At 62.0% G+C, this 55,494-nt stretch carries 60 protein-coding genes and 1 pseudogene (1 of these 61 only partly in view); 50 read left to right on the top strand and 11 right to left on the bottom strand.

Going from position 1 to position 55,494, the window contains the following annotated elements; translation table 11 throughout:
* From rplV to C1H84_RS11010, 6 genes are all read left to right on the top strand, one after another.
* On the top strand, positions 1 to 213 hold the 3' portion of the coding sequence (rplV, locus tag C1H84_RS11035; protein WP_047119677.1) for a 50S ribosomal protein L22. It extends 153 nt beyond the left edge of the window; 213 of the gene's 366 nt are visible here — the last part of the coding sequence; the start codon falls outside the window, past its left edge; it ends in the stop codon at positions 211 to 213.
* Positions 214 to 999, top strand: coding sequence for a 30S ribosomal protein S3 (gene rpsC, locus C1H84_RS11030; protein WP_047119676.1), 786 nt, complete (start codon positions 214 to 216; stop codon positions 997 to 999).
* Positions 1,000 to 1,416 carry a 50S ribosomal protein L16 gene (gene rplP, locus C1H84_RS11025; protein WP_047119675.1) on the top strand — a complete coding sequence of 139 codons (417 nt, stop codon included), beginning with the start codon at positions 1,000 to 1,002 and terminating at the stop codon, positions 1,414 to 1,416.
* A 2-nt stretch (positions 1,417 to 1,418) separates the two neighbouring features.
* Entirely contained in the window at positions 1,419 to 1,682 is a 264-nt protein-coding gene (gene rpmC / locus C1H84_RS11020) for a 50S ribosomal protein L29 (RefSeq protein WP_047119674.1), read from the top strand.
* Positions 1,682 to 1,969 (top strand): 30S ribosomal protein S17, encoded by a 288-nt coding sequence (rpsQ, locus tag C1H84_RS11015; RefSeq protein ID WP_047119673.1) that lies wholly within the window; start codon positions 1,682 to 1,684, stop codon positions 1,967 to 1,969. Before rpmC ends, rpsQ begins: the two co-directional genes overlap by 1 nt.
* Positions 1,970 to 2,109: 140 nt before the next feature.
* A complete protein-coding gene (locus tag C1H84_RS11010; protein ID WP_113607545.1) occupies positions 2,110 to 2,511 on the top strand; it encodes a RidA family protein in 402 nt (133 codons plus the stop codon).
* A gap of 14 nt (positions 2,512 to 2,525) precedes the next feature.
* On the opposite strand, the gene C1H84_RS11005 is transcribed toward C1H84_RS11010, so the two are convergent.
* Complete coding sequence (locus C1H84_RS11005; protein ID WP_113607436.1) at positions 2,526 to 3,323, bottom strand: helix-turn-helix domain-containing protein; 798 nt, start codon at positions 3,321 to 3,323, stop codon at positions 2,526 to 2,528.
* Between the two features lie 68 nt (positions 3,324 to 3,391).
* On the opposite strand from C1H84_RS11005, the gene C1H84_RS11000 reads away from it, so the two are divergent.
* The 20 genes and pseudogenes from C1H84_RS11000 to rplQ form a co-directional block, all read left to right on the top strand.
* Positions 3,392 to 3,895, top strand: a complete 504-nt coding sequence (locus C1H84_RS11000; RefSeq protein WP_113607435.1) for a VOC family protein — start codon at positions 3,392 to 3,394, stop codon at positions 3,893 to 3,895.
* A 52-nt stretch (positions 3,896 to 3,947) separates the two neighbouring features.
* Positions 3,948 to 4,904, top strand: a complete 957-nt coding sequence (locus C1H84_RS10995; protein WP_113607434.1) for an endonuclease/exonuclease/phosphatase family protein — start codon at positions 3,948 to 3,950, stop codon at positions 4,902 to 4,904.
* 328 nt (positions 4,905 to 5,232) lie between these two features.
* Complete coding sequence (gene rplN, locus C1H84_RS10990; RefSeq protein ID WP_013349674.1) at positions 5,233 to 5,604, top strand: 50S ribosomal protein L14; 372 nt, start codon at positions 5,233 to 5,235, stop codon at positions 5,602 to 5,604.
* 2 nt (positions 5,605 to 5,606) lie between these two features.
* The gene (rplX, locus tag C1H84_RS10985) at positions 5,607 to 5,951 is read left to right on the top strand and encodes a 50S ribosomal protein L24 (protein WP_047119669.1); all 345 of its coding nucleotides are present in this window, start codon (positions 5,607 to 5,609) and stop codon (positions 5,949 to 5,951) included.
* A complete protein-coding gene (gene rplE, locus C1H84_RS10980) occupies positions 5,951 to 6,520 on the top strand; it encodes a 50S ribosomal protein L5 (RefSeq protein ID WP_047119668.1) in 570 nt (189 codons plus the stop codon). Before rplX ends, rplE begins: the two co-directional genes overlap by 1 nt.
* Positions 6,521 to 6,577: 57 nt before the next feature.
* A complete protein-coding gene (gene rpsH, locus C1H84_RS10975; RefSeq protein ID WP_047119667.1) occupies positions 6,578 to 6,976 on the top strand; it encodes a 30S ribosomal protein S8 in 399 nt (132 codons plus the stop codon).
* 21 nt (positions 6,977 to 6,997) lie between these two features.
* A complete protein-coding gene (rplF, locus tag C1H84_RS10970) occupies positions 6,998 to 7,534 on the top strand; it encodes a 50S ribosomal protein L6 (RefSeq protein ID WP_047119666.1) in 537 nt (178 codons plus the stop codon).
* 2 nt (positions 7,535 to 7,536) lie between these two features.
* On the top strand, positions 7,537 to 7,908 hold the full coding sequence (gene rplR / locus C1H84_RS10965) for a 50S ribosomal protein L18 (protein ID WP_047119665.1): 372 nt from the start codon (positions 7,537 to 7,539) through the stop codon (positions 7,906 to 7,908).
* Positions 7,909 to 7,937: 29 nt separating this feature from the next.
* Positions 7,938 to 8,615, top strand: coding sequence for a 30S ribosomal protein S5 (gene rpsE, locus C1H84_RS10960; protein WP_181728114.1), 678 nt, complete (start codon positions 7,938 to 7,940; stop codon positions 8,613 to 8,615).
* Positions 8,616 to 8,620: 5 nt separating this feature from the next.
* Positions 8,621 to 8,827, top strand: coding sequence for a 50S ribosomal protein L30 (gene rpmD / locus C1H84_RS10955; protein ID WP_047119663.1), 207 nt, complete (start codon positions 8,621 to 8,623; stop codon positions 8,825 to 8,827).
* A gap of 2 nt (positions 8,828 to 8,829) precedes the next feature.
* Complete coding sequence (gene rplO / locus C1H84_RS10950; RefSeq protein ID WP_047119662.1) at positions 8,830 to 9,285, top strand: 50S ribosomal protein L15; 456 nt, start codon at positions 8,830 to 8,832, stop codon at positions 9,283 to 9,285.
* A gap of 253 nt (positions 9,286 to 9,538) precedes the next feature.
* Positions 9,539 to 10,843: a preprotein translocase subunit SecY gene (gene secY / locus C1H84_RS10945; protein ID WP_047119661.1), complete on the top strand. Its 1,305-nt coding sequence runs from the start codon at positions 9,539 to 9,541 to the stop codon at positions 10,841 to 10,843.
* Positions 10,840 to 11,412 carry an adenylate kinase gene (locus tag C1H84_RS10940; RefSeq protein WP_047119660.1) on the top strand — a complete coding sequence of 191 codons (573 nt, stop codon included), beginning with the start codon at positions 10,840 to 10,842 and terminating at the stop codon, positions 11,410 to 11,412. The genes secY and C1H84_RS10940 overlap by 4 nt, the downstream gene beginning before the upstream one ends.
* 147 nt (positions 11,413 to 11,559) lie before the next feature.
* On the top strand, positions 11,560 to 12,393 hold the full coding sequence (gene map, locus C1H84_RS10935; protein WP_047119659.1) for a type I methionyl aminopeptidase: 834 nt from the start codon (positions 11,560 to 11,562) through the stop codon (positions 12,391 to 12,393).
* Positions 12,394 to 12,617: 224 nt separating this feature from the next.
* On the top strand, positions 12,618 to 12,839 hold the full coding sequence (gene infA / locus C1H84_RS10930; RefSeq protein ID WP_047119658.1) for a translation initiation factor IF-1: 222 nt from the start codon (positions 12,618 to 12,620) through the stop codon (positions 12,837 to 12,839).
* 125 nt (positions 12,840 to 12,964) lie between these two features.
* On the top strand, positions 12,965 to 13,078 hold the full coding sequence (gene rpmJ / locus C1H84_RS10925) for a 50S ribosomal protein L36 (protein ID WP_071894985.1): 114 nt from the start codon (positions 12,965 to 12,967) through the stop codon (positions 13,076 to 13,078).
* Positions 13,079 to 13,227: 149 nt separating this feature from the next.
* On the top strand, positions 13,228 to 13,602 hold the full coding sequence (gene rpsM / locus C1H84_RS10920) for a 30S ribosomal protein S13 (protein ID WP_047119657.1): 375 nt from the start codon (positions 13,228 to 13,230) through the stop codon (positions 13,600 to 13,602).
* 43 nt (positions 13,603 to 13,645) lie between these two features.
* Positions 13,646 to 14,047 (top strand): 30S ribosomal protein S11, encoded by a 402-nt coding sequence (gene rpsK, locus C1H84_RS10915; RefSeq protein ID WP_022874114.1) that lies wholly within the window; start codon positions 13,646 to 13,648, stop codon positions 14,045 to 14,047.
* 168 nt (positions 14,048 to 14,215) lie between these two features.
* Positions 14,216 to 15,217, top strand: coding sequence for a DNA-directed RNA polymerase subunit alpha (locus C1H84_RS10910; protein WP_047119656.1), 1,002 nt, complete (start codon positions 14,216 to 14,218; stop codon positions 15,215 to 15,217).
* Between the two features lie 83 nt (positions 15,218 to 15,300).
* Positions 15,301 to 15,747, top strand: a pseudogene (gene rplQ, locus C1H84_RS10905) (50S ribosomal protein L17); the annotation flags it as partial.
* 175 nt (positions 15,748 to 15,922) lie between these two features.
* On the opposite strand, the gene C1H84_RS10900 reads toward rplQ, so the two are convergent.
* The gene (locus tag C1H84_RS10900) at positions 15,923 to 16,357 is read right to left on the bottom strand and encodes a hypothetical protein (protein WP_113607433.1); all 435 of its coding nucleotides are present in this window, start codon (positions 16,355 to 16,357) and stop codon (positions 15,923 to 15,925) included.
* A gap of 167 nt (positions 16,358 to 16,524) precedes the next feature.
* On the opposite strand from C1H84_RS10900, the gene truA reads away from it, so the two are divergent.
* The 7 genes from truA to C1H84_RS10865 all read left to right on the top strand — a co-directional run bounded on the left by truA (position 16,525) and on the right by C1H84_RS10865 (position 24,432).
* Positions 16,525 to 17,487 carry a tRNA pseudouridine(38-40) synthase TruA gene (gene truA, locus C1H84_RS10895; protein WP_113607544.1) on the top strand — a complete coding sequence of 321 codons (963 nt, stop codon included), beginning with the start codon at positions 16,525 to 16,527 and terminating at the stop codon, positions 17,485 to 17,487.
* 298 nt (positions 17,488 to 17,785) lie between these two features.
* Positions 17,786 to 18,229 (top strand): 50S ribosomal protein L13, encoded by a 444-nt coding sequence (rplM, locus tag C1H84_RS10890; protein ID WP_047119653.1) that lies wholly within the window; start codon positions 17,786 to 17,788, stop codon positions 18,227 to 18,229.
* Between the two features lie 38 nt (positions 18,230 to 18,267).
* The gene (gene rpsI, locus C1H84_RS10885; protein WP_047119652.1) at positions 18,268 to 18,768 is read left to right on the top strand and encodes a 30S ribosomal protein S9; all 501 of its coding nucleotides are present in this window, start codon (positions 18,268 to 18,270) and stop codon (positions 18,766 to 18,768) included.
* A gap of 173 nt (positions 18,769 to 18,941) precedes the next feature.
* Positions 18,942 to 20,291 (top strand): phosphoglucosamine mutase, encoded by a 1,350-nt coding sequence (gene glmM, locus C1H84_RS10880; RefSeq protein ID WP_053798524.1) that lies wholly within the window; start codon positions 18,942 to 18,944, stop codon positions 20,289 to 20,291.
* A 142-nt stretch (positions 20,292 to 20,433) separates the two neighbouring features.
* Positions 20,434 to 21,849 (top strand): UDP-glucose dehydrogenase family protein, encoded by a 1,416-nt coding sequence (locus C1H84_RS10875; protein ID WP_113607432.1) that lies wholly within the window; start codon positions 20,434 to 20,436, stop codon positions 21,847 to 21,849.
* Between the two features lie 481 nt (positions 21,850 to 22,330).
* The gene (locus tag C1H84_RS10870) at positions 22,331 to 23,362 is read left to right on the top strand and encodes a glycosyltransferase (protein WP_161449284.1); all 1,032 of its coding nucleotides are present in this window, start codon (positions 22,331 to 22,333) and stop codon (positions 23,360 to 23,362) included.
* A complete protein-coding gene (locus tag C1H84_RS10865) occupies positions 23,359 to 24,432 on the top strand; it encodes a glycosyltransferase (RefSeq protein WP_113607430.1) in 1,074 nt (357 codons plus the stop codon). Before C1H84_RS10870 ends, C1H84_RS10865 begins: the two co-directional genes overlap by 4 nt.
* A gap of 5 nt (positions 24,433 to 24,437) precedes the next feature.
* Here the strand turns inward: C1H84_RS10865 and C1H84_RS10860 are convergent, their stop codons facing one another.
* The gene (locus C1H84_RS10860) at positions 24,438 to 25,301 is read right to left on the bottom strand and encodes a glycosyltransferase family 2 protein (protein ID WP_113607429.1); all 864 of its coding nucleotides are present in this window, start codon (positions 25,299 to 25,301) and stop codon (positions 24,438 to 24,440) included.
* A gap of 94 nt (positions 25,302 to 25,395) precedes the next feature.
* Here C1H84_RS10860 and C1H84_RS10855 point away from each other — a divergent pair, with 94 nt between their 5' ends.
* Positions 25,396 to 26,571, top strand: coding sequence for a glycosyltransferase (locus tag C1H84_RS10855; RefSeq protein ID WP_113607428.1), 1,176 nt, complete (start codon positions 25,396 to 25,398; stop codon positions 26,569 to 26,571).
* A gap of 15 nt (positions 26,572 to 26,586) precedes the next feature.
* On the opposite strand, the gene C1H84_RS10850 is transcribed toward C1H84_RS10855, so the two are convergent.
* Positions 26,587 to 28,035, bottom strand: coding sequence for an NAD(P)H-hydrate dehydratase (locus C1H84_RS10850; protein ID WP_053798519.1), 1,449 nt, complete (start codon positions 28,033 to 28,035; stop codon positions 26,587 to 26,589).
* A 144-nt stretch (positions 28,036 to 28,179) separates the two neighbouring features.
* Positions 28,180 to 28,533: a holo-ACP synthase gene (locus C1H84_RS10845; protein WP_113607427.1), complete on the bottom strand. Its 354-nt coding sequence runs from the start codon at positions 28,531 to 28,533 to the stop codon at positions 28,180 to 28,182.
* Positions 28,534 to 28,844: 311 nt separating this feature from the next.
* Between C1H84_RS10845 and C1H84_RS10840 the strand changes: the two genes are divergently transcribed.
* The gene (locus C1H84_RS10840; RefSeq protein WP_181728113.1) at positions 28,845 to 30,713 is read left to right on the top strand and encodes a DUF262 domain-containing protein; all 1,869 of its coding nucleotides are present in this window, start codon (positions 28,845 to 28,847) and stop codon (positions 30,711 to 30,713) included.
* A gap of 105 nt (positions 30,714 to 30,818) precedes the next feature.
* On the opposite strand, the gene glmS is transcribed toward C1H84_RS10840, so the two are convergent.
* Positions 30,819 to 32,690: a glutamine--fructose-6-phosphate transaminase (isomerizing) gene (glmS, locus tag C1H84_RS10835; RefSeq protein ID WP_113607425.1), complete on the bottom strand. Its 1,872-nt coding sequence runs from the start codon at positions 32,688 to 32,690 to the stop codon at positions 30,819 to 30,821.
* Between the two features lie 169 nt (positions 32,691 to 32,859).
* Between glmS and coaA the strand changes: the two genes are divergently transcribed.
* The 7 genes from coaA to tsaD all read left to right on the top strand — a co-directional run bounded on the left by coaA (position 32,860) and on the right by tsaD (position 38,481).
* A complete protein-coding gene (coaA, locus tag C1H84_RS10830; protein WP_082124065.1) occupies positions 32,860 to 33,819 on the top strand; it encodes a type I pantothenate kinase in 960 nt (319 codons plus the stop codon).
* A gap of 95 nt (positions 33,820 to 33,914) precedes the next feature.
* Positions 33,915 to 34,313 (top strand): large conductance mechanosensitive channel protein MscL, encoded by a 399-nt coding sequence (gene mscL / locus C1H84_RS10825; protein ID WP_047119643.1) that lies wholly within the window; start codon positions 33,915 to 33,917, stop codon positions 34,311 to 34,313.
* Positions 34,314 to 34,512: 199 nt separating this feature from the next.
* Positions 34,513 to 35,670, top strand: coding sequence for an alanine racemase (gene alr, locus C1H84_RS10820; protein ID WP_237562343.1), 1,158 nt, complete (start codon positions 34,513 to 34,515; stop codon positions 35,668 to 35,670).
* Entirely contained in the window at positions 35,663 to 36,238 is a 576-nt protein-coding gene (tsaE, locus tag C1H84_RS10815) for a tRNA (adenosine(37)-N6)-threonylcarbamoyltransferase complex ATPase subunit type 1 TsaE (protein WP_113607424.1), read from the top strand. Before alr ends, tsaE begins: the two co-directional genes overlap by 8 nt.
* Positions 36,231 to 36,923, top strand: a complete 693-nt coding sequence (gene tsaB, locus C1H84_RS10810) for a tRNA (adenosine(37)-N6)-threonylcarbamoyltransferase complex dimerization subunit type 1 TsaB (protein WP_113607423.1) — start codon at positions 36,231 to 36,233, stop codon at positions 36,921 to 36,923. The genes tsaE and tsaB overlap by 8 nt, the downstream gene beginning before the upstream one ends.
* The gene (rimI, locus tag C1H84_RS10805) at positions 36,920 to 37,411 is read left to right on the top strand and encodes a ribosomal protein S18-alanine N-acetyltransferase (RefSeq protein WP_113607422.1); all 492 of its coding nucleotides are present in this window, start codon (positions 36,920 to 36,922) and stop codon (positions 37,409 to 37,411) included. The genes tsaB and rimI overlap by 4 nt, the downstream gene beginning before the upstream one ends.
* Complete coding sequence (gene tsaD / locus C1H84_RS10800) at positions 37,408 to 38,481, top strand: tRNA (adenosine(37)-N6)-threonylcarbamoyltransferase complex transferase subunit TsaD (RefSeq protein ID WP_047119639.1); 1,074 nt, start codon at positions 37,408 to 37,410, stop codon at positions 38,479 to 38,481. The genes rimI and tsaD overlap by 4 nt, the downstream gene beginning before the upstream one ends.
* A gap of 191 nt (positions 38,482 to 38,672) precedes the next feature.
* Here tsaD and C1H84_RS10795 read toward each other — a convergent pair whose 3' ends face one another.
* The 3 genes from C1H84_RS10795 to C1H84_RS10785 all read right to left on the bottom strand — a co-directional run bounded on the left by C1H84_RS10795 (position 38,673) and on the right by C1H84_RS10785 (position 41,789).
* The gene (locus C1H84_RS10795) at positions 38,673 to 39,821 is read right to left on the bottom strand and encodes a glutamate--cysteine ligase (protein ID WP_047119638.1); all 1,149 of its coding nucleotides are present in this window, start codon (positions 39,819 to 39,821) and stop codon (positions 38,673 to 38,675) included.
* Between the two features lie 167 nt (positions 39,822 to 39,988).
* Positions 39,989 to 41,134: a THUMP-like domain-containing protein gene (locus C1H84_RS10790; RefSeq protein ID WP_425323565.1), complete on the bottom strand. Its 1,146-nt coding sequence runs from the start codon at positions 41,132 to 41,134 to the stop codon at positions 39,989 to 39,991.
* Between the two features lie 202 nt (positions 41,135 to 41,336).
* Positions 41,337 to 41,789, bottom strand: a complete 453-nt coding sequence (locus C1H84_RS10785; protein WP_146956036.1) for a hypothetical protein — start codon at positions 41,787 to 41,789, stop codon at positions 41,337 to 41,339.
* An 839-nt stretch (positions 41,790 to 42,628) separates the two neighbouring features.
* Between C1H84_RS10785 and C1H84_RS10780 the strand changes: the two genes are divergently transcribed.
* From C1H84_RS10780 to C1H84_RS10765, 4 genes are all read left to right on the top strand, one after another.
* Complete coding sequence (locus C1H84_RS10780; protein ID WP_047119635.1) at positions 42,629 to 44,065, top strand: amino acid permease; 1,437 nt, start codon at positions 42,629 to 42,631, stop codon at positions 44,063 to 44,065.
* Between the two features lie 185 nt (positions 44,066 to 44,250).
* Complete coding sequence (gene groES, locus C1H84_RS10775; protein WP_013349608.1) at positions 44,251 to 44,547, top strand: co-chaperone GroES; 297 nt, start codon at positions 44,251 to 44,253, stop codon at positions 44,545 to 44,547.
* A gap of 100 nt (positions 44,548 to 44,647) precedes the next feature.
* Positions 44,648 to 46,252, top strand: coding sequence for a chaperonin GroEL (groL, locus tag C1H84_RS10770; RefSeq protein WP_047119634.1), 1,605 nt, complete (start codon positions 44,648 to 44,650; stop codon positions 46,250 to 46,252).
* Positions 46,253 to 46,379: 127 nt separating this feature from the next.
* Positions 46,380 to 47,435, top strand: coding sequence for a hypothetical protein (locus tag C1H84_RS10765; RefSeq protein WP_146956034.1), 1,056 nt, complete (start codon positions 46,380 to 46,382; stop codon positions 47,433 to 47,435).
* Between the two features lie 131 nt (positions 47,436 to 47,566).
* Here C1H84_RS10765 and C1H84_RS10760 read toward each other — a convergent pair whose 3' ends face one another.
* On the bottom strand, positions 47,567 to 48,028 hold the full coding sequence (locus C1H84_RS10760; RefSeq protein ID WP_113607420.1) for a hypothetical protein: 462 nt from the start codon (positions 48,026 to 48,028) through the stop codon (positions 47,567 to 47,569).
* 517 nt (positions 48,029 to 48,545) lie between these two features.
* Here C1H84_RS10760 and C1H84_RS10755 point away from each other — a divergent pair.
* The 3 genes from C1H84_RS10755 to C1H84_RS10745 all read left to right on the top strand — a co-directional run bounded on the left by C1H84_RS10755 (position 48,546) and on the right by C1H84_RS10745 (position 53,326).
* On the top strand, positions 48,546 to 50,645 hold the full coding sequence (locus tag C1H84_RS10755; RefSeq protein WP_146956032.1) for an acyltransferase family protein: 2,100 nt from the start codon (positions 48,546 to 48,548) through the stop codon (positions 50,643 to 50,645).
* A 157-nt stretch (positions 50,646 to 50,802) separates the two neighbouring features.
* Positions 50,803 to 52,308, top strand: a complete 1,506-nt coding sequence (gene guaB / locus C1H84_RS10750; RefSeq protein ID WP_047119630.1) for an IMP dehydrogenase — start codon at positions 50,803 to 50,805, stop codon at positions 52,306 to 52,308.
* Positions 52,309 to 52,516: 208 nt separating this feature from the next.
* The gene (locus tag C1H84_RS10745; protein WP_181728112.1) at positions 52,517 to 53,326 is read left to right on the top strand and encodes a class I SAM-dependent methyltransferase; all 810 of its coding nucleotides are present in this window, start codon (positions 52,517 to 52,519) and stop codon (positions 53,324 to 53,326) included.
* Positions 53,327 to 53,393: 67 nt separating this feature from the next.
* Here C1H84_RS10745 and C1H84_RS10740 read toward each other — a convergent pair whose 3' ends face one another.
* The gene (locus C1H84_RS10740; protein WP_113607417.1) at positions 53,394 to 53,864 is read right to left on the bottom strand and encodes a VanZ family protein; all 471 of its coding nucleotides are present in this window, start codon (positions 53,862 to 53,864) and stop codon (positions 53,394 to 53,396) included.
* A 207-nt stretch (positions 53,865 to 54,071) separates the two neighbouring features.
* On the opposite strand from C1H84_RS10740, the gene C1H84_RS10735 reads away from it, so the two are divergent.
* The coding region (locus tag C1H84_RS10735; RefSeq protein ID WP_220124907.1) for a hypothetical protein at positions 54,072 to 55,494 on the top strand (1,423 nt) is incomplete at its 3' end.

The following is a 55,494-nucleotide window of genomic DNA, read 5'->3' as shown; positions in this document are numbered from 1 at the left end:
GCATCGGCAGTGGCTAACGCCCGTGCCGCCGCGGACCGCGCAGGTGAAGCATTCAATGAGGACGAGCTGATTATCAGCGAGGCGTTTGTTGACGAGGGTCCGACCATGAAGCGGTTCCAGCCGCGAGCTCAGGGTCGCGCATTCCAGATCAAGAAGCGCACCAGCCACGTGACTGTGGTTGTTTCAACCCCTAAGAAGGGTGGGGAGAACTAAATGGGACAGAAGGTAAACCCGAACGGTTTCCGTCTCGGCATCACCACTGACCACGTGTCGCACTGGTTCGCTGATTCCAGCAAGCCAGGTCAGCGCTACAAGGATTACGTGAAGGAAGACGTACAGATCCGTGCGCTCCTGTCCGACGGCATGGACCGCGCCGGCATCGCCCGCGTTGAGATCGAGCGTACCCGTGACCGTGTGCGTGTGGACATCCACACCGCTCGTCCGGGCATCGTGATCGGTCGCCGCGGCGCCGAAGCCGACCGCATTCGCGGCGAGCTGGAAAAGCTCACCAAGAAGCAGGTTCAGCTGAACATCCTCGAGGTCAAGAACCCTGACATGGAGGCCCAGCTGGTCGCCCAGGGCATCGCCGAGCAGCTTGCTTCCCGCGTGGCTTTCCGCCGTGCGATGAAGAAGGCAATGCAGTCGGCAATGCGCGCTGGTGCCAAGGGCATCCGCGTTCAGTGCTCCGGTCGCCTGGGCGGTGCAGAAATGTCCCGCAAGGAGTTCTACCGCGAAGGCCGTGTGCCGCTGCACACCCTGCGCGCGAACATCGACTTCGGCAAGTTCGAAGCCAAGACCACCTTCGGCCGCATCGGCGTGAAGGTCTGGATCTACAAGGGTGACGTCACCGCCAAGGAACTGGCTGCACAGCAGGCTGCTGCTGCTCCAGCTCGCGGCGGCCGCGGCGGCAACGATCGTCCACGTGGTGGAGAGCGTCGTCGTCGTAACGACCGCAACAAGGGCGCTGCAGCTCCGGCTGCGGAAGGAGGAGAGGCTTAAATGCTTATCCCACGTCGAGTAAAGTTCCGCAAGCAGCACCACCCGAAGCGTTCGGGTGCTGCCAAGGGCGGCACCACCGTAGCATTCGGTGATTTCGGTATTCAGGCGCTGACCCCGGCCTACGTGACCAACCGTCAGATCGAGGCCGCTCGTATCGCCATGACCCGTTACATCAAGCGTGGCGGTAAGGTGTGGATCAACATCTACCCAGACCGTCCGCTGACCAAGAAGCCAGCCGAAACCCGCATGGGTTCCGGTAAGGGTTCGCCGGAGTGGTGGGTCGCCAACGTCAAGCCAGGACGAGTCATGTTTGAACTCGGTGGCGTCAGTGAAGAGGTAGCTCGCGAGGCCCTGCGTCTCGCGATTCACAAGCTGCCGATGAAGGCACGCATCGTGCGTCGTGAAGGTGGTGAATAGGGATGTCTATCGGTTCTAAGGACCTTAGCATTGAGTCCCTGGACGGCTTCGATACTGCTCGTTTGAACGAGGAATTGAAGAAGGCCAAGGCAGAACTGTTCAACCTGCGTTTCCAGTCGGCCACCGGCCAGCTGGAGACCCACGGTAACCTGAAGGCCATCAAGCGCGACATCGCCCGCATCTACACGGTGCTGCGCGAACGCGAGCTGGGTATTCGTCAGGATGTCGTTGTTCCGGTTGAAGAGACCAAGAAGGACTCCAAGTAATGAGCGAGAAGGAGAACGGTGTGGCTGACGCAACCGAGCGCAACGACCGCAAGACCCTCCGTGGTTACGTGGTTTCCGACAAGATGCAGAAGACCATCGTCGTTGACGTTGAGGACCGTGTGAAGCACGCCCTCTACGGCAAGGTCATGCGTCGTAACAAGAACGTGAAGGCTCACGACGAGAACAACGAGGCCGGCATCGGTGACTTGGTTGTAATCGCTGAGACCCGCCCGCTGTCTGCTGACAAGCACTGGCGTCTGGTCGAGATCGTCGAGAAGGCTAAGTAAGCTTTCTTGGTGATTTCACGGATTACGTGAATTGCACAAAACGCCCCGAACACTTCGAAAGAAGAGTTCGGGGCTTTTTTGCGTATACGGAACAACGTGGCTGCCGTGGCCTGGCCGAGAATTCTGTGCAACCATGCCTCATGGCACAGATTCAGCTTTTCCGCCCCGAGGGGCTCGTCCACTCACCGGCCTTCAGCCACGCGGCGGTGGTCCCGCCGGGCATGGCCACGGTCTATCTTGGAGGGCAGGACGCGGTCGACGCGCAAGGCCGGCTTGAAGGCGCGGGGGACATCGCCGCGCAGGCGTCCAAGGCCATGGACAACGCGGTGGCGGCACTGGCAGCCGCCGGAGCGAGCCTCGACGACGTGGTGCAATGGACCGTCGTCATGGTCCAGGGCAGCGATGTCAATGCCGCCTACGGGGCGATAGCTCCACGGCTCGCCAGGGACGAACCGCCCTTGGTCGTGGCCAGCATGGTCGCCGCCCTGGGATTGCCCGGCGCGTTGATCGAGATCAGCGCGATCGCCGCCATCGTGCCCTGAAGTCCTCGGGGTGGCTAGCGTTCAGGAACATTCTGTTCGCGGTACGAGCTGGGACTGAATCCGAGAATTCTCCGGAAGTCCGAAGCCAGGTGCGCCTGGTCCGCGTACCTGAGTTCGGCGGCGATCTGGGCGATGGAGGTTGACGAGTTCTCCCGTACCCGTGCGGCTGCTTCCTGCAGCCGGTAGCGGCGGATGACCGCCAAGGGCGGCAACCCGAGATACCGCAGCGAAAGCCGCTGAAGGCTCCTGACGCCCAATCCCAGTGTTGCGGCCGCCTGCTCGACACTGACTGCGCTGCGGGTCGCGGCGACGTAGTCGATGAATTCGTTGGCCACAAGCCCCTGCGACTCAGGGACAGGACACGTACGCGTAAACCACGCTCCCAGCGCAGCGGCGCTTTCATGATTGCCCGCAGGGCCCGCGCCCTTGCCCAGGATGCACGTGACCGCCTCCAGCAGATCCGGGGCGTTGAATTCGACTTCGCGGTCAACCAGCTCGGCGGGGGACAGCTCCAGGACGTCCGCCGCAGCGGGCCGGAGCAAGGCGGCCACAGCCCACCCGTTGCCGGATAGATCCCGGTGGGATGCCGCGGAGGCCGGGCCGGACACCGTCACGCCTTCTTCCTGCACCACGAGGTTCATCAACGGGAACGGAAGCAGCTGTTGCCGCGAGGTCCTGCCGGCATCGATATCCCAGTGCACGAGCCAGAACCAGCCGACCAGGGCCTTCAGCTCGGGTGGCGGGAGAATACGCTCGAACTGCGGGAGCCGCGCGGGATACAGGACACCTCGGCGATCGCGTTCATCTGCCACCGGCCACCGCCTTGAAGTTGTCGTGTTTCTACAAGTCCAAGGGTGCCACAGGGGAATACCGTTGTGGCATGAAAACAGAGAATGATTCAACCCGCGGCGTCTCCGGCAAATACACCACCGACGGCGTACCGCATGGCATGAGCAGCCTGACCCCGTTCCTGTCGATCGCCAATGCCGCCGGCGCGCTGGAATTCTACCGCGACGTGTTCGGCGCGCGCATCATCGACACCACCGTGATGGGCGGGGTTATTGCGCATGCAGAGATCGACTTCGGCCAGGGTCACCTGCAGATCGGTGAACCAAGCCCGGACTACGGGCTCGTTCCGCCGCCCGCCGCCCCGAACGCCTGCTATTCCATGGGGCTGTACTGCCAGGACGTCGATGCGGTGCTTGCCAAGGCCGTCGAAGCCGGCGCGACGATTCGCGAACCGGCCACGAACTTCGTCTCCGGTGACCGATTCGCATCCATCATCGACCCTTTCGGCATCCGCTGGTCCATCTTGAGCCGGGTGGAAGACCTGTCCGAGGAAGAAAGCGCGCAACGGGTGGCCCAATGGGCATCTGAACAGTAGGAACACGCCGTCAATCGGCTTCCGCATGGACCTCACCGCGTAGGCTCAAGACATGATGAGCACACGGGCGACGACGACACATCCGTGGGCGTGGCCGCTCGTGCTGCTGGCCGGCATTCTCATCGGATTGCTGGGATGGCTCCCATGGCTCGGCGCCGGCTGGGTTCCGAAGCTGCAGGCCTTTGCGCTGTGGATGCTCGTGCTGCCGGCCGCAGCATGCCTGGTCGCGCTGCTGAGGCGCCGATGGGTTCTCGCAGCGTTGCTGCTCGGCTGCCTGCTGTCAGGAGTAGCTGCCAGCTTCAACCCCGCGATGCCGTGCTCGACCGCCGGGGCAAGTGGCGAATCGTTGACGGTGATGTCCTTCAATACGCTCAAGGCGGGCGCGGAACCCGACGAACTGGCCGAGGCGATCCGGCAGCGCGACCCCGATATTCTGGTGCTGGTGGAAACTAGCGAACCGCTGCATGCGGCCCTGGCCCAGCGCGGCGCCATGAATGACCTGGGATACCGGACCGCGCAGGCCCCGGCCGGGGGAGAGCGTGATACCGTGATCTTCTCGCGCTACCGGCTCACGGAGCGGACCGAGGAGCTGAGCGCGAAGGACACCGGGTGGTATTCGCTGCCGGTCGCCGAAGTGCAGACGCCGCAGGGGCCCGTCACAGTCGCCGGCATCCACATCTACCCGCCGCTGAACAACGCCGCGCGGTGGGCCCAGGGACTGGCCGCGCTGGAAGACTGGGCGCAAAGCCACCGCGGGGGCCCGGTGATCTTGGCAGGGGACTTCAACTCGGTACGCGCCCACCCGCAGTACCGAAGTGCGACGGCCGGTTTCCTTGAATCCTCCGGTCGGTGGCCCGACGTCTCGTGGCCGGCGGGCAGGAGATTCCCTCCGCTGGTCGAAATCGACCATATTCTGGCCAGCCAGGCACACGTGGCGGACTTCCAAACGCAGAGCATTGGCGGTTCGGACCATCTGGGTGTGGTGGCCGAGCTGATGGTGGATCCTTGAATTTCCGCGGTTCTTTTCCGTTGCCGATGTGACCAACAACGCGTCTTTTCGCCCTACCACACCATTTCGGTTTCGCGCCACTCTAGGCTAAACTTAAGAATCTGTGCGCATCTTGTTCGGGGACTATCCACCTTCGGCCTGATGCAGTGCGGTCGGAAATCATATTCGCCGCACACACAGCCTCGATATTTTACGCCTCGGCCCTGCCGCCAATTGGGATCAGCATTCGGTGCGCCCGCGTCGGTGGGGGTAAGCGATCGTATCGTGGAGACCATATCCGTTCCGCAAGGCTCATTTATGAGAACCAGCGAGACGACAGGAGTAAGAAGTGATTCAGCAGGAGTCGCGACTCAAGGTTGCCGATAACACCGGTGCTAAGGAAATCCTTACCATTCGTGTTCTGGGTGGCTCGAAGCGTCGCTACGCAAGCATCGGCGACACCATTGTCGCAACCGTCAAGGATGCAATCCCTGGCGGCAACGTAAAGAAGGGCGACGTCGTCAAGGCTGTCGTCGTTCGCACCAAGAAGGAAATCCGTCGCGCCGACGGTTCCTACATCAAGTTCGACGAGAACGCTGCAGTGATCCTCAAGGGTGACGCTGCCGATCCTCGTGGAACTCGTATCTTCGGCCCAGTGGGTCGTGAACTTCGCGACAAGAAGTTCATGAAGATCGTTTCCCTGGCTCCGGAGGTGCTGTAAGCATGGGCGCAAAGATCAAGAAGGGTGACCTGGTTCAGGTCATCGCCGGTAAGGAACGTGGCAAGCAGGGCAAGGTCCTGAAGGTCATCACCGAGACCAACCGCGTGCTGGTTGAGGGCGTTAACCGCGTCACCAAGCACACCAAGGCTGGCCAGACCGAGCGCGGCACCCAGACTGGCGGCATCGAGGTTGTTGAAGCTCCAGTACACGTTTCGAACGTTGCTGTTGTTGATCCAGAAACCAAGAAGCCAACCCGCGTTGGTTTCCGCGAGGAAACCGTAGAAAAGAACGGCGTGTCCAAGACTGTACGCGTTCGTTACGCCAAGGCTTCCGGAAAGGATCTGTAATGACTGAAGCAGCCAACAAGATCCAGCCACGTCTGCGCGCTAAGTACGCAGCTGACATCCGCCCTGCCCTGCAGGAGCAGTTCAACTACGCCAACCCGATGCAGGTTCCTAACCTGACCAAGGTTGTAGTGAACATGGGTGTTGGCGAAGCAGCCAAGGATTCCAAGCTCATTGAAGGCGCCGTGCGCGATCTGACCGCAATTACCGGTCAGAAGCCAGTGGTTACCCGTGCCCGCAAGTCGATCGCACAGTTCAAGCTGCGCGAAGGCATGCCGATCGGTACCCACACCACCCTGCGTAACGATCGCATGTGGGAATTCGTTGATCGCCTGATCACCCTGGCACTGCCTCGTATCCGCGACTTCCGCGGCCTGAGCGACCGCCAGTTCGATGGCAATGGCAACTACACTTTCGGTCTGACCGAACAGTCGATGTTCCATGAAATCGATCAGGACAAGATCGATCGCGTGCGCGGTATGGACATCACTGTGGTGACCACCGCCAAGACTGACGACGAAGGCCGCGCCTTGCTCAAGGCTCTGGGCTTCCCGTTCAAGACCAACAACTAATCTCACTACGTTACAGGTCCGCAAAGGAAACCGTAACGAGGAAGGGCTGAAGCCCACATGTCTATGACAGATCCAGTCGCAGATATGCTGACTCGTCTGCGCAACGCCAACTCGGCTTATCACGACACTGTGTCGATGCCGTCGAGCAAGCTCAAGCTGCGCATTGCCAACATCCTGAAGGAACAGGGCTACATTGCCTCCTTCGAGGAAGAGGCTGCCGAAGTCGGCAAGAAGCTGACCATCACTTTGAAGTACGGCCCATCGCGCGAGCGTTCGATCGCCGGCGTACGTCGTATCTCCAAGCCAGGCCTGCGCGTTTACGCAAAGTCCACCAACCTGCCTCACGTGCTCGGTGGTCTTGGTATCGCGATCCTGTCCACCTCCTCCGGTCTGCTTACCGACCGTCAGGCTGCAAAGAAGGGCGTGGGTGGGGAAGTCCTCGCCTACGTCTGGTAACGGGAAGGGAAGGAAAACACTATGTCACGTATTGGACGTCTTCCGATCACCGTTCCTGCCAACGTTGAACTGAACATCGATGGCCAGCTGGTCACCGTCAAGGGCCCGAAGGGTGAGCTTTCGCTGACCGTTTCGGCTCCGATCACCGTTGCCAAGGACGAGAACACCGTTACCGTCTCCCGTCCGAACGACGGCCGCGAGGCCCGTTCGCTGCACGGTCTGACCCGTACCCTGATCAACAACCTGATCATTGGTGTCACCGAGGGTTACGAGAAGAAGCTCGAAATCCACGGTACCGGCTACCGCGTTCAGGCCAAGGGCAACACCCTTGAGCTTGCTCTGGGTTACTCCCACCCGATCAGCGTTGAAGCCCCTGAGGGCATCACCCTGTCCGTGGAGGGAAACAACAAGATCACCGTTGCTGGCATCGACAAGCAGCACGTCGGTGAGGTTGCCGCTAACATCCGCAAGCTGCGCAAGACCGAGCCTTACAAGGGCAAGGGCATCCGCTACGCCGGCGAGCGTATCCTGCGCAAGGCTGGAAAGGCTGGTAAGTAATCATGGCTATCGGAATCAAGGGCAAGAGCAAGTCCGCTCAGCGCGGTCGCCGTCACCTGCGTGTGCGCAAGCGCATCGTCGGTACCGAGGCTCGTCCACGCCTGGTCATCAACCGCTCGGCTCGTCACATGTTCGTTCAGATCGTGGACGACTCGAAGGGTCTGACCCTGGCCAGCGCTTCGACCATGGAAGCAGATCTTCGCGCAAGCGATGCAGACAAGACCGCAAAGTCCAAGCGCGTTGGCGAGCTCGTTGCAGAGCGTGCCAAGGCTGCCGGCATTGAGGCTGTTGTATTCGACCGCGGCGGCAACAAGTACCACGGTCGCGTGGCTGCTGTTGCTGACGGCGCACGTGAAGGTGGGCTGGCACTGTGAGCGAAGCAACCAACAAGAAGGAAACTCAGGTGTCTGAAGCTACTGAGGCAGTCGAGACTGCAGCTGCTCCCGCTACCGAGAACACCGGATCCCGCCGTGGCGAGGGTCGCGGTCGTGGCGAAGGCCGCGGTCGTGGTGAAGGTCGTGGCCGCGGTCGCGATCAGAAGGATAACCGCAACGAAGACAAGGACAAGTTCCTTGAGCGCGTTGTAGCTATCAACCGCGTCTCCAAGGTCGTCAAGGGTGGTCGTCGCTTCAGCTTCACCGCTCTGGTAGTCGTCGGTGACGGCAACGGCATGGTCGGCGTTGGCTACGGCAAGGCTAAGGAAGTTCCTGCCGCTATCGCCAAGGGCGTTGAAGAGGCCAAGAAGTCCTTCTTCCGCGTTCCACGCGTTGGCACCACCATCCCGCACCTGGTCAAGGGCGAGGCCGCCGCTGGCGTTGTCTTGCTCCGCCCAGCCGCTCCGGGTACCGGCGTTATCGCCGGCGGTCCGGTGCGCGCCGTGCTGGAGTGCGCAGGCATCCACGACATCCTGTCGAAGTCGATGGGTTCGCAGAACCAGATCAACATCGTTCAGGGCACCATTGCCGCACTGAAGGCTCTGGAAGAGCCTCAGGCTGTTGCAGCTCGCCGCGGTCTTCCGCTGGACGAGGTTGCACCGGCAGCAATGCTGCGTCACATCCAGTCCCAGAAGGCAGGTGCTTAATTTCAATGGCTAAGAACATTGTTCCAAGCGACGCCCAGCTGGAAATCACCCAGATCAAGTCCATCATCGGTGGTAACCAGGTACAGCGCGACGTTGTTCGCTCGCTGGGCCTGAAGCGCATCGGACACACCGTTGTCCGCTCCGCTGACCCTGTGACTGTCGGCATGGTCAACAAGGTCCCACACCTGCTGAAGGTTGAGGAGGCGAAGTAAAGATGGCTCAGAAGGAAAACGCACTTAAGGTACACCACCTGCGTCCAGCCGAAGGTGCCAAGACCGCCAAGACCCGTGTTGGTCGTGGTGAGGCATCGAAGGGTAAGACCGCCGGTCGCGGTACCAAGGGTACCAAGGCTCGTTACCAGGTGAAGGCAGGCTTCGCAGGCGGACAGCTTCCGCTGCACATGCGTCTGCCGAAGCTGCGCGGCTTCAAGAACCCGTTCCGCGTCGAGTTCCAGGTTGTAAACCTGGACAAGATCTCGGAGCTGTTCCCAGAGGGTGGCGAAGTCACCGTCGAGGCACTCGTTGCCAAGGGCGCCGTTCGCAAGAACCAGCCCGTCAAGGTGCTGGGCACCGGCGAGATCTCGGTCAAGGTCGACGTGAAGGTTGATGCCTTCTCGACTTCCGCTGCTGAGAAGATCGCTGCTGCCGGCGGCTCGGCAAACACCCTCTAAGCTAGGGTCAAGCCAAGGCCAAGCCCCCGTTCACGTTGAGTTTTCAAGGTGAACGGGGGCTTTCCATTTCTCAAAGATTTTCGGCTGATCGCCGGAAATAGCTTCGGTGATCTGGCTGTTCTTATTACAAATGAGAAAATTCCGGGCATTTTCCGTGTCTCGTATTTGGCGCGGAGCTACCTAGGACAGCTAGAATCATTAGGTCGTAGTCGTATCTGGCTCAACGACTCAGGAACATACTTCAGGAGGACGCTTGTTCAGCGCCATAGCCCGAGTTTTTCGGACGCCTGATCTGCGCAACAAGTTGCTGTTCACGCTGGGGATCCTCGCGATCTACCGTGTCGGCGTATTCATCCCGACCCCGGGTATTGATTACAGCAACGTTCAGCAGTGTCTGGCAATGGGTGAAACCACCGGTGGACTTTATTCATTTGTGAATCTGTTCAGTGGCGGCGCCCTGTTGCAGGTTTCGATCTTCGCGATGGGCATCATGCCGTACATTACGGCGGCCATCATCGTGCAGCTGCTGCGTGTGGTCATCCCGCACTTCGAGACCCTGCACAAGGAAGGCCAGGCCGGCCAGGGCAAGCTGACCCAGTACACGCGTTACCTCACCATCGCCTTGGCGCTGCTGCAGGGCACCACCTTGGTGACCTTGGCCCGCACAGGCAACCTGTTCCCGAGCTGCAGCCTCCCGCTGGTGCCGGACGACAGCCTGATCGTCATCTTGCTGATGATCATCACACTCACGGCAGGCACCGGCCTGATCATGTGGATGGGCGAGCTGATCACCGAACGCGGCATCGGCAACGGCATGTCGATCCTGATCTTCACCTCGATCGCTTCGGGCTTCCCAGCCTCCATGGGCGCGATCCTGCAGACCCAGGGCTGGCTGACCTTCGTCGGCGTCATCGCCATCGGCCTGGTCATCATCGGCCTGGTTGTGTTCGTGGAACAGTCCCAGCGCCGCGTGCCGGTGCAGTACGCCAAGCGGACCATCGGTCGGCGCACCGTGGGCGGGACCTCCACTTACATCCCGCTTAAGCTGAACATGGCTAACGTGATCCCGGTGATCTTCGCCAGCTCGATCCTGGCCCTGCCGCAGATGATCGTGCAGTTCAACCAGAACCCGGACGGCACGCTGCCGGACTGGGCGCTGTGGCTGCAGACGCACTCCTCGACCTCCTCGCCGTGGTACATGCTGGTGTACACCTTGCTGACCATCGGCTTCACCTACTTCTACGTAGCCATCACCTTCAACCCGGTTGAGGTGGCGGACAACATGAAGAAGTACGGCGGCTTCATCCCGGGCATCCGGGCCGGCCGTCCGACCGCCGAGTACCTGCAGTACGTGATCTCGCGGATCACGTTCCCGGGTTCGCTGTACTTGGCATTCGTCGCGTTGATTCCATTGATTGCCTTCGTGTTGATCAACGCAGATCAGAGTTTCCCATTCGGCGGCACCTCGATCATCATCATGGTTGGTGTTGGTCTTGAGACCGTCAAACAAATCAATGCTCAAATGCAGCAACGAAACTACGAAGGGCTACTGCGATGAGTCGACTGCTTATCATTGGACCGCCGGGCGCCGGTAAAGGAACCCAGGCCGTGAAGATCTCCGAGCGCCTGGAGATCCCCGCGATCTCCACCGGCGACATCTTCCGCGCGAACGTCAAGGGCGGCACCCCGCTGGGTATCGAAGCCAGCAAGTACATCGACAATGGCGACTTTGTACCTGATTCGGTCACCAACAACATGGTCGAAGACCGCCTGAACCAGGACGATGTGGCCACCGGCTTCCTGCTGGACGGCTACCCGCGCACCAGCGCACAGGTCGACGCGCTGGATGCAATGCTGGAAGCCAAGGGCATCGCCCTGGACGCAGTGCTGCAGCTGACCGCCGACGACGACGAGCTGGTTGCCCGGCTCCTGAAGCGTGCAGAGATCGAAGGCCGCGCGGACGACACCGAAGAGGTCATCCGCCACCGCCTGGGCCTGTACAACGCAGAGACCAAGATCGTGGTCGACCGCTACGAAGAACGTGGCATCGTGCGCAAGGTCGACGGCATCGGCGCCATCGACGAGGTCACCGACCGCGTCATGGCCGCATTGAACGTCAACGCCTAAGCGCAAGCGTTCTCACGCGCAGGGACCGTGCACGGCAAGCCTACGGGCGAGCGGCACGGTCCCTGCGTGATTTTACAGACTGAAGGCTCGCACCAACGCCGGCAACCGCCGGCGGCGAGCAACCCGTGAACACCTAGGGGAGTTACCTTGGCACTTGGACAGCCGCGAATTGAGTACAAATCCAACTCGGAAATCCTGAAGATGCGTGAAGCCGGCCTGGTGCTGGCCGAGGCGCTGGATGAGGCCGTCGCCATGGCACGCCCGGGCATCACCACCGCCGCCGTTGACAAGGTCTTCGCCAAGGTGCTGGAGCGCCACGGAGCCACCAGCAACTTCCTCGGCTACCACGGGTTCCCGGCCAATATCTGCGCCTCGGTCAACCACGAGGTCGTGCACGGCTTCCCGTCGGACTACGAGCTGAAGGACGGTGACGTGCTGAAGATCGACGGCGGCGCCATTGTGGACGGCTGGCACTCGGACTCGGCGCGCACCGTGCTGGTGGGCAAGAACATCGACCCGGCAGACCAGCGCCTGAGCGACATCACCGAGCAGGCCATGTGGGCAGGCATCGCCGCCGCGGCCAAGGCCCGCTTCATCGGCCAGATCGGCACCGCCATCGACGACTTCGTGACCAGCCAGCCGGGCGACGAGCTGGGCATCTTGGAAGACTACTGCGGCCACGGCATCGGCTCCGAGATGCACATGGCTCCGGACGTGCTGAACTACAACTCCGGCCACCGTGGTCCGCGCATCAAGCCGGGCATGGCCCTAGCCATCGAGCCGATGCTGGTGCGCGGCGGCATCGAGACCTCGGTGCTTGAGGACGACTGGACGGTGGTCACCAACGACAAGTCCAACGCCTCGCAGTGGGAGCACACCGTCGCCTTCACCATGGGCGGCGTCTGGGTACTCTCGGCCCATGACGGGGGAGAGGCCGGCCTGGCGCCGTTCGGCGTGACCCCGTCGCCAATCCGCCCATAGGGTACCTGTCCACTGAAGATCCAGCACTCCGCATCCACGCGGAGTGCTGGATCTAACAGTTTAAAACACGGTCCGAATTGGCGAAGGCCGTGGTGATGGCGTAGTGTTGTCTGTTGGTTCGTTATTTAAGTGCGCCCAAAACCTTAGGTTGGGGTTGCACCGGTCGCGAACCAGAACCAATTACTTGCCGAGGGAAACCAAGGCAACCAAAGTTAGCGGGGAAAATGGGCAAGAAGGAAGGTGTCATCCAGGTAGAGGGCACTGTGACCGAAGCGCTGCCGAACGCGATGTTCCGCGTGGAGCTGCCGAATGGACACGTGGTGCTCGCCACTATCTCGGGTAAGATGCGTCAGCACTACATTCGAATCCTCCCAGAGGACCGAGTGCAGGTTGAAATGAGCCCATACGACCTCAACCGAGGCCGTATCGTTTACCGCTACAAGTAAACAGCACTCTTGGACTTTTCTGGCGGACGTTGTGCGATTCATCGCAAAGCGCCCGCTAGAGCAATGTTCTTGGATAAGCTTTTTACTGCTCCACATTTAACTGCAACCGCAAGAGGAGTAAACCCTTGAAGGTTAACCCTAGCGTGAAGCCGATCTGCGACAAGTGCAAGGTGATTCGCCGCAATGGTCGCGTCATGGTGATCTGCGAGAACCCACGCCACAAGCAGCGTCAGGGCTAATTCCGTTTTTCGGGATTTCCCACGCGTAGTCATATAGGCAGTACCGCGGCAACCCAGGTTGCCGTACACCCCCGGATTCGGAGGCCGGGGCCGCGAGGACCCTCGCGGAAGGTGCTGCTCCAGACCTCCGTTGGTTGAAAGGTAGCCACTTGGCTCGTTTAGCAGGCGTGGACATCCCACGCGAGAAGCGCGTAATCATCGCGCTGACTTACATCTACGGCGTGGGCAAGACCCGTGCAGAAGAGACCATCGCAGCAACCGGGATCTCCCCGGATACCCGCGTGAAGGATCTCACCGACGCTGAGCTCGTTCAGCTTCGTGACTTCATCGAAGGCACCTACAAGGTGGAAGGTGACCTGCGCCGCGAGGTTCAGGCTGACATCCGCCGCAAGGTTGAAATCGGATCCTACGAAGGTCTTCGTCACCGTAAGGGCCTGCCGGTCCGCGGTCAGCGCACCAAGACCAACGCTCGTACCCGCAAGGGCCCGAAGCGCACCGTAGCCGGTAAGAAGAAGACTCGCTAAATCTTAGCGGTCTAGTTCAAAAACCTTTTTCGTAGGAGAAGAAATGCCCCCAAAGACTCGTGGAGCGGTACGTAAGCCGCGTCGCAAGGACAAAAAGAATATCGCCCAGGGACAGGCGCATATCAAGAGCACCTTCAACAACACCATCGTTTCGATCACCGATCCGACTGGCGCTGTGATCTCGTGGGCTTCGGCCGGCGAGGTAGGCATGAAGGGCTCGCGTAAGTCGACCCCGTACGCTGCCCAGATGGCTGCTGAAGCCGCTGCCAAGCGTGCGCAGGAGCACGGCATGCGCAAGGTTGACGTTTTCGTCAAGGGCCCGGGCTCGGGACGCGAAACCGCGATCCGTTCGCTGCAGGCTGCTGGCCTTGAGGTTGGATCCATCCAGGATGTTTCCCCAAGCGCACACAACGGTTGCCGCCCATCGAAGCGTCGCCGCGTCTAATTGATTCGCTAGGCTAAGCCTGAGAAGTCACCGAAGCATTCATCTGAGTGCTCCGGTGACTATCTTGGACTTATAAGCCTGCAAAAAGACGAACGGCCACCTCAGGCTACCGTCGTTTCCACCCCCGTGAGGCGTCATATAGCGGACGCTCGCTGAAAGGAAATGTAAGTGCTCATTACGCAGCGCCCAACCCTGACCGAAGAAGTAGTTGCCGAAAACCGCTCCCGTTTCGTTATCGAACCGCTGGAGCCAGGCTTTGGTTACACCCTTGGTAACTCGCTCCGCCGCACCCTGCTGTCCTCGATTCCTGGTGCATCCGTCACCAGCATTCGTATCGACGGCGTGCTGCACGAGTTCACCACCGTAGCCGGTGTCAAGGAAGACGTCACCGAACTGGTTCTGAACATCAAGAACCTATCCGTGTCTTCCGAGCACGACGAGCCAGTCGTCGCCTACCTGCGCAAGCAGGGACCAGGCGTCGTCACCGCAGCGGACATCACCCCGCCAGCCGGTGTGGAGTTCCACAACCCTGATCTGCACATCGCGACCCTAAACGCCAATGGCAAGTTCGACATGGAACTGACCATTGAGCGCGGCCGCGGTTACGTGTCTGCCTCGCAGAACAAGAGCGCTGATGGCGAGATCGGTCGTATCCCTGTGGATTCGATCTACTCCCCGGTGCTGAAGGTGACCTTCCGCGTGGAGGCTACCCGTGTTGAGCAGCGCACCGACTTCGATCGCTTGATCGTCGACGTGGAGACCAAGGAATCGATCACCCCGCGCGATGCAGTTGCATCCGCAGGAACCACCCTGGTTGAACTGTTCGGTTTGTTCCGCGAACTGAACACTGCAGCCGAGGGTATCGAAATCGGCCCATCGCCAACCGACGCAGCCCTGGCTGCCGACATGGCACTGCCGATTGAGGATCTGGAACTCACCGTTCGTTCGTACAACTGCTTGAAGCGTGAGGGCATCCACTCTGTGGGTGAACTTGTCACTCGCTCCGAGGCTGACCTGATGGATATCCGTAACTTCGGTGCGAAGTCCATTGACGAAGTCAAGGCCAAGCTTGTTGAACTGGGTCTGGCCCTGAAGGATTCCCCTCCAGGCTTCGATCTGGCCGCTCGTAGCGCCATCGATGATGGCGACGACTACGACGAGGGTCTGTAAAGACCTGAGTCTCGCGACACACTACTTCATCCGTCCATACGGCCTAATCGTACGGAACGGGTTATTCATCTAGGAGAACCACAATGCCTACCCCCACCAAGGGTCCGCGTCTCGGCGGCAGTGCAGCACATGAGCGACTGATCTTCGCTAACATGTCGGCACAGCTCTTCGAGAACAAGAAGATCACCACCACCCTGACCCGCGCCAAGCGTCTGCGTCCACACGCAGAGCGCCTGATCACCTTCGCAAAGCGCGGAGACCTCGCTTCGCGTCGTCGCGTCCAGTCCGTGATCGCTTCGCGTTCGCGCACCAACAAGTCGATCGTTCACGAACTGTTCGAGAACATCGCACCAGCCATGGCTGACCGCAACGGTGGCTACACCCGCATCACCAAGATCGGTAACCGCAAGGGCGACAACGCTCCTATGGCTGTTATCGAGCTCGTGATGGAGCCAGTTTCGCCAAAGCAGGCTGTCGTCAAGGAAGCCACCAAGGCTACCGAGAAGGCTGCTGAAGCTACCGAAGAGGCCTAAGCCCTAGCGCTTAGCATCTTCGGCGCTTGAAGCGTCAAAAATCCCCGGAATACCTGATCGGTATTCCGGGGATTTTTGCTTCGAGGTTCAGGGCAAAGCATGCATGAATGATGCCAGTATTTCTGCGTCGTTCGCATGGTGCCAGCTGCAGGCCTGGAATCCGGCTAGCGTATCAACCGACTGAGTCCAGATTAGGGCATGCGGTGCCCAGATACTCCGTGTTCTGTTGCTGGGACGCTGTATTCAGCTCGCTGATACTTTCCATTTGGGCTTCGAAGTCTGAGCTATCGTCAGCCAGAATCTTCAAGGCTGAAGTGCTTTGGCCTGCTGCGGATATCAAGGATTCTTGCAACTGCTTGTCTCCGGTCTTGCCGGCCGTGTCCTTTAGCATTGCATCGAACTCCTCAAGCGCCGATTCATAGTCTCTTATCTCGCTTTTTGCCAGCTTGATGTCACCTGTTTCGAACTTCATATTGATCTCACGCTCCTTGATTTGCTGGTTGAGGTAGTCGCAAGTTTCTTCCGTGGAGAGCTTCACGCTACATCCCGTCAGAGCGGTGAGCCCTAAACAGAAGAGGGCAGTTGCGGCGGAGAATTTTCTGAACATGCTGATCCTTGTGGGGTAAGCGGACTGGTCTGTTGTTTCGCCGTTGAATGTACGAATTACGCTGTAGTCTACAGAATGGCTAATTCGATGCCACTGAGGCACGTCTGGTCTGTGAAACCAGCCACCGAATTCGGTGAGATGAAAAGCCACTGCGCATAATGGTATTCATGAGTGCGCAGTCTGAAATCTTTGATCCGCTGGGAACCGTGGCCGTGGGGGAGACCCGCACCCCGGCGTGGATTCGGATGCGCATGGTCCTCGGATATGACGGCGCCGCCTACAACGGGTGGGCTCGCCAGCCCAATGTCACCGGCGTCCAGCAGCTTGTTGAAGAAGCGCTTGAGACGCTGATTCGCCGGCGTGTTCGCGTGGTGGTGGCCGGCCGTACCGACGCAGGGGTGCATGCCCGGCGCCAGGTGGTCCACCTAGACCTGACCCAGGAAGAATTCGACGGCCTGCCGCGCCGCTCTCCCTTGGCCCCTGGACCTGCGCTGGTGCGCCGCATCAATGGCATTCTGGGTCGCCAGGATGGTGCCGTGTGGGTGCATGAGGCCGAAGTTGCCCCGGACGGCTTCGACGCCCGGTTCTCCGCGCTGGCCCGCCGCTATTCCTACCGGATTGCCGATGGTATCGAGCGCTGGGATCCGCTGACCCGCCACCTGACGACCTGGCATCGCGAACCGTTGGATGTCGAAGCGATGAACCGCGAGGCGCAGACCGTGCTGGGACGCCACGACTTCCTGACCTACTGCAAACCCCGCCCCGATGCGACAACCATCCGCACGCTGCAGGAATTCAGTTTCACCCGTACCGAGGACGGAGTCATCCTCGCCCACCTTAAGGCAGACGCTTTCTGCCACAACATGGTCAGGGCCCTGATCGGCGCTGCCATGATGGTGGGCGATGGGCGGGAGCAACCGGGCTTCCTGGCAAGCCGTCTCGAAGAGATGGTCCGCGATTCAAAAACCAAGCTGGCTCACCCCCGGGCGCTGGTGCTTGAAGAGGTCTACTACCCGAACGCCGACCAGTTGGCTGCGCGGGCGCTGCAGACCCGTGCCAAGCGCGAAGACCACGACGTAGATACGCGGGGCGCAGCAGTGAGCCAAAGCCCCGAAAACCGCGCCGATTAAGGGTGTTCTTACTCACCCGCACTGAACATTTTTGGCCGGAAAGGCTTTAATCAGATAAACTCTTATGAGTTGTGTATGTCCACGTTCGACACTACACGCCCAAGCGTGACGGCTTAGTTGCATAGTCGCTGGTCTGCTGGGCGCGCGAACATCTCTGGACGGCCGGTCTATATCAGTCCTCACCTGACGTACTGGTCCAAACACAAGAACAACACGACAGTGCTCGTCACCGGGGGATCTCACCGCCTTCGGCCAAGCGACTGTTTGACCAGAAACGAATCAACGTAAGGCAATTACTGTGCGTACGTACACCCCAAAGCCGGCTGATCAGACTCGTCAGTGGTACGTCATCGACGCCACCGATGTAGTGCTCGGCCGCCTCGCCGTTCAGACCGCAACCCTGCTGCGCGGCAAGCATAAGCCAACCTATGCTCCACACATGGACATGGGCGACCACGTCATCATCATCAACGCCGAAAAGGTTGCTCTGACCGGCAAGAAGCTGCAGAACAAGCGCGCTTACCGCCACTCGGGCTTCCCGGGCGGCCTGAAGAGCATGAACTACGCCGACCTGCTGGAAAAGAACCCAGTGCTGGCTGTTGAGAAGGCCGTTCGCGGCATGATCCCTAAGAACAAGCTGTCTGCTGTTCAGATGTCCAAGCTGAAGGTTTACCGCGGCGCCGAGCACCCACACGCTGCTCAGGCTCCAAAGGCACTGGAAATCACCCAGGTCGCTCAGTAGTCCTGGCCCCGACAACAAACACTTAATAGGAGATTATCGTGGCTCAGAACGCTGAAGAAACCACTGAATTCGAAGGCGAGACCCCTTCGTCTTACACCACCGAGACCGCTGCCTCGACCGTTGTGGCCGAGACCGAGCGTGCTCCGCTGACCGTTCCAGGTGGAGCAGTTGGCCGTCGCAAGCAGGCCATCGCCCGCGTCCGCCTGATTCCAGGCTCCGGCAAGTGGACCGTCAACGGTCGCGAACTGGACGACTTCTTCCCGAACAAGCTGCACCAGCAGGATGTCAACGAGCCTTTCAAGGTTCTGGGTCTGGAAGGCGCATACGACGTTATCGCCCGCATCCACGGCGGCGGCATTTCCGGTCAGGCTGGCGCACTGCGCCTGGGCATCGCCCGTGCACTGAACGAGATCGACCGCGACGCTAACCGCCCAACCCTGAAGAAGGCCGGTTACCTGACCCGCGACGCACGCGTCATCGAGCGCAAGAAGGCTGGTCTGAAGAAGGCCCGCAAGGCTTCGCAGTTCTCGAAGCGCTAAACCTTACTTCGAGGTTTATCCAACGGCTCCACAACCCTTCGGGGATTGTGGGGCCGTTGGCCTTTAAGCAACAGGTGAACAGTGCCTCGTTGCGCCAATTCTTCGCAATTGGTGCCTGCCAGGGCACCTTGCAAGACCGGTAAATCGAAGCGCAGGGCTTATGATTGATAACGATGGCAAGGTTATTTGGGACCGATGGGGTCCGAGGAAAAGCAAACGAATTGTTAACCCCCGAGCTGGCGATGGAACTCGCGCAGGCGGCTTCGGTGGTTTTGGGTTTGAGCCAGCCTGAGGACGGGCACAAACCAGTCGCTGTGGTAGCGAAGGACCCGCGTATCAGCGGCGACTTCCTCTCTGCCGCAATCGAAGCGGGTCTGGCCGCCTCCGGCGTCGACGTCAAGGACGCAGGCACGCTTCCCACCCCGGCCGCCGCCTTCCTGGTCGGCGATCTGGACGCAGACTTCGGCGTGATGATCTCCGCATCCCACAATGCCGCTCCGGACAACGGCATCAAGTTCCTGGCCCGTGGCGGCAAGAAGCTCGACGACTCCCTGGAAGACGCTATCGAGGCGTGCCTGAAGATGCCCAAGCCGCGTCCTGTCGGCGGCGAAGTCGGACGCGTCTCGCGCTTCGCCGACGCCGAGGACCGCTACATCGTCCATCTGCTGCAGTCCCTGCCTAACCGCCTGGACGGCCTGAAGGTCGTCCTGGACTGCGCCCACGGCGCAGCGTCCGGTTGCTCGCCGGAGGTTTTTAAGGCTGCTGGCGCCCAGGTTATCGTGATCGGCGCAGAGCCGGACGGCATCAACATCAACGACGGCTACGGCTCCACCCACCTGGAGAAGCTGCAGGCCGCCGTGCTGGAAAACAACGCAGACCTGGGCATCGCACACGACGGCGACGCGGACCGCTGCCTGGCAGTGGACCACGAAGGCACCATTGTCGACGGCGACCAGATCATGGCCATCATGGCCATTGCGCTCAAGGAACGCGGCGAGCTGAAGGACGACACCCTGGTCGCCACAGTGATGAGCAACCTCGGCCTGAAGCTGGCCATGGAGGCCGCAGGCATCACCGTGAAGCAGACCGGCGTGGGCGACCGCTACGTGCTGGAAGGCATGCAGGAAGGCGACTACTCGCTGGGCGGCGAGCAGTCCGGCCACGTGATCTTCAGCAAGTACGCCACCACCGGTGACGGCGTGCTGACCGGCCTGAACATCGCGGCCCGCATCAAGGCCACTGGCAAGTCCCTGAAGGAACTCGCCTCGGTGCTGACCGTGCTGCCGCAGGTGCTCATCAACGTGCGCGGCGTGGACAAGGCCGGGGTGCCGGACTGCGAGCCGCTGCAGCTGGACATCGAAGCCGCCGAAGCCCGCCTGGGCTCCACCGGCCGTGTGCTGCTTCGTCCCTCGGGTACCGAGCCGGTAGTCCGCGTAATGGTCGAGGCCGCCACACATGAGCAGGCGCAGGCCGAAGCTGAGGCACTGGCAGCTTCAGTTTCCGAACACCTGTCACTCGGTTAATACTCGGCTGATTTGGCCAAGCCCCAAGTAAATCTGCAGTAAATTCTCACATCCCCGTAGCGTGTGCCCCAAGGGCACACACTGCGGGGATGTGGCATGCTGAAAAGAGAATTCAATGCCAGGCCCCGCCTGGCTTTGAGCCATGGACGAAAGAAGGGGAGTCGTGACTCTACGCATCAGCGTTATCGGTACCGGTTATCTGGGAGCCACCCACGCGGCCTGCATGGCTGAACTTGGATATGAAGTCATCGGCCTCGACGTCGACGCGTCCAAGCTCACGGCCCTGGCCGCCGGGATCCTCCCCTTCCATGAACCGGGCCTTCCGGAGCTGCTGCGCAAGCATGTGGCCAGCGGCCGGCTGCGCTTCACCGATTCCTACGCTGAGGCCGCGGCCGCTGCGGACATCCACTTCATCACCGTGGGAACACCGCAGCGCGCCGATTCCCAGTCAGCGGACATGAGCTACGTTGACGGGGCGGTGGACAGCCTGCTGGAGCACATCACCGGTCAGGCGCTGATCGTCGGCAAATCCACGGTCCCCGTCGGCACGGCACGCCGCCTGACGGAGCGCATCGCGGCCAACGCATTGCCCGGCAGCGAGATCACCCTTGCATGGAACCCTGAGTTTCTCCGCGAGGGCTTCGCAGTCAAGGACACCTTGACTCCCGACCGTCTGGTCTACGGCCTGAGCGACACGGAACCTCACGGATTCGGACTGCGCAAGATCCGCGAGGTCTATGCCCCGATCCTGGAGCGGGGCACCCCAGAGATCGTGACGGACCTCGAAACCGCCGAACTGGTCAAGGTCGCCGCCAACGCATTCCTCGCCACCAAGATCTCCTTCATCAACGCCTTCGCGGAAGTGACCGAAACCGTGGGCGGGGACATCAAGACCCTGGCCGATGCCATCGGCCACGACAGCCGCATCGGGCGCCGGTTCCTGAATGCCGGCGTGGGCTTCGGCGGCGGCTGCCTGCCCAAGGATATCCGCGCGCTGCAGGCGCGCGTCTCCGAGCTCGGCCTGAGCCACACCATGGGCTTCCTCGCCGAAGTGGACCAGATCAACCTGCGCCGCCGCGACCGCGTGGTGTCTCTGGCATCCAGCATGCTGGGCAACGAGCTGGCGGGCAAGCACATCTGCGTGCTGGGCGTGACCTTCAAGCCGGACAGCGACGACGTGCGCGATTCACCGGCCTTGGACATCGCCGTGCGCCTCTACAATGCCGGCGCCGACGTCTCGGTCTACGACCCGCAGGGCAACAAGAACGCCGCCGGACGCTTTCCGCGCCTGCACTACGTGGACTCCTGGCAGGAAGCCGCCAAGGACACCGATATCGTGCTGCTGCTCACCGAATGGCAGGAGTTCCGGGATCTGGATCCAACGGAACTGGGAGAGGTGGTGTCCACCCGAGCGCTGATCGATGGACGTAATGTGCTGGACCGCCAGGCCTGGCGCGTAGCGGGCTGGACCATCACCGGTCCGGGGGAGTATTTCCAGGTGGTGAACTTGGCGCCCGGTACCGCGCAACTACCGCTCCAGGTCTCCCACCCGGCGTAGCCTTTCCGAATTCGGCCGTCCCATAGGGGCGGCCGTTTTCGTGTCCGGATTGCCAGATAGATTGCCCGATTTCTGGGCACGTCCGGCAGCTGGGGCAGACCGACCCTTCGGTGAGCGTGGAAAGGCGGCGCAACTGCCGGACTGGACATGGACGCCAAGACCCAGCTACGTCCAGGAGGCCTGGGAACGCCAGGACGGCTCTTCAGAAAACTATTCGAGGACTCGCGAGATCTCCGGGAAAACCCTGGATCGGCTTCGCGGGCACGGGGTGAATCTCGGTGCCAGCTGTGAAATTCACTCAACCCACGGTGCGGTTCGCGTCCAAAGGGTTACGGTGCGGTTGATAACCATCACTCGTCGCTAGCCCCCCTGGAAGGCCTCAATGTACGAACGTTTCGAAACGCGGCCCTCGATGGATCCATTGCGGATCGCGGTGCTTGCCCACCTGCACCATCCGATAAGGCCTCCGTTCGCGGGCGGGATGGAAGCGCATACTTCCCATGTGGTGGCCGACCTGTGCGCTCGGGGCCACGAGGTGACGCTATTCGCCAAGGCAGGCAGTGCGCACTTCGGACGCAATTCACGCGGCCGCGTGCAGGCGGTGCTTCCGGCGGATTACCAGGTGCGGGGCTATCCGGACGAGGACCATCGGGACGAACAGCACCGGCGGCTCGACGGGGCCATGTCCTCGGCGATTTCAGCTGTCCGTGCTGGAGCCTTTGATGTGGTGATCAATAATTCCCTGAGCCCCATTCCCCATGAGCAGCTTGACGGGATCCCCACGTTGCATCTGCTCCATACTCCTCCCTTGCCGCGCATCACTGCGGTGTTGGCCACCCGCCCCGAGCGGCCCCACGGCCATCGCTATGCCACCGTGTCGCACAGTAACGCACGCGCCTGGAGAGCATGGATCCCTGATCTGGCCGTAATCCCGAACGGCATTGACCTGCGCAGATGGGAGCCGGGCAGGAAGGACCGCATAGTCCCCGGCACCGCGGCATGGACTGGTCGCATCACGCCTGAGAAAGGTACCCATCTGGCCATCGCTGCTGCCCGGGCCAATGGCCTGCGGCTGCGCCTTGCCGGACCCATCCAGGACCCCGAGTACTACGAATCGCTCATCCGCCCGTCCTTGGATGACAAGGTCCGCTACATGGGACACCTCGGCCAGGACCAACTGAGGGAGGTCATCGCCTCCGCGCAGGTCTTCATCTCGTCACCGCTGTGGGAGGAGCCCTTCGGCCTGACAACACTGGAGGCCATGGCCTGCGGCACCCCGGTAGCGGCGACTCCGAACGGTGCGATGGCCGAGCTGATCGGCGCGTCCGGTGGGGTCGTGGCGTGCACGGCGGATGAGGCAGGACTCGCGAACGCTATCCGCGAGGCAGTGGGCTTGCGCCGCACCGACGTGCTGCAGCGTGCCGCCCAGTTCTCCCGGGACCAGATGATCCGTTCCTACGAGGAAGCCCTCTACGACCTCCACGCGGCCCAGAGCCTGGGACGGGTGCAATGAACCGCAAACCAAGAATTTCCTACTATGCGCACCACATGGGATCCGGACATTTGCGCCATGCCCAGCGACTGGCCGCCACCGGGCTCGCGGAGCTGCAAGTGGCCAGCACCGGGACTGCATCCCGAAAGCTCTTCGCGGACAACGTGCAGTACGTGCCGCTGGAAGCGGACGAGGGATCAAGCCAGCTACACTTTGCCCCAACCAGCGGCCATTTGCACTATGCCCCGACCGGAAAGCCAATCGTGGAACGCTTCGCCGCGCTGAACGCGGGATGGAAAGCCTTTGGACCCGATCTGGTGATGGTGGACGTATCGGTCGAAGTGGCGCTCTTCGCCCGGCTGAGCGGGTATCGCGTGGCGCTGCGCAGGATGCCCGGGGTCCGAACGGACCGCCCGCATCGCATGGCCTACGATCTCGCAGATGCCCTCTTTGCGTATTATCCGCAGCACCTCGAGGAGCCCTTGCACCGTGACTCCTACGCGCAGAAGAGCTTCTATCTAGGTGCCCCTGCGCCGCATGCTGCTCGACCCGTCGCAACCCGGGCTTCGGACCGAGCTCCCGCCCAAGACTGCGAGGGCACACGGCGTGTAGTCGTCCAGACCTCGCTGGCCGCCTCGGTGGACTCCTCCATGCTCGTGAAGGCCGCGGTCCGCAGCCCGAGCTGGAGTTGGGAGGTCATCGGATCCGTCCACGGGGCGACTGACAGATTGCCGGAGAACCTGCGGCTGCACGGCACGGTCGAGCATCCGGAGCAATGGCTGGATGCCGCAGACGTGGTCATTTCCTCATCGGGCCACAATGCCGTCGCCGCGGCGGCCGCCAGCAAGCGGCCCACCATGCTGATCCCCGAAGAACGGCCTCATGCGGAGCAGGCAGTTTTTGCCCGCATGCTGCATGAAGCCGGGGGATGCGCCATGCTGGAGTCCTGGGACGAACCGGTGGACTGGGAGGGGACACTGGCCAAGGTCGCAGGCAGGGACGGAACAGCCCTCGCTCGGACGCTGCTTGTCAGCCAGGACGAGTTCACCGCAGGGTTGCGGCGCATGTTCTCCAGTCTGTGCGAGTCATGACCTGGCTAGTAGGCATCCATGCTGTGCGCGGCGCGGATCTCTTCAGCACTCGGGTGGCGCAGAATCGTCAGGTCTTCGCCCTGGGGATCCCAAGCAACCAGGCCGCGCTCTTCGAAAGCCCGGAGCCAACCGGACATCGGCCAGCCATGCCAGGTAGCTCGGAAAGTGCGTGCATTCTGGATGATGTCGGCGAAATGGTTCAGCGGGGGCTTGACCACCCCATGATGCTGGTGGAATACGGTACCCGGCGTGAATACCACCGGCAAGCCCAAAGCACTGGCTTTGAAGCCGAAATCCGTGTCCTCCGCACCGTAGCCGGCATAACCGGTCGAGAAACCGTCCAGGCGAATGAAGTCCTCGGCGCGGATCCCGAATCCCAGCGACCAGAACATTTCATGGCGCTCGCAGGGCGTATCCATGGGCAGTTCGGCCCGCAAATGGTGCGGTGTGGAACGCCGGGTCAGCTCCTCGGCGTCCGGGGTAGGCCCGGGGCCCAGGGGCTGGGCGAGGTATCGCGGCTCGGCCATGGCGAGCACTGGTTGCCGGCGGAGCCAGTCAAGCAGGATTCCGAAGGTGCCAGGGGCAGGAATGCAGTCCACGTCCAGAAACACAAGGTACCGGCTGTGCGCGTGCTTGGCGGCATGGTTCCGGGCTCGCGCCAACGGCAGTCCCTGTTCCCCAGGATACGAGGCCACGTGCACGGAGGTCACCGGCACTGCGGATTCAACGGGTTCCGGGTCGGGCTCGTCCATGTAGGCGACGATGATTTCCGCCGGCTGAAGGGCGCTGCGATTCACCCCGTCAAGCAGGCGTTGCAGGTGCCCGTGCCGTTGGTGGGCAATTACCAGAACCGAGAAATCCAGAGCCATCTTCCAACCTTTCCACGCTGGCGGGACAGCGCGCTCACGTGATGCTTCCGCCTTCCAACGTAGCCGTCCCACCACGATCCCCGCAGGAGAAACCGTGAGTTCACAGAAGATCCCCACGCCGATCCGCGTGGCCTCCGTGCCCTACAGCCAGGTCTACATCCGCCATCTCGAGCTGCCCGACGCGGAGGGGGCTGGCTCGGTGCGGCGCTTGCAGGATCCGGAACCCACTGGGGGACCGCGAAGCCAGCAATCCGCCTGGTGGCCGCCGCGCATGCTCGAACCGGACTGGATCCGGAAGAACAGCGGCAGCTTTGATCTGATGCACGTGCATTTCGGTTTCGATGCCCTGGATCCGCAAACGCTCCGGCAGACGGTAGCCGAGCTTCGCGCCGCCGGCAAGCCTCTGGTGTACACCGTGCATGACCTGATCAACCCCCACCAGCCGGATCCCAACGCGCATGAGATGCTGCTGGAGGTGCTGATCCCGGCGGCCGATGCACTGATCACCTTGACCCAAGGCGCGGCGGACGAGATCTCGCAACGCTGGGGGCGCAGCTGCTACGTCTTGCCGCATCCGCACGTGATCGACTTCTCGACCATGGACCGGCTTCGGGAGCAGCGGGCGCAGTCACGCGGCGATAGCCAGCGGGGCCGCAGGATCGGGGTGCACCTAAAGGAGATGCGTCGCAACTTGTCGGAGCAGGTGATCGAGCCGTTGGCGCAGATCGTGGAGGACCTGCCCGGCTGCAAGCTGCAGGTCAACATCCACCGGCAAGTGGTGGACCCGCAGAACAAGGAATACCTCCCAGCGCTCGCCGAGTTCCTCGCGGCAGGTCATGACGCTGGGCGCTGGGATCTCGTGGCGCACGAGTACTTTAGCGAAACTGAATTGTTCGACTATTTCGGCAGTCTCGACGTGAATGTCCTGCCGTACCGCTACGGCACGCACTCCGGATGGCTTGAAGCCGCACTGGACGCGGGCACGGCAGTCATCGCCCCTGACTGCGGCTACTACTCGGATCAGGACGCCTCCGTGGCCAGCTACCGCTGGGACGGCGAGCAGGCAGACGCGGACTCATTGCGCCACGCGCTCCAACGCCAGCTTTCCCTGCCGTACGTTCCGGGGATGGACGCACAAGGACGCCGTGAGCAACGCGAGGCCCTGGCCGAAGCCCACCTGCGGCTCTACCGATCCCTGATGGGTTCCCGCGGGGTCGGTCAGCCTACGGAACCGGAGGCACGCCAAGGGCAAACCGCGTCCGGACGGTAGCAGGACATCGGGAAGCTAGAACCCGAAACGCTTCATGACTCCGGGCAGCAGCTCGATGAGGCGCGACGCGTTGACGGTTCCACAGGCAGCCGCGGCCCGGCCGGCCTCTCCGTGGATGACGGCAGCGCACGCGGCCAGTTCCATCATGCGGCGGTTGGAGACGGTCTGCACGCCGTTCACGCCGGTCAGCGAGCTGTCCGAGAGCAAGTAGCCCAGGATGCCGGTCAGCACGTCGCCGCTGCCAGCTGTGGCGAGCTGCGGGGCGGTATGGCTGACCACCAAGCTGCTGCCGTCCGGAGCCACGATGTAGTTGGTCGGCCCCTTGAGCAGGACAACTGCGTTGTAGGCCAGCGCCGCCCAGCGAGTCCAGCGGATTGGAGCCGCCGCGATCTCCTCGATGGTGACGGTCACGCCGGCCCGGCGCAGCAGCATCCGCAGTTCCTTGGCGTGCGGAGTCAGCACACGTGGCTGTTCGCTGGGGCCAGCGGGCACGAGCTCCAGACCCGAAGCGTCGATGACGGCTGGCTGGCGGCTGGCGAAGACCTCGGCGATCGCGCCGGTCGGGGGAGTGCGGCTGTCCAGGCCGGGCCCGATGGCCCAAGCCGAGATCTTGGCACCGCGCCCGTGCACGTACCGGCGGGCCGAGGAGAGCGCTTCCCGGATCTGGTCATCGTCCAGCGGAACGGTTTCGGGAACTGCCACGGCCAGCAGGGCCGCGACGTCTTCGGGCACATGGGTGCGCAGCAGACCGATGCCGCAATTCACCGCTGCCCGGGCGGTCAGCTGCGCGGCTCCCGGATACAGCGACGAGCCTGCGATCAGGCCGAGCACGCCCCGCTGGTACTTGTGGCGCCCGGCATCACGCCAAGAGCGGTGGGCGTCAAGCAGCTCTAAGGCCGCTTGCTTGTCGACGAGGTTCGTCTGGGGCGCTTGGCCGGTGAAATCGAAATCCAGCGGAACCACGGTAATGTCCCCTGTGGCCAGCGGCCCGTCGCCGGTCAGCAGGCCCGACTTCATCGCACCGAAAGTGACGGTCCGTTCGGCCAGCAGCACCTTGTCATCCGCGACGCCGGTTTCAGGGTCCAGGCCGGAAGGCAGATCGCAGGCCAGCACACGTGAATTCCGTGGAATCAGAGGCAGTTCCGCCCCGGAACGGTAGCCAAGTCCGTACAGCGCGTCGATGATCAGGGTTGCCTTGCTGAGGGTCTCGGTGCCCTTGGAAAGCGGCTGGATCCGTCCGCCAGCCGATTCGTAGACGGACAATGCTTCGGAATGCACCGACGAGGCGCACTGCAGCGCGGCAGTTGCATAACCTTGGTCTTCCAGCTGGGACAGGGCATAGAGTCCGTCTCCGCCGTTGTTGCCCGGGCCAATCAGGCCGACCACCAGGGTGCCAGGAGCGACCGGCTGCTCGCCGAGCATGTCCACGGCTTCGGCCGCCAGCGCGCTCGCTGCCTGTTTCATCAAGGCGGTGTCAGACCGACGTGAAATCTCCTGCGCTTCTACCGAACGAACCTGGGCAAGACTGTAGACGGGGATCATAAGTCAAACAATACTCATCCTTTACCTGCAACGCTGGTTTTATTCGCCTTCGTGTCGTAAAGCGGGTTATGCGCGTTCGGCGACAACCATGGCAATGGCCATGTCTCCGTCGTGGGACATGGTCAGATGCCATGAGGTGATGCCCCGTTGCCTGCTGGCTTCCGCCACGGTGCCGGTGACGTGGATCTGCGGATCGCCGGCTTCGTCCTTGAGGATGCTGCAGTCCTGCCAGTTCATTCCCGCTGGAGCCCCGAGGGCCTTGGCGATGGCCTCCTTGGCCGCGAAGCGTGCGGCCAGCGAACGCAGGGGGAGGCCGCGCTCAACTTCGGTGAACAGCCGGTCGTGCAGTCGTGGTGTCTTTTCCAGCTGCCGTCCGAAGCGCGGCACATCGACAATGTCTACACCAATTCCTGCAATCATGCCTTCCAGTTTATCTAGTCGCGAAGGCGGGACAATAAAAATACTGTGGGTACACTCGCTTCAAAAGCGTGAGCGGTCCTAGACACCACACCACGCCCATGAAACCGATTCATTCAACTTACTTGAAACAGTGCTTCTGTAACTAGTTACAAAATTTCCGTTCTATGCTCGTTCAGGTTTCACTTCGGCGAACGCATTTGTGCAGTTGGTGCCGAGCAAGCCAATATCCTAAATGAGTACTTGCGCGTGAAATGTCGCGGCATTGCAGGCGGATTGGTCAAGTTCATTGTTTGGACCGGAGAGAGAAGAATATGGAAACGCATACTCGGAGCCCTCGCGAGCTCTTTGAAGGTAAAGAGCACTATGAGATTCCAGCATTTCAACGACCATATGTATGGAATGAAGAGGATCAGTGGGCACCGCTGTGGGATGACGTCAAGCGTGTTGCGGAATTCTATGTAGAGTCAAAACTGAAAGATGAAGATGCGGAACCCGAGGTCCAGCACTTCATGGGAGCGGTTGTTTACGAATCAAAGAAACCCGTAGCTGGAGATGTAACCAGGCACGATGTCATTGATGGCCAGCAGCGGATGACCACCATTCAAATCCTTCTTGACGCTGTGCACGAAGTCGTTCAGCGTCGTGAGCATTCGGATCTAGCGGAGTCTCTAGAAGAACTTATAGTCAACGGTTCGCCCCGATTTAAGGGGAAAAGAGAACGCTTCAAGCTATGGCCATCTCAGGCAGACCGCAGAGCATTTGAGATTGCCATGGATCCAGTTGAGGGACGATCTTTTGAGCATCGAATTGTTAATGCACACCGGTTCTTCCTTACTGAGGCGGAACGCTGGATCTCGGGAAATCCCGATGAGGATGGGGAAACTCCTCCGGGCGAGGAGAGCTTGCGAGTTGAGGCACTGAGCTCAACTCTCCAAGACAGGTTGATCTTGGTGGCTATTGACTTGACAGGTCATGACGACTCACAGCTAATCTTTGAGACTCTCAACGATCGGGGCACGGCCTTGCTTAAAGCCGATTTGATAAAAAATTGGATTTTCCGCAGGGGAGAACAGATAAAGGCTGACGTAATCCGATGGGCAGATGACATTTGGGCGGAGTTCGATGGAGACCTGTGGCGCGCCGAGACTCGACAAGGACGACTGACGCGCTCAAAGATTGATATTTTTCTTCATTATTGGTTGACCATGAGACAGCAGGATGAATTCAAGGCAGATCAGGTCTTCCGAGCATTCACCGAATACGCAGACCCCTATATGAAGACGCCAAGCGACGCTGAACAGTTCCTCAATGAGCTTCGAAAAGATGCTGAAACTTTCGAGAAATTCTCTATTTTGGAAAAGGACACGCCGGAAGGTCGTTTCTACTCTAGGGTCATAGTAAACCTCGACATGGCTGCAACCACCCCAGTTTTCCTTTGGCTACTTTCGGCGAATCACGGCATTCCAGCAGACCAACGGCGCATTGGACTCGAAGCGTTGGAAAGCTGGGCAATCCGGAGAATGCTATTGCGTCTAACTTCCAAGGACATGAACAAATTCGCTATTGTCATGTTGAAGATGCTCGAATCATGCGAAAAACACGAGGTTGGCGCGAAGTTGGCCGAATTCTTGGCAAGTCAGGTTGCTGAAACCCGCAGATGGCCGTCAGCCTCCGAGATGAAACGTGATCTACCGGGGCGAAGGGTGTATGGATTCATCCGGCAAGACCGTCTGCGTGTTATTTTTAGCGCGATCGAGCAGGACTTGCGCCTTAAGAACTCCAAATATGAGGCTGTTACTTTGCCGGAAAAATTGGAAATTGAACATATCATGCCCCAAGGCTGGCGATCCCATTGGGATCCGGAGCCGAAGTTGGACGCGGAGAGATCCCAGAATCGTGACATGTACGTAAATTCGATCGGCAACCTGACGCTGGTGACTAAGTCGCTCAACGGATCGCTTTCCAACCGACCCTGGCTCGATATCGATGCCGAGGGCCTTGTCGAAGGTGGTGCACCCGGAGCTGGAAAACGAAAGCTTCTAGATTCCTACAGCCTTTTGATCCTCAACAAGGAGATTCTCACTAGCCATCCATCAGGATGGAGTGAGACCGACATTTGGGAACGCTCCGAGTTGCTCATATCGCGTATCTGTGAGATTTGGCCCCGACCTGGGGAATAGAACGCAGTAGTGCTTTCAGAATAGTTCTCACTGATCCGAGAGTAAAAACTGCGGGTGCCCTCCCATCATGAGGCACCCGCAGCTAGTGGCATGGAAACCGGTGGATTACTCCACGGTCACCGACTTGGCCAGGTTGCGTGGCTGGTCGACGTCGAAGCCCTTGGCAGTAGCCAGCTCACAGGCGAAGATCTGCAGCGGCACGGTGGCCAGCAGCGGCATCAGCAGGGTCGGGGTCTCCGGAACATAGAACACGAACTCGGAGAAGTCCTTGACCGCGTTGTCGCCGTCTTCCGCGATGACCAGGGTCTTGGCGCCTCGGGCGCGGACTTCCTGGATGTTGGAAACAACCTTGGAGTGCAGCGAGTCGCGGCCGCGTGGGGATGGAACCACCACGAAGACCGGCTGGCCGTCGTCGATCAGGGCGATCGGGCCGTGCTTCAGCTCGCCGGCGGCGAAGCCCTCGGCATGGATGTACGCGATCTCCTTGAGCTTCAGCGCGCCTTCCATGGCGACCGGGTAGCCGACGTGGCGGCCCAAGAACAGCACGGAGGACGCATCGGCCATGGAGCGGGCCAGTTCCTTGATCTCGCCGCTGCGGTCCAGGATGTCCTGGATCTTGGCCGGGATCTTGCCCAGGTCTGCCAGGATGTCCTTGATCTGGCCGGAGAACAAGTTGCCGCGCAGCTGCGCCAGGTACAGGCCCAGCAGGTAGGTGGCGGTGATCTGAGCCAGGAACGCCTTGGTGGAAGCCACCGCTATCTCGGGACCTGCGTGGGTGTACAGCACCGCATCGGATTCACGCGGGATGGTGGATCCGTTGGTGTTGCAGATGGACATGGTCTTGGCGCCCTGCTCCTTGGCGTAGCGCACCGCCATCAGGGTGTCCATGGTTTCGCCCGACTGGGAGATCGAAACGATCAGGGTCTTCTTGTCCACGATCGGCTCGCGGTAGCGGAACTCGTGGGAGAGCTCCACCTCCACCGGGATGCGGCACCAGGACTCGATGGCGTACTTGGCGACCTGGCCGGCGTAGGCGCTGGTACCGCAGGCAAGCACCACGATCTTGTTGATCTTGGTCAGGTCTTCGGCGTCGATGCGCAGCTCGTCCAGGGTCAGGCGGCCCTCGGCGTCGGAGCGGCCCAGCAGGGTGTCTGCCACGGCGGCAGGCTGGTCGAAGATTTCCTTCTCCATGAAGGATGGGAATCCGCCCTTCTCTGCGCTGGCTGCGTCCCAGTCGACGGTGAATTCCTTGCCTTCGGCGGGATTGCCGTCGAAGTCGGTGATGGAGTGGCTCTCCGGGGTGATGGTCACGATCTGGTCCTGGCCCAGTTCCACCGCACGACGGGTGAAGTCGATGAAGCCGGAAACGTCGGATCCCAGGAAGTTCTCGCCGTCGCCCAGGCCCAGCACCAGCGGGGAGTTGCGGCGTGCCGCCACGACAACACCCGGGTGGTCCTGGTGGACTGCCAGCAGGGTGAAGGCGCCTTCGAGGCGCTGTACTGCAAGCTGCATGGCCTTGGTCAAATCGCCGTCGGCGCCGTTGGAGTACATCTTGCCCAGCAGGGCTGCTGCAACTTCGGTATCGGTCTCGGAAAGGAACTCGACGCCGTCGGCGAGGAGCTCGGCCTTGATGCCGGCGAAGTTCTCAATGATGCCGTTGTGGATCATTGCCAGCTTGCCGCCGTCGGCGAGGTGTGGGTGGGCGTTTCCGTCGCTCGGACCGCCGTGGGTGGCCCAACGGGTGTGGCCGATGCCGGTCACAGACTCCGGTAGTGGTGCCTGGGCAATTTCGTTCTCCAGGTTGACCAGCTTGCCGGCTTTCTTCCTGGAATGAATAGCGCCGTCAGCCACGACTGCCACACCGGCCGAGTCGTAACCTCGGTATTCCAATCGGCGCAAGCCTTCAATCAGAACGTCAAGGGCGCCGTGGTCGGCGTTCGCGCTTGAGGTTCCTGCATATCCTACAATTCCGCACATGGAAAAAAGACTACCGGCTCACGGCCAAACGATGGAACTAATCGTGGCAGAGCACTCAAAAAACACTGTGCGATAGGTCACCTGCGCGCGTTGTTTTGGCCAAGCAAGACTGAGTGTTAAATCGGAGTTATTTGGGTTGTGGCACTACTTGTTGGCAGAATTTGTCCTCGTGGAACCACACGACACACTCGAATCAACAGTTACGCCTTTCGTAGACCTCGAACGCGAAACTTGGGCGCGGCTTTCCAACCAGATGGAACAGCCGCTGAACCAGGACGACATCGAGCGCCTGCGCGGCCTGGGCGACACCCTGGACCTGCAGGAAGTGCGTGACGTATACCTTCCACTCAGTCGCCTGCTGTCCTTATATGTAGAAGGGGCTGGTGCAACCCATCGGGCCACCACGACCTTCTTGGGGGAACAAACCCGCCAGACCCCGTTCGTGATCGGAGTGGCCGGTTCCGTGGCGGTAGGAAAGTCGACCACCGCGCGCGTGCTGCGCGAGATGCTGCGCCGCTGGCCCGAGACCCCTGACGTCCAGTTGATCACCACCGACGGTTTCCTGTATTCCAACGCGGAGCTTGAGCGCCGCGGCATCATGCAGCGCAAGGGCTTCCCGGAATCCTACGACCGCCGCGCACTGCTGCGTTTCGTCTCCGCGGTGAAGTCCGGGGTCCCGGAAGTCAGCGCACCGGTGTACTCGCATCTGACCTATGACATCATTCCCGGCCAGCGCCAGTACGTGCGCTCGCCGCAGGTGTTGATTGTGGAAGGCCTGAACGTGCTCCAGCCGGCGCGGACCCGTTCCGATGGAACTGTGGGTTTGGCGCTGAGCGACTTCTTCGACTTCAGTGTCTACGTGGATGCCAAGACCCAGTACATCGAGGAATGGTACATCCGCCGCTTCATGAAGCTGCGCTCAGGCGCCTTCTCGGATCCGGCATCCTACTTCCACCGGTACGCGAAGCTGACCGATGAAGAAGCGCGCGCCACCGCCCATGACATCTGGTCCCGGATCAATGCTCCGAACCTCAAGGAAAATGTGCTGCCCACCCGGGGCCGAGCCCAGCTGGTGCTGCGCAAGGCGGCCGACCATTCGGTACGCCGAATGCTGTTGCGAAAGATCTAATCAACCCTTAATAGTACGTGTGATTTTGTCGAACAGGTCGAATTCGGGTGTCCGAAATCCTGTTGTACTGGGAAATTGCTGTGTAAGCTCGAACCATGCTTAAGGGTTTCCGCGATTTTATTATGAAGGGCAACGTTGTCGATCTGGCCGTTGCCGTGGTGATCGGTGCCGCATTCGGCGCCGTAGTGACCGCGCTGGTCGACAACGTGCTGATGCCGTTGATCGCAGCTCTGGTCGGCTCCCCGAACTTCGACGCCTTCCTGCTCTTCACCATTAATGGTGTCGAAATCAAGCTCGGTGTATTCATTACCGCCTTGGTGAATTTCCTGCTGATCGCCGCCGCAGTCTACTTCGCGCTGGTCATGCCAATGAACAAGGCCACCGAGATGCTCAACCGCCGCCGCGGCATCACCGAAGAAGAGGAAGAAGCCGAGCCGGATCCGCAGCTGGCCCTGCTGGAGCAGATCCGCGACGAGATCAAATCTCTGCGCTAACAACCCCAGCTTTATCATCATCACTCGCTTTCAGGGGCGGGCCGCCAGACCTCCGGGTCAACCGGCCCGCCCCACGAATTTAACGCCACAGGCTGCTGTGGCGGAGCGCGCAGGGGAGGTGACGGCATGAAATGCCGAAAAGTGGGAAGATGGAAGGGTGAACTCTGAAGCACTTGAGCAAAGCAACAATTCTGCCGGACTGGCGACTCCTGCTTTCTCCCCGTGGGAACGCCGGGCAGTCATTGACCTCTCCGCAATCCGCAACAACGTCAAGCAGGTAGTCGACCTCGTCGCCCCGGCCGCGGTCATGGCCGTAGTCAAGGCGGACGGTTATGGGCATGGCGCACTGCAGGTGGCTACCGCGGCGCTGGAAGCCGGCGCCGGCTGGGTTGGCTGCGCTCACGTCACCGAAGCTTTAGCACTGCGGAAAGCCGGGATTGAAGCACCGATGCTCGCTTGGCTCCACACCCACGACACACCCTTCGACGACGCCATCGCGGCCGGCATCGACCTCGGAGTCTCAGGCTGGGATCTGGACGCCATCGCCGCGTCCGCCCAACGACTTCAGGCCCCCGCACGCATCCACTTGAAGGTGGACACCGGGCTCGGCCGCAACGGCTCCACCATGGCAGACCTCCCGGGCCTGCTGCAGCGTGCCAGCGAATACCAGGAAGCCGGACTGCTGCGCGTGGTCGGCATCTTCTCCCACCTGGCCGTGGCCGATGAACCAGAGCGCCCAGAAACCGACATGCAGCTGGCCGTCTTCGACGAAGCCATCGCGCTGGTGGAAGCCGCGGGCTTCGACCTGGAAGTGCGCCACATCGCCAACACCCCGGGCATCCTCTCCCGCCCGGACTCGCACCACGAGCTGGTGCGACTCGGTCTGGGCCTCTACGGCCTGAGTCCCTTCGAGAATGAAACTCCTGGCTCCTTCGGCCTGCGCCCTGCCATGAAGCTGGTGACCCGCGTGGCCAACGTCAAGAAGGTCCCCCTCAACCAAGGCGTGTCCTACGGGCTGAGCTACCACACCACCGCGGAAACCTATCTGGGCCTGATCCCGCTCGGCTACGCCGATGGCCTGCCGCGCATCGCTACCGGAGCGCCGGTGACCATCAACGGCAAGAGCTACCCGGTGCGCGGCCGCATCGCCATGGACCAGTGCGTCATCGACCTGGGCCCGGACGTGGACCCGGCGGACTTCCTGGGCGTCGAGGCAGTGATCTTCGGCGAGGGCGGCCAGAGCGTCAACACCTGGGCCTACGCCGCGAACACCATCAACTATGAGGTGGTCACCCGCATCTCGCCGCGCGTGCCGCGCTACTACATCCAGGGCAGCTGGGGCGAAGCCGGTGAGTGAGACGACCAAGGAATTCACCGTACAGTTGACCAACCTCGACGCCACCGAGGCGCTGGGCACCGCACTGGGCACCCAGTTGCAGGCAGGGGACCTGGTCATCCTCACCGGGGCGCTGGGCGCGGGAAAAACCACCCTGACCCAATCGCTGGGGGTGGGCTTGAAAGTCCGCGAGGGAATCATCTCCCCGACCTTCGTGCTTGCCCGCCAGCATCCCTCACTGGTCGAAGGCCCCGGGCTGATCCACGTAGACGCCTACCGGCTCAAGGACCAGAATGACGTGGACACCCTTGACCTGGAATCCACGCTGGCCGAATCGGTCACCGTGGTCGAGTGGGGACTGGGTAAGGTTGAGCACCTGACCGACTCCCGACTGGAACTGCAGCTGGACCGCGAAACGCTCGCCGCAACTGAAGAGCAGACCGTAAATCCGTGGGAAGAAGAAGCGGACCTGGACGAACCACGTCTGTTCACCCTCAAGGCCATCGGCCCGCGCTGGGGCGAACCAGCTTTCGAACATCTGAAGAGCACGCTGCTAAACGCCGTGCACACCGGAGAACTACATGCCTAACTACCTGTCCATCGACACCTCCGCCCACGCCTCGGTCGCACTGATCGATGCCGACACCGGAGCCGTCATCGCCACCCGCACCTCGCCCAAGGGCAACGACCAGACCGAAACCCTGGCCGGCTACGTCCGCGACCTGATGGCCGGCCACGACCAGCAGGGCCCCGAATTGGCAGGCATCATCGTGGGCGTCGGACCGGGCCCGTTCACCGGCCTGCGCGTAGGGCTGGTCGCCGCGCGCACCTTCGGCTTCGTCTGGCAGGTCCCGGTGCACGGTGTCATGTCGCTGCATGCGCTCGCCGAACGGGTGCTGGAACTGGACGAGGTGCCCGACGAGTTCATCGTCGCCTCGGACGCCCGCCGCAAGGAAGTGTACTGGGCCAGGTACAACCGCCAGGGCGCCTTGACGGATGGCCCGCACGTGGCCGCGGCAGCCACCCTGCCCGCACTGCCGGTGTACGGCGTGGGCGCTGGAATCTACGAAGACGCCCTGCGAGAAGCCGGCGCCGCCCCGCAGCCCGAGTCCTTCGAATGGATCGCCGAGTCCGCGTACCTGGCTAAGCATGGGCTCAAGGAACTGGCAGCCGGGAAGGACCTTTCCAACACCGCGCCGCAGTACCTGCGCGAATCCGATGCCCAGGTGCCGGCATTCATGAAGCAGGCCGAGGCCAAGGAAGCCACGGCATGAGCGTGAACTTGCGCTCCATGACCAGCGCCGACATCCCCGAGGTACACCAGCTGGAAACCCAGCTGTTCCCGGAGGATGCCTGGCCGGTCGCCGCCTTCGAATCCGAGCTGGCCCAGCACGAAACCCGAAACTACTGGGTCTACGAAGACCAAGGAAAAATCATCGGCTACGCGGGATTGTGCACCGTGCTGCCCATCAGCGATGTGCAGACCATCGGCATTGATCCGGCGTACCAGGGACAGGGACTGGGCAGGAAGCTCATGAACCTGTTGATCGACACAGCTCGGGAGTCCAAGGCGCTGGATGTCATGCTGGAAGTCCGCTTCGACAACCCCACCGCCATTGCACTGTATGAATCCCTGGGATTCACCACCATCCACCGGCGAGAGCGCTACTACAAGGGCGGCGTGGACGCACTGATCATGAGACTGCAGCTGGATGCCCTGCAGGAAAAACGTACGCAGAAAAACGAGGAACCCACCGCATGAGCACGAAAGAACCGGTAGTACTGGGAATCGAATCCTCCTGCGATGAAACCGGCGTCGGAATTGTGCGCGGCACCCAGCTGCTGGCCAACGCCGTCTCCAGCTCCATGGACGAACACGTGCGCTTCGGCGGCGTGATCCCGGAGATCGCCGCCCGCGCCCATCTGGAAGCCTTCGTACCTACCCTGCAACAGGCGCTGGACACCGCGGAGCTGACGCTGGATGACATCGACGCCATTGCAGTCACCAGCGGTCCCGGGCTCGCCGGAGCTCTCATGGTCGGCGTCTCTGCCGCCAAGGCGTTGGCGCTGGCCACGGGCAAGCCGCTGTATGGCATCAACCACTTGGTCGCCCACGTAGGTGTCGGCGTGCTGGAAGGCACCGTGTTGCCCCCTACCTTTGGCGCACTGCTGGTCTCCGGAGGCCATACCGAGATCCTGAAAGTCACCTCGCTGACCAACGACGTGCACCTGCTGGGCTCGACTATCGACGACGCCGCCGGTGAAGCCTATGACAAGGTCGCCCGACTGCTGGGCCTCGGCTATCCAGGTGGTCCGGCCATCGACAAGGCCGCCAAGGACGGCGACCGCAAGGCATTCCGATTCCCACGCGGCCTCTCGCTGCCGAAGTTCGTCGGCAGCGCCGAGAATCCAGGCAAGCACCGCAACAACTTCTCGTTCTCCGGACTCAAGACCGCGGTAGCACGTTGTGTGGAGCACTTTGAAGCCGCAGGGGAGCCGATCCCGGTCGCTGACATCGCCGCTTCTTTCCAAGAAGCTGTGGTGGACGTGATCACCGCCAAGGCAGTGCGTGCCATGAAGGAAAACAACCTCACTACGGTGCTGCTGGGCGGGGGAGTGGCTGCAAATACGCGACTGCGTGAACTGCTGGCGGCCCGGTGCGCATCCGCTGGCATCGCGTTGGTTGTACCGCCATTTAGCCTATGCACGGACAACGGTGGAATGGTTGCTGGTCTTGGTGCGCAATTAGTTGCTGACGGTGTTGAACCTTCAGGACTGGACTTTGCTACTGATTCATCGCAACCGGTGACGCAGATCGTGCTGTCCCGATAAGCAGTAACACATCAGGATTGCTAGGGTCCGGCTTTTAAGAAAGCCAGACCCGAACCGTTGAAGGTGCCATGCTCTGAACGAGCATGGCACCTTCATATCTTGAGTATTGCCTCATTGTTTGCCTGCTGAAACTTATTTGTGCGTATATCAGCGCAGCAGTAGTTGGGAGTACAGCTCCCTAGCTGAAGCGGTCAGTTGGCTTGTGTGAGCATTCGGCTAACGTTATTCCTGACGATTTCGCGGAAATCGCCACCCGAAGCAGCGAACACCTCGCGCTGCAGCTGGTACTCTGCACCCCGCTCGATTAATCGGATGATGCCTTGTAGCTCGTCCGCGCAGCCCAGCTGTTCGGATATTGGCGTCAATCTCTTTACCTCGCTACGTAGGTGGTCAGTAACCAGCATTTCATCGCCTTGGGCGTTGAGAATGATGATTGCATCTAGACCGTAGCGTGCTGCGCGCCATTTGTTCTCGACGCGATACCAGTCAGGCATAACGGGGATCTTGTTGCCTGCTTCGAGACTCAGCGACATGTCGTGCACCAGGCATTGGGTCAACGCCGTGATGGCGCTGATGTCTTCCAGCGAGCTCATGCCGTCGCAGATGCGCATTTCTACGGTACCGAGACGTGCCACCGGACGAACGTCCCAGCGGATCTCCGAAATGTCGTCAATGACGCCCGTGTAGAGCATGTCGGCAACGTAAGCTTCATACTCGGACCAGGTATTGAAATGGAACGGGATGCCGGCGGTGGGCAGCTGCTGGAACATCAGCGCTCGCTGCGATGCGTAGCCTGTATCCTCGCCGCCCCAATATGGGCTCGACGCGCTGAGCGCTTGGAAGTGCGGCTGGTAGTTGATCAGGCCATCGGTGATAGGAAGAGCCTTTTCGCGGTCGTTCAAACCTACATGGACGTGCACCCCGTAGATCACCATCTGGCGTCCCCACCACTGGGTGCGGTCGATCAGGTTTGCGTAACGATCCTTATCGGTTACCGGCTGCGAAGTGGGCGCAGCGAAGGGGTGGGATCCAGCGCAGTACAGATCCACACCCATCGGGGTCGTGACTTCGCTGAGGGTACGGACGTTCTCTCGCAGTTCCGCCGCGGCTTCGGCAACGGTGTGGTGAACGCCGGTGACGACCTCCACGGTGTTCATCAGAAGCTCGGGCTTGATGGTCGGGTGCTCTTCCTCGTGGGAGATCCCGGCATCATCCTTGAGCTTGCACAGGACCCTCTCGGCGACAGAGCATAGATCGGCAGTTTCATGGTCAACGAGTGCAATTTCCCATTCGACACCGATGGTGGACTGGGCTGAGTCTGCAAATTTGATCTTCTGCACGGGACTCCTTCATTGCAAGGTCGATCCAGACGGGGCCTGAACCGGCATGTATATAAACCGGTGTACCCCACAGCCATTGGAGGATAACCGTAACCATTGTATTTGGTGCGTGGGGTTTGTCAGTCCATTGCACCAATGTCTGCAGGTTACGCGTAACAAACACGTGCTCAGTGGGGCTGAACCTCGAACGCTACGCGCTTGTCGCCAATACGTGCCAGCATCAGCGTCGCTTTGTTCTTGGCGCTCTTGGGCGATCCGGCAAGCAGAATCCGTCGCAGCTCTTCAGGAGTCACGTCCACCCCGCGTTTTTTGATATCCAGGGTGCCGATGCCATTGGTCTTGACCCAGCTGCGCAGCTTCTTCACGTTGTAGTCGTGGACTGCCACGACTTTGTATCCGCGCGCGAATGGAGTGGAGATCTGCTGCGCATGGGTGAAGTAGGCGATGTGCTCGTCTAGCAGGTGCCCGCCGGTGGACTCCAGCAACGTGGAAATCAGGTGCGAGCGAATCACGGCGCCATCGGGTTCATAGACGTGCTCCTGGAGCTCACCCACTGGTGCTGGAACGTCAGCCTGCGCTGTTACCGGATTGGTCAGTTCGTGCGCGCCGTCTTTGTCGATCACCAGTGCGGCTCGGGCAATGCCTTCGCGTCTGAGCCGGCCGAACCAAAGGCACGCTTCGATGACGGAGCCGTGGTCGGAGATCCAAACTGCTTCGGCGGTATCCGGAATGGCGTCATGAGGCAGGCCCGGGCCGAGCTTGACCCCGACGTCCTTGCCTTCGTCGACGAGCTTCTCGACAAAGGACAGGGGAGGGGAGAAAGCTTCGGGGTCGAAGAGTCGACGAGTGTTCCCTGCCTGATCGGTGCGGCGGGCCGGGTCCAGCCAGACGCCGTCGATTCCGGTGAGGTCGGTTTCCTCGGCGCTGCCGTGGACAACCTTGGCGTTCTCGAATGGCATCAGGTTAAGCGTGGTGGCAGCCGCGGTCGTTTCATCTTTTTCCACCGCGGTGACTTGCAGGCCTGCGCTTGCCAAGGCAATTGAATCGGTGCCGATTCCGCAACCGAGGTCGGCTACGTGGGTGCAGCCTGCCGAAGTGAAGCGGCGCGCGTGAAGTCCAGCGATGGTCAGCCGTGTAGCCTGTTCCAGTCCAGCCGGAGTGAAGACCAAGGAATCGGCGAAGGGGCCGAATTTCACTCGCGCCCGGTAGCGAAGTTCCGCCTGGGCAATCACCGCCCGGATCACCTGCGCGTCATGCCCGTCCTTGCGCAGTTTCTCATTCAGCGTCCAGGCCGCGTCTTTGGTGGCCACCATGGACGGGTCGATAGTCGAGAGAAGACTCCAGCCGTCAGCTGACAGGAGTGCGGCAAATTGTTCGTTCAGTGTTGAGTCATTTGAAGCCTGCGCCATGCTTTAAGAGTATCTGGGATTTGTTGTCTTCATGGTTGCGTGCTTGGGCCAGGCAGTGCGAGTTGCTGGGCGTAGCGGGGACGATTTGCCCGTTAGGGAGCAGGGACTACTCGCCTGACATCGTGCACATGCTGTCATCCGGCACGGCTTCACCTGCCGGAAATACCTGCGCTCGGAGCCCTGCTGTGACCGTCTCGCTCCCCGTCCGCCCAAGATCGTCGTACTCCAGCTCCACTGATTCAACTACCCCTGATTTGAGGGGGCTCACGAGCGCCACAACGAGCTGAACTGTTGCATGTTCGCCAGCTGCCGCTTCATGATTGGTCGAAATCTGCGCATCGGGATCTGAAGGCAGCGAGACGCCGCGGAATCCTTCCTCGCCGTCCGGAATGACGCCGAAACTCTCTATTTGGACGTTGTCGGATTTCTTGGGAGTCACCTCACGTATGAGAACAGGGCGGGAACCGTCCGCATGGATGTGCACCTGAGCGATGGCGATTTGCCCTTGCCCGTCCGAAGGGGTGCAAGCCATCGACGATGCATCGGTTTGGGTCGACAAATGGGCTCCCGCGGGTGCGCATGCAGTCAGAATCAGGCATCCTCCCGCCATGAGCCCTGCCAACGTTCGCCGGTGAATCGACATTCCGCGTTCCTCCACCTAGACGAATGATCCGCAGGTCAATCACTGACCATGGCTGTTGCAGTGAAGTTTACGTGGCCACCGGCCGAGAGCACTGTATTTGTTCCGCTGATTGGGGGAGTGGCGGCGAATTTGCCGAGGATCGCCCACGGTCGGGCGACAGCAGGTTTTCGTACAAAGCCATTCCTGCGAAGCCCGGGCGGATCGACATCTGAACGCATGAACTAAGGGCTTGGTCCCGATCGAGGCTTTCCGCATATCGAATTCACGTCACATTTACGTCATATTCAGCCCTGCAGATATTTTTCTGGATCTCCCTAAACTGGGGTATCAAGCGGGTGTCAGGCTCCCGGACGTTGCGCAGAAGGGACAATCAGCCGAGAAAGTACCCAAGTCTAGAATCAGTTTTTCTGATTCACTAGCATTGAATGAGTTGCAAAGGCTAATCCTTAACGTCGCTTCAACGGCAATCTTCGGATTGGGCAATGATGTGGTTTACGGTGCGCGAGCTGCGGGAGCCTTCTCGGAGTTTTCATTTTCTGAGGATCAAGGTTGCGAGTTTCGCGGCAGGGAAATTGTCGAGTGATCCACGTCGCACGAGAGGTGCCTCGTGGTGTTGTATGTCACCTGTGATGAAACTAAGGCAGACAACGACACGGCAGCCGACGGCGCAACGAAGCACCGTCCCCGCTCCGGAAACAGCAGGCAACGCAACGGATCACAAGCTCAAGCGACAACTCAGCAGTCGGCATCTGCAGATGATCGCCATTGGCGGCTCCATCGGCACCGGGCTGTTCGTGGCCTCCGGCGGCACCATCGCCCAGGCCGGACCGGGAGGGGCGCTCGTCGCCTATGCCGCCGTGGGACTCATGGTGTACCTGCTCATGCAGTCGCTGGGGGAGATGACCGCAAAGATCCCGGTGGCAGGTTCCTTCCAGACCTATGCCACCCGTTTCGTCTCCCCGTCCTTCGGGTTCGCCATCGGCTGGAACTACTGGTTCAACTGGGCCATCACCGTGGCGGCCGAGTTGGTGGCAGCGGGAATCGTCATGAGTTTCTGGCTGCCTGACGTCCCCGGCTGGGTCTGGGCCGGAGGGTTCCTCTTCGTGCTGACCGCGCTGAACGCCCTGTCCGCCAAGGCCTTCGGTGAAGGCGAGTTCTGGCTCGCGCTGATCAAGGTCGTCACCGTCATCGCATTCCTGGTGGCCGGCGTCCTGATGATCTTCGGCATCCTGGGCGACCATGCCGACCCGCTCGCCAATTGGCGGGAAGGCCAAGACGTCTTCCATGGGGGATGGATTTCCATCATGGCCGTGTTCATGATCGCCGGGTTCTCCTTCCAGGGCACTGAGCTGGTCGGTGTCGCGGCCGGCGAAGCCAAGGATCCCCGCCGTGAAATCCCGAAAGCCATCCGCAGCGTGTTCTGGCGCATCATGCTCTTCTATATCGGCGCCATCTTCATCATCGGCTGCCTGATCCCGTTCACCGACCCGAGCCTGCTCTCAAGCGGCGAAGCTGACGTGGCGTCCTCGCCATTCACCATGGTCTTCGAGCGTGCCGGCATCGCCTTCGCGGCAGCCGCGATGAACGCCGTCATCCTCACCGCAATCCTCTCCGCCGGAAACTCCGGACTCTACGCCTCGACCCGCATGCTCTACGCCATGGCTCACGACGGCAAGGCTCCGAAGATCTTCGGCCGCACCAACTCCCGTGGTGTGCCCATGGCCGCATTGTTCGCCACCGCTGGTGTGGGACTCTTCGGATTCCTCACCGCGCTGATCGGACAGGGCGCGGCGTATGCCTGGCTGCTCAACGTCTCGGGCCTGTGCGGCTTCATCGTCTGGGTGGGCATCGCGGTGTCCCACTACCGCTTCCGCCGTGGCTATCTGGCGCAGGGATACGACGTGTCGGACCTGCCCTACCGTGCCCCGTTCTTCCCGTTGGGACCGTTGCTCGCTTTCGTGATGCTCATTGCCGTCATTGCGGGACAGAACTACGAGGCGGTGCTCGCCGGACGCGGCCTGGAAGTGCTCTCCGCCTACATCGGCCTGCCGCTCTTCCTGGGGCTCTGGCTGATCCACAGGCTCGTGACCAAATCAAGGGTCGTCCCATTGATGAAGATGGATCTGTCCGCTCCGGAAGACATCGAGGAATCGGCCAAGGTGCGCTCTGCGCGAACCGTGGCGGGGAACTAGTGCGTTCGTTAGCACTCGCCTTGACCGAGTGCTAATAATCGTCCTAAAGTCATGTGTGGGTGGCATGCCGTTGGCATGTCACACCGCCTGACTGGATACCACCAACTGGCACCGCGACGACGGTTGGTCCAATGCCAGTAGGGCGCACCCCTACACCATTGGTTCATACACGAAAAGGAGAGACCATGTCTGTCTCCATCAAGCCGCTCGAAGACCGCATTGTCATCAAGCAGGTCGAAGCCGTGACCACCACCGCTTCGGGCCTGGTTATTCCGGACTCCGCCAAGGAAAAGCCGCAGGAAGGCACCGTTGTCGCAGTAGGCCCAGGCCGCATCGACGACAACGGCAACCGCATTCCGCTGGACGTAGCCGAAGGCGACGTAGTCCTGTACTCGAAGTACGGCGGAACCGAGGTCAAGGTCGGCAACGAGGAGTACCTGGTGCTCTCGGCTCGCGACGTTCTGGCAGTCGTCGTAAAGTAACGCCAACCTCGCGGCATCCACTAGCCATCCACCGTCACGGCGCTCGCCGGACGTGGGGGAGAAGCTACGCGGATGCAGCCGAACTTTCAGGAGTCAATGCATGGCTAAGCAGCTAGCATTCAACGAGGAAGCACGCCGTGCCCTCGAAGCGGGCATCGACAAGCTCGCAAACACCGTGAAGGTCACCCTCGGCCCACGCGGCCGCAACGTGGTGCTCGCCAAAACCTGGGGCGCCCCGACCATCACCAACGACGGTGTCACCATTGCCCGTGACATCGATCTGGAAGATCCATACGAGAACCTCGGCGCACAGCTGGCCAAGGAAGTCGCCACCAAGACCAACGACGTTGCAGGCGATGGCACCACCACCGCCACCGTCCTGGCCCAGGCACTGGTCAAGGAAGGCCTGAAGAACGTGGCCGCCGGGGCCGCGCCTGGCGATGTCCGCAAGGGCATCGAGCTGGCCACCGAGATCGTCTCCGAGCGCCTGGCCGCCAACGCCGTGGCCGTGGAGGACAAGGTCGCCAACGTGGCGGCCATCTCCGCGCAGTCGGATGAAATCGGCGACCTGCTGGCCGAGGCCTTCAAGACCGTGGGCACCGACGGTGTCATCACGATCGAGGAATCCTCCACCACCGCCACCGAGCTGGTCCTCACCGAGGGCATGCAGTTCGACAAGGGCTACCTGTCCCCGCAGTTCATCACCGATGCAGAGCGCCAGGAAGCTGTCCTGGAAGACGCACTGGTGCTGATCAACCCGGGCAAGATCTCCACCGTGGCGGAATTCCTGCCGCTGCTGGAAAAGGTCCTGGAAGCCAAGAAGCCGCTGCTGATCATCGCAGAGGACGTCGAGGGCGAAGCCCTGTCCACCCTGGTGGTCAACAAGCTGCGCGGCCTGCTGAACGTGGTAGCCGTCAAGGCTCCGGGCTTCGGCGACCGCCGCAAGGCCATGATGCAGGATCTGGCGATCCTCACCGGTGCCCAGGTGGTTACCCCTGAGCTGGGTCTGTCGTTGGACCAGGTCGGCACCGAGGTGCTCGGCTCGGCCCGCCGCGTGACCATCACCAAGGATTCGACCACCATCGTTGACGGTGCCGGAACCGAGGAAGACGTCCAGGACCGCGTGGCCCAGCTGAAGGCCGAACTGTCCCGCACCGATTCGGAATGGGACCGCGAGAAGCTCTCCGAGCGCCTGGCCAAGCTGGCCGGCGGCATCGGCGTCATCAAGGTCGGCGCGTCGACCGAGGTGGAACTGAAGGAACGCAAGCACCGCATCGAGGACGCCGTGTCCTCCACCCGTGCAGCGCTGGAGGAGGGCATCGTGGCCGGCGGCGGTACCGCCCTGGTCGACGCCCTGTCCGCACTGGATGAGGATGCCCGCGCCACCGCCGCCGAAGGCGACGTGGCAGCAGGCGTGGCCATCGTCCGCCGCGCACTGGTGCAGCCGCTGTTCTGGATCGCCACCAACGCCGGCTTCGACGGCTCTGTGGTGGCCTCCAAGGTCGCCGAATCCGGCGCCAACGAGGGCTTCAACGCCAAGACCGGCGTCTACGAGAACCTGCTTTCCGCAGGCGTCATCGACCCGGTCAAGGTCACCCGCTCGGCGCTGCGCAACGCAGCTTCGATCGCAGCCCTGGTGCTGACCACCGAAACCCTCGTGGCTGACAAGCCAGCCGAGGAAGAGGAAGCAGCACACAGCCACTAGGCTTCTGCCTGGCAGCTGATGCCGCCGCGGAACCGAGTCTCGACTCGGATCCGCGGCGGCATTCGTGCATTAATGGAACACATACTTCGACCACATACCCCGACTAAGCGATGGGAGCGCCCGCCATATGCGGCACCACCGCAATGAAGAGCCCGGCCCACCCCGGCTGCGGCGGTTCAACACCACACGCGCGGCCCGCAAGTGGATTGTCGCCGCAATGGTGTTCGGCATGGCGTTGCTGGTCGCCGGAATCGCGGCAGCCTTCCACCAGGACAACCTGTACCTCGCGGGCCTCATGAAGCACTCAACAACGGTGAGTGCAACGGTACTGTCCCAAGACGTGGACGACTGCTCAGTGCAGGTGAAACTCAACGGCGGCGAACACACCGCGCAAACCAGCTGCACGGATCAGCTGTACAAGCCGGGGTCCGAGGTCCAGCTCGTTGCCGATCCGCGGATGCCGGCAGCTGACCCGTATTACTACCACCTATACAGCTCACCTATGCAATTGGAAGAAGACGCGGAAACCGACTGGATGCTCGGAGCTTTCTTCGTGCTCATGCTGGCCGGAGGCACGTGGGCTATCGGCTACCAGTTCATGCTCAAACCAGACCGACCTGCCCACGTGCTACGCCAACTGGGCGTCAAACCGGCCCCGGGCCGTTTCGAACGCCTGGTATTGGCTTTGCAGCATGCGCCGCGCAAGGCCCGCTACACGCTGATCCTGGTGTGCCTGGTGGTGTCCGTTGCCTCAGCGGCGGCGTTCATCGTGAGCGATGCGCAGGACGCGCGCGCCGCGCAAGACGCCGTCAGCACGCAACCGCACATCACCGCGACGCTGGCAGCCCACGAGATCACCGGGCGCTCCGGAGAGCCGGCCAAGGTTGACGTGGGCGACCGGCGGATGGCACTGAGCTGGAACACGGTAGGGCAGAAATCCATGGAACTGGGTGATGAGCTGCTCGTAGTCATCGATCCCACATACAAGGACATTGCCATCCCTGTTGATTTCGCGCAGGGTCCCGACAACTCGTCGGGAGCTCGACTGGGTAATATGCTGTTTGCCTTTTTCCCCGGCGCTCTTCTAATGGGCCTTGCCTTCAGGGTTCTTGCCAGCAGGAGTCCATTCTCCGCATTCGAGCCGGTTCAATTGGATGAGGATGACCAGACTCACCCACTCTGAGCGAAAAGTTCATGCCCGTGTGAGAGCCGAACCAACGTCTACAACCAAGCAAAATGGCAGGTTCCCCGCTTGGCAAGGGTGCTCCCTCTCTCGTCCTGCAGCTCCAAGCAGCGACGTACAGTTGCGGAAACCTATTCCAAAATTTCGCCGACACCGAGAAGGTTTACTTGCCCGACACGGACTACGTGCAAGTAGCGATCCGGCGCTTCTCGCTCTGCGGTTTCCCGACTGCAATAAAGAGCTTCGGGAATCGGCGACTCCATGACTCCGTAGATGGGATTTCCGTTGGCATCCATGTCATACGGCAACAAAGTGGTATGGGTAAGATACAGGATCTCGGCTTCTGTCATGGCGCTATCGCCAGCATCCTGTACCCTTCGCGCTTCCCAACTGACTTCAGCGTCCGGATACATCTCTTGAAGTGCATAGCAGTTACGCTCGTTGGCCATGACCGCAATGATTGGTTCCATGTACTCCAGAGACGCAAACGGGCTGCGTTGCTTAGCGTAGACGACATAGACCTTCGATTTGTCCCGGGAATCCGGGACATGAAGCATCTTGAGTCTTGCTACAAGCTTGGTGAGAGACGGCATTGAACACCCTTCTGTACGGAAGCGTACCCATCGTCAAAATAAATCTTGCCATAGCAAAAATGGTGCCGAAGGTACTGATTGACCAGTTGGCTGTCTTCAACGTTGTCCAACAAGTTCATGGTGCCGAGCTTCGAAGACAGCGGAGAATCAGGTTCCTTCACACGTCCTAACGGAACACGTTCTAGACGAACCAGCCACGGTTTTCGCCAGCCGACTAAGCCAGGCGCAACCCTGCGATGCCAAGCCCCAACGATGAATTAATCGGGTGTTACCAGATGGATCTAACCCGGCGGCAGCCTGCGGCATCCTAGGCATTTCGTCTCTGCGGCCCGCGTCTCGGTCGCTGTAGTCGGATGAAAGGAGCTAGTGAAGGGACTACCAATTTGTCGTGCAACGCAAGCTTGAGGAATCAGTTCAAATGGAATACAAATTCCTGATTGCTAGGATCGAATGATGTTCGGAAAGGGCTGAGGCCGCAGAACCGGACCCGCCCTGTCCCCGAGGAAAGCACCACTTCGTGTCGTTGACGATCACCCCCGCCGGGAAAGCTGAATCCAAACCCGGATTCAGGACCGACCTGCAGGGACTGCGCGCCCTGGCGGTGCTGCTCGTGATGGTCTACCACATCTGGTTCTCCCGGGTTTCCGGGGGAGTGGACATCTTCCTGATGCTCTCGGCCTTCTTCCTCACCGCCTCGGTTTCCAAACGGATCAGCCGCGGTGAACGGCCCCGGGTGCTGAACCAATGGGCCCACCGCTTCTCCCGGCTCGTGCCGCAGGCCGCCGTAGTGGTGCTCGCGGTGGTGATCGGTTCATGGGTGCTGCTGCCCAGCAACCGCTGGCCGCAGCTGATCGACCAGTCTTTCGCCTCGCTGTTCTACAAGCAGAACTGGTACCTGGCCGAGAATCAGGTCGACTACTACGCCTTCAACACAGCGGCCTCCTCGCCGCTGCAGCACTTCTGGTCGCTGTCCGTCCAAGGGCAGGTCTTCACCCTCTGGCCGCTGATCCTCGCGGCCTGCGCTCTTGTCTGGAAGCTGTTCTTCTCGAGGCGAAACTTCGCCTGGGTCGCCGGCACCGCCTTCGGGCTCATCTTCGCCGGATCCCTGGCCTTCTCGATCCACCTGACCGCCGCCAACCAGCAGGTTGCCTACTTCCATACCGGCGCCCGGCTGTGGGAATTCGCGCTGGGATCCCTGCTGGCGCTCGCCCTGCCGTGGCTTTCCGCGCTGCCGGAGAAGCTGCGCCGGATTGGCGGCTGGACGGGCCTGTCCACGATCATCTCCTGCGGCGCACTGCTGGACGTGCAGGGCCAATTCCCCGGCTACATCGCGCTGGTCCCGACCTTGGGTGCGGCGCTGGTCATCATGGCCCCTTCCGCCCGAAGTTGGTCCAACCCCTCGGGGCTGCTGTCGCTGCCTCCGCTGCGCAAGCTGGGGGACTTGTCCTACGGCATGTACCTGTGGCACTGGCCGCTGCTGGTGTTCTACCTGACGCTCAGCGGCTCGAGCCGCGCGGGCATCCTTCCCGGAGCGCTGCTGATCATCGCGTCCATCGCCATGTCCTGGTGCACCACACGCTGGGTGGAGAAGCCGCTGTCCGCGCGGCAGGTGGCCGCGGACTTCGGCGGCCTGCTCGCAGGACGCCAAGCCCAGCTGGCCTCCGGCGTGCTGGTTGCGGTGATCGGGGTGGGCATCGTCAGCGTCCCGGTGCTCGCCTGGGAAGGCAACGTCGAGTACCGCCGCACCGTGGCCGCCGCGCAGGCCCCTGAGGAGACGCCCGGGGCCACCGCCAGCGAGGACTGGGATCCGTCGCCGGCGGCGCTGACCCTGCCGCTGGCCACCGACCTGGACGGCGAATGGCAGAACCCGGGGCAGGAGTGCTCCGGGGCGCAGGATCCCGAGGACCCGCGCATCACCTTCTGCCGGCAGGGCGGCAACTTCGGCGCGGGGGAGCCGGTGCTGGTGATGCTGGGTGATTCGCACATGCAGCACTGGTCCGAGGCCGGAGCACGGATGATGGAGGGCTCCGGCGGCAGCTGGATCCTGCTGCACCACCCGGGCTGCCGCTACGGCTCCGAGACGGCGCGCTCCGAACCCGAGTGCGCTTCCTTCCAGGACGCGGCCCAGGAATACGTCACAGCGCTGGCCCCCACCTGGGTTATGGCCAACGCCAGCATGACCGTGCAGGGCTACGACGAGGACCTGCGCACCCCGGGGGAGCAGGAAGCCCTGGTGGACGGGTTCGACCAGGCGATCTTCCCGTTCCTCGCCGCGGGCAGCAGGGTGGTCGCGGTGCGCGACACCCCGCGCTACGAATACCTCATCCCCGAATGCGTGGACTCGGCCAAGTCGGACTCCTCGCGCTGCGATGGGCTGGCCTCCGAGCTGCTGAACGAGACCAACCCGGTGGAGAAGTGGCTGGACTCCGCCGACTACGGCAACACGGTGATCTCCCTGGACCTGACCCCGGTGCTCTGCCCTCAGGGCGTGTGCAAGGCGGTCATCGGCAACGTGCTGACCTATCTGGACAACTCGCACCTGTCCAAGATGTTCGTGGACAGCGCGGCGGACGAGTTCGCCGCCGCCTTCCGCGCGGCCACCGGATTCAAAAACTAGTCGCGGCCCCAGCATTCGACACACTTCGGTGCTGATCTGCGCTTATGACGCCACCGCGGCATGAGCTTGGACACAGTGGCGCGAGCGGGAATCACGCAAAGGGCAAAAGGGTTCTAACATATAAGCAACCTCCGCTTTCGCCCCGAAAGGTTCATACGTGACTGAGTTCAACCCCTTTGCCTTTGAAGGACTCACCTACGACGACGTGCTGCTGCTGCCTGGCCCAACGGATGTGATCCCGTCCAACGCCGACACCACCACCCGCTTCACCAAGCGCATCAACATCCAGGTGCCGATCAGCTCGGCCGCCATGGACACCGTCACCGAGGCTCCGATGGCAATCGCGTTGGCCCGCCAGGGCGGCATCGGCGTGATCCACCGCAACCTTTCCATCGCGGACCAGGCCAAGCAGGTCGACCAGGTTAAGCGCTCCGAGTCGGGCATGATCACCGACCCGGTCACCGTGCACCCGGGCGCCACCCTGGCCGACTGGGATGACCTGTGCGCGCAGTACCGCGTCTCCGGCCTGCCGGTGGTTGACGAGAACAACAAGCTGCTGGGCATCATCACCAACCGCGACACCCGTTTCGTGCCGCGCGAGCAGTACCTGACCACCAAGGTCTACGAGGTGATGACCGGCATGCCGCTGATCACCGCCAAGGACGGCGTCTCCCGCGAGACCGTCATCGAGCTGCTCTCCAAGAACCGCATCGAGAAGCTCCCGCTGGTCGACGACGAAGGCAAGCTGACCGGCCTGATCACCGTCAAGGACTTCGACAAGGCCGAGCAGTACCCGCTGGCCACCAAGGACGAGGACGGCCGCCTGCGCGTGGCCGCCGCCGTGGGCTTCTTCGGCGAAGGCTACGAGCGCGCCATGACCCTGATCGACGCCGGCGTCGACGCGCTGGTCGTGGACACCGCCAACGGCCACTCCAAGGGCGTGCTGGAAATGATCGCCCGCCTGAAGAAGGACCCCGCCGCGGCGCACGTCGACGTCATCGGCGGCCAGGCTGCCACCTTCGAGGGCGCCAAGGCGCTGATCGACGCCGGCGCCGACGCCATCAAGGTCGGCGTGGGCCCGGGCTCCATCTGCACCACCCGCATCGTCGCCGGCGTGGGCGTCCCGCAGGTCACCGCCATCTACGAAGCTGCCAAGGCCGCCATCCCGGCCGGCGTGCCGCTGATCGCCGACGGCGGCCTGCAGCACTCGGGCGACATCGGCAAGGCGCTGGTGGCCGGCGCCGACTCGGTCATGCTCGGTTCCCTGCTGGCAGGCACCGCAGAGTCCCCGGGCGACCTGGTCTTCATGGGTGGCAAGCAGTTCAAGGCCTACCGCGGCATGGGCTCGCTGGGCGCCATGGAAACCCGCGGCAAGAACACTTCCTACTCCAAGGACCGCTACTTCCAGTCGGACGTGCCGTCCAACGAGAAGCTGATCCCGGAAGGCATCGAAGGCCAGGTTCCGTACCGCGGCCCGCTGTCCGCCGTGGTGCACCAGCTGGTCGGCGGACTGCGCCAGACCATGTTCTACGTGGGCGGCCCGACCATCGAGGAGCTGAAGGCGCGCGGCAAGTTCGTCCGCATCACCGCCGCCGGCCTGAAGGAATCGCACCCGCACGACATCATGATGACCGTCGAGGCGCCGAACTACCGTTCACGCTAGAATCCCCAGGCCAAACCCCGTCCCAGCCCGCCCATCCGGCGCGCAGGGGCGGGGTTTTCCCGTGCCCGGGCGCCGCCGCCGGATTCGCGGCCAACGCACGGGTCCACATGCCGCGCACGGACTTATCATGGGATGCACGACGCCCTGGCCTACTGCCGGTTCCGCCCCGAAACCCCGACCCCGGCCCGCAGAAAGTGGAGGGTGCGCCATGAGCGACACCGAGGAAACCATCGTCCACTACGCCTCCGGAAACGTGCGCGAGGCCATGTTCGCCGCGCTGCGCGCCGCCGGACACGACCCGGCCCGGCTGCGGGCCGAGGACACCAACGAGGCCGACCACCTCCACCTGGGCGGGATGCACACCACCGCCTGGATCGCCGACACGCTGGCGCTCGACGACGGCGCGCGCCTGCTGGATGTCGGCAGCGGCATGGGCGGGCCGGCTCGCTACTTCGCCGGCCGCGGCGCGACCGTCACCGGGGTGGACGTCACCGCGGAGTTCGTCGACCTGGCCACCGAATTGAACCGCGCCTGCGGGCTCGACGGCGCCGTCACCATGCTCAACCGGCCTGGCCAGGACGCCGGGCTGCCCGAGGGCTCCTTCGATGCCGCGCTGATGCTGCACGTGGGCATGAACATCGCCGACAAGGCCCCGGTGTTCGCCGAGGTCTTCCGGCTGCTGCGCCCCGGCGGCGTTTTCGGCGTCTACGACCTGATGGGCACCAACGAGCTGACCTTCCCGATGCCGTGGGCCATCACCAGGGAATCCTCCCACGTGGAATCGGAAACCGCCTACCGCGGCTACCTGGAAGGCGCAGGGTTCGATGTGCAGCGCAGCATGGAGCACCGCGACGAGGTGCTCGCCCGGGCAGCGCTGATGCTGCAGCAGGGCGGCGCCCCGCTTTCCGGAGCGCTGATCCTGGGCGAGGACGTGGTGCTGCGACGGCAGCATTCCATCGAAGCGGTCCGCGACCGGCAGGTAACCCCGACGCTGCTCATCTCGCGCAAGCCGGAATAGCGCGCTCAGTGCGGCCATCCGTACCGGGGGAGCGGCGCTGCTTCCCCGGGACGGATGCGCCCGGGGATCAGCGTGCGGCGCCCTGCCTCGCGCGACGGCGCAGCCAGCCGCGGCACAGCAGGAAGACCAGCGCCCCCAGCCCGGTGCCGAGGGTATTGGCCACCAAATCCCTGGCCGAGGGCACCCGGTCAGGGAGCAGGAGCAGCTGCCCGGTTTCGATCATCACGGAGACCCCGAGTCCGCAGAGCACCGCCAGCCACGGCCAGCGCAGCCACCACGAGGCCAGCAGGCCCAACGGCATGAAGTACAGGATATTCGCGCCGAATTCGATCTCGCCGTAGCCGAACCACTGCGGCACGCCGATCCGGTGCAGCTGCTCGATGAACGCGAACAGCCACGGCCCCGCTTCGGTATCCACGGGTGTCGGCCAGAATGCCACCAGCACCAGCGCGATGGCGTAAGCCACCGCCGCGACCAAGGCCCACCGGGCCGAACGGTTCTTCACTCCAACTACCCCCAAGAAGTTGCGCAAACGCATCTGTCCGCAATTTTAGTCTGGTTCGAGACCGCAAGACCTGCATGACCGGCACGCGTGTAACGCCAGTGACTGCCTGTGTTTCGCGGCGACTAAGGAGCGACGTCGACGTCCGACCTTCCCCGGGCCCAAAGAATTCTTTTCCGGCACTTCTCCACAATCCGCACCCCACCCACCACCAGCCAGTGCGCCCGGGCGTTCACTGGAGCCATGAACACCACCGCACTGGCCCAAGGCCTCACCAGCCTGCACCACGTACTGGCCCAGGTACGTCCCGCGCCCGGTGCCGCCCTGCCCGAACTATCGGGCACCCAGCTGCGGGATTTGCGCACCAGCCTGCTGGATACCTTCGCCGCCCTGCGCGAAACCCTCTCCGATACCACCGATCCCCGCCTAGCCCTGGAACTGGCGACCACCGCCCAGCAGCTCGGCTTCGAAGCGACCCGCATGGATTTGGTCGCCGCCGAACGCACTGCCGCCACCGCCGCCCACACCCTGGCCCAAAGCGAACTGGACGCCCTGCGCGAGCACCCCGCCGATACCACCAGCACCCCGGTGCGCGCCTGCGGACGCGCCTGCTACCGCGACCCGGAAGAACTGCTGGCCTCCTGGACCCGCACCCCCTACTGGCACACCCACCGCCTCATCCTGGATTCCATGGACTTGGTGGGGCGCAAGGACTTTACCGGGGCCCGGGTTGCCCCGCGCTTCGAGCACCTGGCCGCCCTGCTCTTCGAGTCCGGGGTGGATCCGACGGTGGTGCGGCAGGCCAGCCGGAAACTGGCCAAGGTCGAACCCGAAGACCGGACCTTCGAAGGCACCGCCACCAGCCCGACCCTGTTGCATGCCGATGGGCGCACCGTGGAGGAACACGCCGCCCAAGTCCTGGCCGAGGAGTTCATCCCGTTCGCGGCGGTGAAGAAGATCGCCTCCCTGATCCTGGAGGCCATCAACCGGTCCGGGCCGGTCCCGCCGGCGTCGCTGCGCCGTGGCGTGTTCCCGTTGCCGATCCGCAGCCCGCACTTCCGCGAGTTTTTGGTGCGGACTTCCACGGCGGAGGGGGCGTGGGTGGATGCGTTGATCGCGGCGGCGAACAAGGCCAGCACCCGTGCCGGGCAGGCCGCGCGGAGGAACCCGGCCTCGGCGAACCCGAACCGGGGGCCAGGCTCAGGCGGGCCGGTGGCGGGGGCGTCGTTTTTCAAGGACCCGGCCGATAATCCGAACCAGCCCACGGGGCAGGACCCGCAGCCGCAGGCGGATGCCGCCACCGAGAGCGAAACCACCGGGACCGAAGCCACCAGCGCCGGGGCTACCGGAGTTACCGGGGCCGGTCCCGAGGGGGAAGGCGGCTGGTCGATCCAGGACCTGCTGCCCGAAGGATCCGAGCAGCTGCGCTGGGACGATGACGAGTTGTTCATCCCCGAAGCGACCCCGCCCGAACGCGCGTTGAACGCGTTGCTGGAGATCCTGCTGGACGCCACCGGCGAGGACCCGCCCGGGGCCGCCTTCGGGGACGGCGGCCCGGGCCAGGGATCCCTCTTTGATTCCGACCCCGCGAACGCCGACGACGGCAGCGCCGGCAAGGCCGGCTGGGCCGAGGACGGGGACGAGTGCTCCGCCGGGGACCCCGACA

It is taken from the genome of Glutamicibacter soli (genome assembly GCF_003309065.1).
Classification (GTDB): domain Bacteria; phylum Actinomycetota; class Actinomycetes; order Actinomycetales; family Micrococcaceae; genus Glutamicibacter; species Glutamicibacter soli.
The sequence above is the reverse complement of the archived record's forward strand: the minus strand, read 5'-3'. Positions and strand labels throughout refer to the sequence as shown.

What these genes read in the sequence shown, in the direction of transcription:
- C1H84_RS10840 (WP_181728113.1), top strand. Translation starts at nt 28,845, where the DNA reads ATGGAAACGCATACTCGGAGCCCTCGCGAGCTCTTTGAAGGTAAAGAG.
- rplE (WP_047119668.1), top strand. Translation starts at nt 5,951, where the DNA reads ATGACTGAAGCAGCCAACAAGATCCAGCCACGTCTGCGCGCTAAGTAC.
- C1H84_RS10845 (WP_113607427.1), bottom strand. Translation starts at nt 28,533, where the DNA reads ATGATTGCAGGAATTGGTGTAGACATTGTCGATGTGCCGCGCTTCGGA.
- C1H84_RS10875 (WP_113607432.1), top strand. Translation starts at nt 20,434, where the DNA reads ATGGACGAAAGAAGGGGAGTCGTGACTCTACGCATCAGCGTTATCGGT.
- rimI (WP_113607422.1), top strand. Translation starts at nt 36,920, where the DNA reads ATGAGCGTGAACTTGCGCTCCATGACCAGCGCCGACATCCCCGAGGTA.
- C1H84_RS10870 (WP_161449284.1), top strand. Translation starts at nt 22,331, where the DNA reads ATGGAAGCGCATACTTCCCATGTGGTGGCCGACCTGTGCGCTCGGGGC.
- C1H84_RS10860 (WP_113607429.1), bottom strand. Translation starts at nt 25,301, where the DNA reads ATGGCTCTGGATTTCTCGGTTCTGGTAATTGCCCACCAACGGCACGGG.
- rpsH (WP_047119667.1), top strand. Translation starts at nt 6,578, where the DNA reads ATGTCTATGACAGATCCAGTCGCAGATATGCTGACTCGTCTGCGCAAC.
- rpsQ (WP_047119673.1), top strand. Translation starts at nt 1,682, where the DNA reads ATGAGCGAGAAGGAGAACGGTGTGGCTGACGCAACCGAGCGCAACGAC.
- C1H84_RS11000 (WP_113607435.1), top strand. Translation starts at nt 3,392, where the DNA reads ATGAAAACAGAGAATGATTCAACCCGCGGCGTCTCCGGCAAATACACC.
- rplO (WP_047119662.1), top strand. Translation starts at nt 8,830, where the DNA reads ATGGCTCAGAAGGAAAACGCACTTAAGGTACACCACCTGCGTCCAGCC.
- C1H84_RS10765 (WP_146956034.1), top strand. Translation starts at nt 46,380, where the DNA reads ATGCGGCACCACCGCAATGAAGAGCCCGGCCCACCCCGGCTGCGGCGG.
- C1H84_RS10900 (WP_113607433.1), bottom strand. Translation starts at nt 16,357, where the DNA reads ATGTTCAGAAAATTCTCCGCCGCAACTGCCCTCTTCTGTTTAGGGCTC.
- rplR (WP_047119665.1), top strand. Translation starts at nt 7,537, where the DNA reads ATGGCTATCGGAATCAAGGGCAAGAGCAAGTCCGCTCAGCGCGGTCGC.
- rpmC (WP_047119674.1), top strand. Translation starts at nt 1,419, where the DNA reads ATGTCTATCGGTTCTAAGGACCTTAGCATTGAGTCCCTGGACGGCTTC.
- mscL (WP_047119643.1), top strand. Translation starts at nt 33,915, where the DNA reads ATGCTTAAGGGTTTCCGCGATTTTATTATGAAGGGCAACGTTGTCGAT.
- C1H84_RS10865 (WP_113607430.1), top strand. Translation starts at nt 23,359, where the DNA reads ATGAACCGCAAACCAAGAATTTCCTACTATGCGCACCACATGGGATCC.
- truA (WP_113607544.1), top strand. Translation starts at nt 16,525, where the DNA reads ATGAGTGCGCAGTCTGAAATCTTTGATCCGCTGGGAACCGTGGCCGTG.
- rpsC (WP_047119676.1), top strand. Translation starts at nt 214, where the DNA reads ATGGGACAGAAGGTAAACCCGAACGGTTTCCGTCTCGGCATCACCACT.
- rpsK (WP_022874114.1), top strand. Translation starts at nt 13,646, where the DNA reads ATGCCCCCAAAGACTCGTGGAGCGGTACGTAAGCCGCGTCGCAAGGAC.
- glmS (WP_113607425.1), bottom strand. Translation starts at nt 32,690, where the DNA reads ATGTGCGGAATTGTAGGATATGCAGGAACCTCAAGCGCGAACGCCGAC.
- C1H84_RS10760 (WP_113607420.1), bottom strand. Translation starts at nt 48,028, where the DNA reads ATGCCGTCTCTCACCAAGCTTGTAGCAAGACTCAAGATGCTTCATGTC.
- C1H84_RS10740 (WP_113607417.1), bottom strand. Translation starts at nt 53,864, where the DNA reads ATGCGTTTGCGCAACTTCTTGGGGGTAGTTGGAGTGAAGAACCGTTCG.
- tsaD (WP_047119639.1), top strand. Translation starts at nt 37,408, where the DNA reads ATGAGCACGAAAGAACCGGTAGTACTGGGAATCGAATCCTCCTGCGAT.
- rplF (WP_047119666.1), top strand. Translation starts at nt 6,998, where the DNA reads ATGTCACGTATTGGACGTCTTCCGATCACCGTTCCTGCCAACGTTGAA.
- groES (WP_013349608.1), top strand. Translation starts at nt 44,251, where the DNA reads ATGTCTGTCTCCATCAAGCCGCTCGAAGACCGCATTGTCATCAAGCAG.
- glmM (WP_053798524.1), top strand. Translation starts at nt 18,942, where the DNA reads ATGGCAAGGTTATTTGGGACCGATGGGGTCCGAGGAAAAGCAAACGAA.
- C1H84_RS11010 (WP_113607545.1), top strand. Translation starts at nt 2,110, where the DNA reads ATGGCACAGATTCAGCTTTTCCGCCCCGAGGGGCTCGTCCACTCACCG.
- C1H84_RS10995 (WP_113607434.1), top strand. Translation starts at nt 3,948, where the DNA reads ATGATGAGCACACGGGCGACGACGACACATCCGTGGGCGTGGCCGCTC.
- C1H84_RS10850 (WP_053798519.1), bottom strand. Translation starts at nt 28,035, where the DNA reads ATGAAACAGGCAGCGAGCGCGCTGGCGGCCGAAGCCGTGGACATGCTC.
- tsaB (WP_113607423.1), top strand. Translation starts at nt 36,231, where the DNA reads ATGCCTAACTACCTGTCCATCGACACCTCCGCCCACGCCTCGGTCGCA.
- rplP (WP_047119675.1), top strand. Translation starts at nt 1,000, where the DNA reads ATGCTTATCCCACGTCGAGTAAAGTTCCGCAAGCAGCACCACCCGAAG.
- C1H84_RS10780 (WP_047119635.1), top strand. Translation starts at nt 42,629, where the DNA reads ATGATCGCCATTGGCGGCTCCATCGGCACCGGGCTGTTCGTGGCCTCC.
- infA (WP_047119658.1), top strand. Translation starts at nt 12,618, where the DNA reads ATGGGCAAGAAGGAAGGTGTCATCCAGGTAGAGGGCACTGTGACCGAA.
- C1H84_RS10790 (WP_425323565.1), bottom strand. Translation starts at nt 41,134, where the DNA reads ATGGTGGCCACCAAAGACGCGGCCTGGACGCTGAATGAGAAACTGCGC.
- rpmD (WP_047119663.1), top strand. Translation starts at nt 8,621, where the DNA reads ATGGCTAAGAACATTGTTCCAAGCGACGCCCAGCTGGAAATCACCCAG.
- groL (WP_047119634.1), top strand. Translation starts at nt 44,648, where the DNA reads ATGGCTAAGCAGCTAGCATTCAACGAGGAAGCACGCCGTGCCCTCGAA.
- C1H84_RS10940 (WP_047119660.1), top strand. Translation starts at nt 10,840, where the DNA reads ATGAGTCGACTGCTTATCATTGGACCGCCGGGCGCCGGTAAAGGAACC.
- rplX (WP_047119669.1), top strand. Translation starts at nt 5,607, where the DNA reads ATGGGCGCAAAGATCAAGAAGGGTGACCTGGTTCAGGTCATCGCCGGT.
- C1H84_RS10745 (WP_181728112.1), top strand. Translation starts at nt 52,517, where the DNA reads ATGAGCGACACCGAGGAAACCATCGTCCACTACGCCTCCGGAAACGTG.